Raw genomic sequence first — 57,671 nt, 5'->3', positions numbered from 1 at the left:
ACCATTCGTGCCCGCTTTCATGGACAGTAATAAAATCAAATTTTAGTCCCCATCCTGTATGGGATAAGTCTTTTCCGAGGTAGCCCATCTTAAATTGATTTCCATAAGCCACAGCACTTTGATGTTCCATGCCCAGGTGAGGTGCTTCTACCAGTTTGTAGCCATCTTTATAAAAGGGATAAGGTCCAAACCAGTGTTCAAAGGATTTTAGCATTGGTTTTACATCAGCATCCCAATGCGGTTTTGCTAAAAGGCTATCTTCTTTCAATGACCAGAAGTCTATGCTGAGATTTCCATTTTCACCCTGATAATTGTCGGTCCAGTGTGCGTAGTTTCCAATATAGAAGGTGATATCATAATTATTGATCGGGTTTGCTACAAACCAGTTGTATTGCTGATAACCATCACCCTGATCAACAATGCTGCGCAAACGACCATTGGATATTTCCTTCAATTCTCCTTTAGGTATGCTGATGCTGATTAGCACGCTATCAACCTCGTCGCTTTGGTGATCTTTATTTGGCCACCATGAACTTGCTCCAAAGCCCTGACAGGCAACAGAAACCCATGGGTTTCCTGTTTTGTCTTTAGTGAAAATAAAACCGCCATCCCATGGTGGGTTACGGGCGATCACCGGATTTCCTGAATAAAAAACTTCGAATTTGTCTTTGGTTCCTTTTTTTATGGCTTTGGGAAAAGTAACAAATACGGCGTTAAATTCTCTTTTATAAGCAAGTTCCTGTCCTTTATATATGATTTTTGAAATTTCCAGGTTACTGAACAGATCAAACTGAAGCCTGGTAAAATCTGTTACGGCTGTAAAGTTAAATTCATTGCTGCCGCTGATGAATTTCCTGTCGATATCGATCTTTACGTTTAAGTGGTAATAGTTAATATCATAACAGGTGCGCAGCGGGGTAAGCTGTCCCCTTAAGCTATCAGCGCGGGAAAAGGTTTCCCGCTTGCTCATGAGCTGCGCACTGGCGCCGAGCGTAATAAAGAATATAAGGATAATGGCGGAAAAGAAGCTTTTCATCTTTTAATAATTAATAATTTAAGTTCAAATATAGGATATGCACTGTGCACCGCTAACCCATTTTAAAAACAATTTTATTACAATTAAAATGATTGTACCTTTAGCTGAGATAAAAGTTCCCTTCATGCCGCGTAATAAATTCAGTTTATCTTCTGTTCCATCGTACTTTACGCCAAAATTTCTTGCTTTTATTAAATTTGGAATTACAGGGGTATCCGGCCTGATCATCGATTTTGCACTCACCTGGACTTTTAAAGATGAGTTGAATTTCAATAAATTCCTGGCCAACGGGATAGGTTTTACAGCAGCTGTGATCAGTAATTATTTCATCAACCGAAACTGGACATTTAAGGATACCCAGGCAAAATCGGGTTTACAATTTACTGCTTTTGTTGGCGTTTCTGTTATTGGCCTGCTGCTCAATTCTGCGATTATCTTTTCACTGGATAACCTGCTTTACCTTAATTTTTATGTGAGTAAAGCTGCAGCCATTATCATCGTGTTTTTCTGGAACTTCAGTGCAAATTATTTCTTTGTTTTTAAGGCACAGAAAAAAGAAAATTCAATTTAAAAATCTATGCAGGAAGAACTTTCTGATCAGACAAAAAAGTGGCTTTACCTTTTCATTGGGTTTGCCGTGTTTCTGAATTTTACCGGTTTATTTGTTCCTGTAATGGGACCTGATGGTGCTTTATATGCGTCAATTGCTAAAAACATGGCGCAGCACAATAATTTTTCTGACTTATTTGTGGAGGGAAAAGACTGGCTGGACAAACCCCATTTTCCATTTTGGGTGTCTGCTGTTTTCTTTAAGTTTTTTGGTGTCGCTGGCTGGTCGTACAAGCTTCCCGGTATTTTGTTTGTTCTTTTGGCGGCTGCCTATACGTATAAATTAGCCAAAGCTTTATATACTGAGCAAGTGGCGCTATGGTCAGTTTTGATATTATTAACGTCACAGCATATTATCATCTGCACGATGGATGTTAGGGCGGAACCTTATTTAACAGGGCTGATTATAGCAAGTGTTTATCACTTCTACAAATCTCTGGGTAAAAAATGGTTTCTTCACTTGGTTATCGCCTGTTTTTTTGCTGCCTGTGCTGTGATGACAAAGGGTGTATTTGCGCTGATCCCTATAGGCGGAGCAATAGGGGGAGAGCTGCTGATTAAGAAGAACTGGAAAATGGTGTTCAACTTTAGATGGCCATTAGCGGTGATCCTGATCCTCATTTTTATTATCCCTGAACTCTATACCTTATATATCCAGTTTGATCTGCATCCTGAGAAAGTTATTTTTGGTCATCAGCAGGTATCGGGGATTAAGTTTTTCTTCTGGGATAGCCAGTTTGGTCGTTTCTTTAATAATGGGCCGATAAAAAAATCAAAAGGCGACCCCACCTTTTTTCTGCACACTACTTTGTGGGCCTTCCTGCCCTGGAGTTTGTTGCTTTATACAGCTATATTCCAGTTTTTTCGCCGGCATTTTAAAAAACCGGCCCAGGTTGAGTGGTATTGCATCTGTGGTTCGCTGCTCACTTTTCTGGTCTTTTCCCTATCTAAATTTCAGCTGCCGTTTTACATCACTATCGTATTTCCTTTCTTCTCTACTATTTGTGCGCAGTACCTGTGTAACCTTCAGTTAGAAAGTTCTGTGAAAGCAATCCGGATAGCCCAGACCTTTGTTGGCACTGTCATGGTGGTCCTGATCCTGGTTATACATTATTTTTTCCGTCCGGGAAATATGACGCTTTTAACGGATTTACTGTTATTGCTAACCTTAGTTTTATTTGTTGCTGTTACCCGTTCCTCTGCTAATGGACGATTTAAGGTTTTTTACCAGGTTTGTACAGCAGTATTCTTTGTAAACCTTTATTTTAACCTGGCCTATTATCCTAAGTTGCTCACTTATCAGGCTGATAGTGAAGCTGCTTTTTGGATCAATGATCACAATCCAAAAAACCTGGCTGTAGTGCAAAGCCGGATCGGTTTCGGTTTTGCGCTGGACTTTTATACCGATGCGCCGGTTTATTATAGCAGGAGCGGTGAAGAGTCACTATTGCCTCCAAAGCCATATCTGCTGTATGCTGATGCAGACCTCATAGACCAGTATGTAAAGCAGGGTGTATCCCTAAAAAGGCTTAAATCTTTTGATAGTTTCAGGATCACCAGGCTCAGCGGAAAATTTTTAAATCACGCCACCCGTAAAGAAACATTAAGCACCACAGAAGTTGTACTGATAAATTGACAGAATAAGCATAAACCGCTTTGCCGGGAATTTATTTCTTTCGGGGTTTATGCTTAACTTTGCACCACAAAATTTATCATTATGCAATACGACGTCGTTATTATTGGTTCTGGTCCTGGTGGTTATGTTAGCGCAATAAGATGTGCACAATTAGGCTTAAAAACAGCAGTTATAGAAAAATATAAAACTTTTGGCGGTACCTGCTTAAATGTAGGCTGTATTCCTTCAAAAGCATTGCTGGATTCTTCTGAGCATTATCATAATGCTGCACATACTTTTACTACCCATGGTATTGATCTGAAAGATCTTAAAGTAAATATGCCGCAAATGATTGCACGTAAAAATGATGTGGTTGCGCAGAATACGGCTGGTATCACCTACCTGTTTAAGAAAAATAAAATAGATAGTTTTGAAGGAGTAGGGTCTTTCGTTGATAAAAATACGATCAAAATCGTCAAAACTGACGGAAGTACAGAGACGATCACTTCAACAAATGTGGTAATTGCTACAGGATCTAAACCAACTGCTTTACCATTTTTGCCGATCGATAAAAAACGTATCATTACTTCAACAGAAGCCCTGAATATTACAGAAGTACCTAAAACGATGATCGTTATTGGTGGCGGCGTAATTGGTTTGGAATTGGGTTCTGTATATGCCCGTCTGGGTACTAAGGTTTCTGTTATAGAATATCTTCCTTCCCTGATTGCTACGATGGATGGCGGATTGGGTAAAGAACTGCAGCGTGTGCTGAAAAAATCATTGAACATGGAGTTTTTCATGGGACATAAGGTTACAGGTGCAACTGCTAAAGGTAAAACTGTAACAGTTACTGCACAGAATGCAAAGGGTGAAGACGTGAAAATGGAAGCTGATTATTGTATTGTTGCTGTTGGCCGTACTGCTTATACAGAAGGATTAGGATTAGAGAATATTGGTCTTAAAACTGAAGAACGCGGAAATAAAGTTCCTGTAAATGCACATCTGGAAACATCTGTTCCGGGAGTATATGCTATTGGTGATGTAATCAGTGGTGTAATGCTTGCTCATAAAGCAGAAGATGAAGGCGTTTATGTTGCTGAAACCATTGCGGGGCAAAAACCACATATCAATTATAACCTGATTCCTGGCGTAGTTTATACCTGGCCTGAAGTAGCTTCGGTAGGTGCTACTGAAGAACAGCTGAAAGAAAAAGGTGTTAAATATAAAACAGGTTCATTCCCGTTCAAAGCCAGCGGACGTGCCAAAGCCAGTATGGATACTGACGGTTTTGTGAAGGTGCTTGCAGATGAAGTTACTGACGAAGTTTTAGGCGTTCACATGATTGGCCCGCGTGCTGCCGATATGATCGCAGAAGCTGTGGTAGCTATGGAATATCGTGCGTCAGCAGAAGATATTGCAAGGATTTGTCATGCTCACCCAACTTATACAGAAGCGTTAAAAGAAGCAGCTATGGCTGCAACCGCTAACAGGGCTATTCATATTTAATTTTAAACTTCTGAACCATATTTAAATAAAAACCTGCAGAGATCCCTGCAGGTTTTTTATTTACATCAATTTAATGCTGATCTCGGACGGAAAATGAAAGCGATCTATTTGATCAATCCTTTGATGAATATTTTAGATAAGTTAATTTGTTTTTCCCTCATTAATTTAACCTCTTTTTTTCCGGGCAGGAGTTCTTTGTTCCCATGTATGATGCACAATGAAGTAAGTCCCGATTGACACGAAAGGTAAAGTTCTGCAATTTTGGCGATATCTTCCTGGGGAGCTATTTCTCCATTAGCCATCGCCTGCTCAAAAATATGCTCATGGTATTTGCAGTTTCTTTCAAAGGCTTTTTCTAAAAAAGATCTTAGTTCCACAGAGCTTATTGAAGAATCAGGATTGCCGTAAGATAAGTGCAGCATGTAATAACGGAGAAAAAAGCGGTATTTGACTTCAATAATATTTAATAATATACTTTCAATTCCTGATCCGGACTTTTGGTCTTTGTCCAGTAGTTGAAAATAATCATCAAAGATCTTTTCAAACACCCCAAGGGTTAAACTTGTTTTATCTGGAAAGTAATAATACAGGGAGGGTTTGGATACAGACAGGTCTTCTGCAATTTCATTCATCGTGGTCTTATTAATACCATAGTGAATAAAACGCTTGATTGCACCGTCTATAATTAGTTCCCGCTTTTTATCAGTTTCTGCCATTATACTTTTTTACCTTCTGACTATATAGATGTTATAGTCAAAAATAAAGCAACCTTTTTTAATAAAGAAGCCGATAGACTGATTCTATATAACTTATGAAATAAATGACATTTTTGTGACCTATTTAACTGGTTTTAATCCCGCTAGGAAGATTTCTGCAAATCTTTTTTCTTTTAGAAAGATCAATTTAAATTCTTCTTTACCCGGGAAAATATTTTTAGCCCTTTTAAGAATGTTAAAATGAATCCCAGATACTGCTTCCACAAATATTTCTGTTGTAAACGGAACATTTTCTATAAAGAACTCGTTGGTTGTATTTCCTTTGGTAAGCAGTTCTGTAATGATTTTTAATTCGAATGCCCTTGCGCGGGTAAATTTTTCATATAGAGCTTCCGGTAGCTCCGGACCAATCATCTGAGTATATTCTATCAGTTTGTAATATTTTTGGATAAAGGCCTGTCTCTTTTGTAGCAGTATTAAAATTCCTTCTGTTGCTGTTGAGGTTTTTTCTACCGACTTAATCAAGTCCCTGCTTAAGGTATGCATCATATGTTCTATTACACTTACATAGAGACTTAGTTTATCTGGAAAATAATAATAAAGCAGGGCTTTTGAAAAAGAAATATCCTTCGCAATCTCCGTCATCGTGGTTTTTGCGAGACCATAGTGCGCAAAACGTTTTAACGCCGCGTCTATGATCAATAATCTTTTTTTATCCTGATTTTCCATTTTCTGAGCAAGGCTTTTTTTCTGTTAGGGATGTCGGCTTAAATTCGGTTATAATCGACCGTAAAATATGCAAAATTATTACATCTTGTATTTAACATGTTTATTACATGTATCGAACTTTTGTCAATGCTTCCGGGTTTGCAGATGAATCTCTGTTAAAGGTCGCATATATCGGGACATTATCTACCTTTGCAGCAAATATCCATTTCCTCTATATGCATCTGATACAAGAAAATATATCCCTTAAACCTTTTAACACTTTTGGCATCGATGTAAAGGCTCGTTTTTTTGCTGAGATTTTCAGCGAGAATGATTTACATGAGTTAAAAGAGCAGGCGTTATTTAAAGACCACAAATTACTAGTACTTGGCGGAGGCAGTAACCTGCTATTTACAGAAGATTTTGATGGGCTTGTACTGAAGATCAGTATCCCGGGTATTGAGTCTGACGTTTTTGGTGATAAAGTGATGGTTACTGCGGGAGCCGGGGTAATATGGAATGACCTGGTTAAATCCTGTGTACAGCAGGCTTTTGCAGGAATGGAAAATTTAAGCCTTATTCCCGGTACAGTAGGGGCATCTCCGGTGCAAAACATAGGCGCTTATGGTGTAGAGCTAAAAGATATATTTGAATGCTGTACAGCATTTCATATAGAGACGGGAAAAATCAGGAAGTTTGATTATTCAGATTGTCGCTTTGCCTACAGGGACAGTGCTTTTAAAAATGAACTTAAGGGACAGTATATCATCACTACTGTAACTTTTAAATTGAGTGCGGATGCTAAAATCAATTCTCAATATGGTGCGATACAAGCAGTGCTTGCAGAAAGAAATATAAGCCAGCCTACGATAGACGATATTTCCAGGGTTGTATCAGAGATCAGGGTTAGTAAACTACCCGATCCCTCAACGATAGGTAATGCAGGGAGCTTTTTCAAGAATCCCATCATTGAAAAAGCAGAATACCTGAAATTAAAAGACGCTTTTCCGGCACTGATTAGTTATCCTGCCGGTAAAGAACACATGAAACTGGCAGCTGGCTGGCTAATTGAACAATGTGGTTTTAAAGGAATAGTTGATGGACATACCGGAACCTGGAAAAATCAGGCGCTGGTTTTGGTGAACCATGGTGGTGCAAGCGGCAAAGAAGTGTATAGTTTTTCAGAAAAGATTATAGACACTGTGCAGGCCAGATTTGGGGTTAAACTGGAACGTGAGGTCAATATATTGTAAAAAACAAGTGATTTTTAAACATTATCCGATAAATATTACCATATGCCTTTGAATTGATTTTTTGGTACATATGTTGTATAAGTGTTAATATACAAGATTAAACAAACCTGACAGCGCCACTCTTTAAAATCCTGTTTGTTTGCTCTTTAACCTTAAAACTTAAAACATTATGACAAAAAATGAATTTAACCTCCAGCTCCATAACCACTCGGTTTCTTTGCAGTCATTCGCTTTAAATTTTACTAAAGATATTGAAGACGCAAACGATCTTGTTCAGGATACCATGCTTAAGGCAGTTACTTATTACAGCAAATTTAAAGAAGGTACAAATTTGAAAGGATGGTTATTCACCATCATGAAAAATACCTTTATCAATAATTACAGACGTCTGGTTAAAACCAATGCCCTGATCACAAAATCTGAAGATATATCGTCTGCTAACCTTCATTACAGTGCAACTAAAAATACCATCGACAGCAAGTTCGTTATCGGTGATATCAACAAGGCCCTGGCAACTTTGCAGCCTGAATATTATGTACCTTTCATTAAGTACTTTGAAGGATATAAATATCATGAGATTGCAGACATGTTGGAAATTCCTATCGGAACAGTAAAAACCAGGATTCACGTGGCCCGTCAGATATTGAAAAAATACCTGAAGACTTATTCTAAAGAAATTTTAGGAACAGAGATCGCTTAAAAACATCATCTTCCTTTTGAAAAGCGCTTAAATTATTTTTAAGCGCTTTTTGTTTTATATTTGAGGTCCAGCTCAGCATCATAGATGAACTATACCTACTTATTAATCGATCTTGGACTCTTATTGATCCCGGTTTTATTATTTTCCATTAAACAACTGAATTTTACGAATGATAGCAAATTTATTATTCTGGCTGTTTTAATTAATGTTTTTACCTTTTCTGTTCCTACAGAGTTCCTTACCCAGTTCAAAGTGGTTGTTTTTAACCCGCCTTATTTAACAGGGATGACCCTGTGGGAGTTGCCAATCGAAGAACTGCTGCTGCTGTTGGTTTTACCTCTTTCCGGATTGGCTGTTTACCTTTTTCTGAATATACGTTTTCCAGATAATAATCTGGAGAAATACAGCCTTGCGTTGAGTCATATCATCATGGGAATATGCATTGCCATGTTATATTTTGGCCACAGGAAGTTTTATCCTTTATTTACCTTTTCTATACTGCTGGCATTTATGCTGTATATCGAATATGTAAATAAGATCAGGTTTATGTACCGGTTTTACCGGGCCTTTATCATTTCCTTAGTTCCCTTTTACCTTGTTTACGGTATTTTAACCACTTTACCTGCTGTTCAGTACAATCAACTGGAAACCCTTAATTTTAACCTGGGACATATTCCTTTTGAGAGCCATTTTTATTTTATGGCGATGCTGCTGCTAAGTGTTTACCTTTTCGAATTGTTTAAAAGTAGATCGCAGCGGTAATGGATCTGCCGGAATATACCAGACAGCAACTCGCCCTGCGAAATGGCCAGGATAAACCGCAAATATGGGTAGCTTTCCAGGGCATGATCTATGATGTTGGAGAAAGCAGGTTATGGAGAAATGGAAAACATTACGAACATTGGGCAGGGCAGGACCTCACCGCCGAACTTGCAGATGCACCACATACGCATACCGTTTTTGAAAAATTTGTAGCAATTGGTAAATTGAAAGCATAAAAAACGCCAGTTGTTTAGACTGACGTTTTTTTTCTTATGTTTTGATCACTAAGCTTCAATGGTATGAGCACTCAGGGCAATAAATTCTTTTATACGTGAAGTAATATCCTGCTGGGTAAGATTGATAATCTTTTCAGTACCAAATTTCTCTACGCAGAAAGAGGCCAATGCGGAACCATAAATAATAGCATTTTTCATCGTTTCAAAATTTACTGTATCTGTTTTTGCAAGGTAACCGATAAATCCTCCGGCAAAGGTATCTCCGGCTCCTGTGGGATCAAATACTTCAGCTAAGGGCAGTGCAGGGGTGGAGAATATTTTATCTTCATGGAAAAGCAATGCACCGTGCTCACCTTTTTTTATGATCAGATATTTTGGTCCCATCGCCAGGATTTTTTTCGACGCTTTAACCAGAGAATATTCTCCTGAGAGTTGTCTTGCCTCCTCGTCATTGATGGTTAATACATCTACTAATTTAATCGTTTCCAGCAAATCTTCCATTGCTACGTCCATCCAGAAGTTCATCGTATCCAAAACGATTAATTTAGGCTTGTTTTTAAGACGTTTAATGATAGTTTGCTGTACTTGCGGGGAAAGATTGCCTAACATCAGATATTCGCAGTCCTGATAGCTCTCAGGGATAATCGGGTCAAAGTCTGCCAATACGTTTAGTTCTGTGATTAGCGTATCCCTGCTGTTCATGTCATTGTGGTACTTGCCCGACCAGAAAAATGATTTTTCACCTGCTTTGATCTGTAAGCCTTCTGTATCGATACCGTGTTTGGTAAAAGTATCGATGTCTTCCTGATGAAAGTCATCTCCTACAACACCAACTATTTTCACCTTGTTATAGAAGTAAGAAGCGGCTAAACTTGCATAGGTAGCAGCACCACCTACGATCTTATCAGTTTTTCCGAAGGGAGTTTCGATAGCATCGAATGCTACACTCCCTATGATTATCAGGCTCATATGTTTTATTTTAAATTATTTTCAATTATTTGTCTGCAAATATTGCATAAATAATTTAAAAGCCCTAATATTGCATTCCCAAAACGAACGAGGCTTTATGTTCTTTATTAAAGCCAGAAAGCGTTTTCAGGATAACCAGAATACTCCTTCTTAGCTCAGCTGGTTAGAGCATCTGACTGTTAATCAGAGGGTCGCTGGTTCGAGCCCAGCAGAGGGAGCAGATTTAAAGCCTTTCAGTTTTTACTGAAAGGCTTTTTCTGTTATATAGAAGACCTTGTGTTTTCAAATTAAATAACCAGAGTACTCCTTCTTAGCTCAGCTGGTTAGAGCATCTGACTGTTAATCAGAGGGTCGCTGGTTCGAGCCCAGCAGAGGGAGCCAAGATTTTCAGACCGAAAATCACATAAAACCCCATTTCTAGCGTATAGGATGGGGTTTTTTATTTCCATAATAGGAAGTTATCCTAACTCCAGACAATTTTCAATTGCCAACTTTCTTCAAGTTTTACAGCTTAAATTGTAGAACTTAACGAAAAACCGTTACAAATATTTGACAAGAAAAATCCCGCGACTTAGGGCTTCCGGTATCCGTAAACGCAATTTTTCAACTTAAACAATGGCAACAGTAGAAGCAAAAATTTACAAACACCATTACAAAAATGATGGCACTTGCAATGTAAAAATCAGGGTTTATCACAAAGATGAGCAAAGGTATATCGATACACCACATTACCTTAGCAGTAAACAGCTAAAAGATCATCCCTACAATAAGAGAGAATTTTTGATCAAAGACCCCTTTGTTAAAAACCTTGTCAATGCAGAACTTGAACAGTATAGGCTCGCAATCAGTAATCTTGGTCCAAAACTGAAATTATTCAGTTCTGAAGATTTAAAAGACTTTCTGATGCAGTCTCAACAAAACATTGATTTCATTAAGTTTTGTGAAGAATTTGTTGATGATCTTAAAGAGATGGGTATAGATAAAAGTGCCGCTAATTTCAACACTGTGAAAAATAGTCTTGTGGACTTTTTCAATCGAAAGATTGTATCTGTTAATGAAATCAATATCGATATGCTTTCAGATTGGGAGCGTTATCTGAGGAAGGAAAGAACGATGACAAGGCCTAACCAATTTAATGAAACAGTTACAACCATACAGCCACCATTGACCGATGCTAGTATTCATATTTATATGCGAGACCTTAGGTCCTTGTTTAACCATGCACGCAAAAAGTATAATAGAAAGAGCTTAGGGATAATTAAGATCGAGCATTACCCTTTTGATGAATATAAAATTATTGAAGCGCCAATAACAAGGAAGCGAAATACGAATGTAGAAACCCTTAAAGATATCAGGGATTGCAAACCAAAGTGTAACAGCCGGGCGGAGTTGGCAAGAGATCTATTTATGCTTTCGTTTTATATGTGTGGTATCAATGCGGTTGATCTTTATAAAATTAACGAATCGAATATTGGTGAAGGAAGACTAAGCTATAATAGATCAAAAACCCGGAATAAAAGGAAGGACAATGCCTTTATCAGTATTAAAATAGTAGAGGAAGCCAAGCCTTTGCTAGAAAAATATATTGGAAATCTAGGTCAAAGGTACTCCAATATAAACGGCCTAAACAAAGCATTGAGCAAGGGAATGAGGGAAGTTTGCAATATGCTTTCTATTAATGGGATTACCTATTACTGGGCTCGTCATACCGTTGGCAATCTCGCGAGGAACAAGTGTCGAATGAGTAAGGATGATGTGGCGCTGGCATTGAATCACGTGGATCACGGAAGAAAAACGACTGACATTTATGTTGATAAGGATTGGAGTATTGTTGATGAACTACAAGAAAAGGTTATTAAACTATTAAGTGAAGAAAAATTTAACGAATTAATAGATAATGGTATCATTATGAAATTTGCTTAAAGCATAAGGATCATGCCCCGTCGACGACTCAGCATGATCCTAGGCTTCTGGCGCAGTTGGTTATCATAAATTTCTATGATTAATAAATAATTAAAAAAATATTAAATTTGAGTATCATGAAAAACCTAATTCTATTTTTCTTGACCTGCATAATTGCGACTGGTGCCCTATTGTCTGGTTTGACGATGAAAAATCCATTACCGGCATTCATTGTTGGCTTTGGAATTTGGATCCTTTTTTTGTACCGGATTAGTAAAAAATGATTTTCCATCCGCTTTTACAAACTTCAAAACTTTTATAAGTTATAACAATAAATATCCATAAAGGTAACTATTTTGATATAAAAGAATTAAAATAAGGTTATATTCCTATAAGTTGTATATTAGTTTTGTAATTTCAAGTCTTGATTTATGAAAAGGGCCAATCCTGAAGACAAAAACTTAATAATAGATCTTCTAACGAAATCTTTCGATAGTAACTTAAGTGTGAATTACATTGTCAAACAAGACAATAGCCGCATAAAGTGTATCCAGGCATTAATGGAATACTCAATTGATGTATGCTGGATGTTTGGTGACGTCTTTCTCTCTGATGACAATAAAAGTTGTGCGCTGATTTTATATCCTCAACAAAAAAAAACAACATGGAAGTCGATCTGGCTTGATGCGAAGCTAATAGCTTCCGCAATTGGAGTAGGTGGAATTATCAAGACCATGAAACGGGAAAGTTTAATCAAAAATTTACAGCCTAAACAACCAATGGCATATCTATGGTTCATTGGAGTTGACACCTTGTACCAGCATCAAGGTATTGGAAGCTCGTTATTACAGGAGATTGTTTTAAAAGCAATCGACGAAAATCTACCAATTTACCTGGAAACATCCACTTTAAAAAACATACCCTGGTATGAGCGATTTGGTTTTGAGATTTACAATGAGCTCAACCTAGATTACACTTTATTTTTTCTGCGAAATATCATCGTTTAATAATAATGCAATGCTGGTATTTGGAACTGAGATGCTTCTGGTTACATTTATTTTTGTCGTAATTGAAGTCTTGATGTTGATTTTCCTGCTTGCAGGGTATTTAACCAGACTCCGGGATAAACAACGCAAGTTGTATTTAATACTTCTTTCTTTGCTGATTCTGTATAATATCACAGGTGGGCTTCTTCCAGATCCTAATTATTCCATTCCAATATATGTGCAAAATATCATAGCCTATGGAACTGGATTTTTAATGGCCTCTTATTTCCCTTTTTACTTTTATAAAGCTTTTAATCTTAGGTCTTTACGGTTTCACGCCCTCTATGGAGTTCCTTTATTCCTAATGTTACCTTATCTTTTGTTTTTTGTGATATCATATTCTTTGAATCGCGATTTGTCCTTTGCTATTCATGATGGTATTGTAATTCCATTTTTTTACTCATTCGTATTGCTATGGGCAATATTCAAGGCTATCCGCTCTGTTTATAAAGAACGCTGATCACAGGGATACTTTTTGGAAGAGATAATAGTTTACGCAGCCCTTGTTCCCTGGGGGGCTATGACAATAATTGCATACTTTGACTTTGGACAACAGGCAGAAGCTCTTTCTACAAATACCGGTTTTCTGGTTGTTACCGGAATATTTATCGTTAAATTTATTAGGCAGGATAGGGATGCTATTAATAAACTTCAGGATATCTCATTGAATGGTTTAAGACCGGAGGTGTTTGGACAAAATTGTATGTATTATGAGTTTACTACCAGAGAGACTGAAGTTATTAGGCTTCTACACGAAGGTTATACGACCGGTGAAATAGCAGCCAGATTATTTATTTCTGAACGGACCGTCACTACGCACATTCAGAATATGATGCTCAAAACTCATACTCATAAGCGCCTGGAATTACTGCGGAAACTCGAATTTGGCATTCTGGATATAAAAAATGTGTCCTAAAATTTTGATCTAAGTAGAATTACGTAGTAAAATCTCCTGTTTACGTATTTGATTTCACAGTTATCGTCCTGATTTTTGATATACATCTTATCAAAACTATTGTTTTAATGACCTACCTATGAATGAACAGCTTATTTTTTTAGCCAACTGGGTGGAGTTTGCTATCCATCCACTACAACTTATCAACTATTCTTGTGCTGATGGGCAGCTTTTCTCATTAACTGAGGAATTGACAACCAATTTAAAAATCCTGAAAAACACATTTATTCAACAAGGACTAATCAATAAGAAACAAATCAGATCCATCTTGAAATGCCTTGTTGATATAAGTAACACAATTTATAACTATCTTCATCATTTAGCTTTAACATGGAATCAGAAAAATGTAGGTCCTTCAATTAAATCATTTTACCTGAATGCTTTACTTATTTTAGAGGACTCACTAGAGAAAGTTGGTAAGCTGTCGCCACAAATTAGTAAACTCATGCCTGCTACGCTTTTTGCGCGGCCAAATTTAGTGATGGCACTAAAAGAACATTATGCAATATTTTTGTCTCAATTGGATAAAAGTAATATTGATCTTAACCTCAGGACAGTAGTTCAAAGAGGAATTTATCAAATGATCCAGAAAAATGGAATTAATGCTTCAAATGTTGAATATTGCAATAGCTTGATGAGTGTTATTAACAGACAAGTATATTTAGATACGGAGGGATTAATAGAAATTCTTTATTTAAATGGATTTAATCTTCCAGAATTTTATTTTTACTGCGTTACCAAATACAATAGTTGTCTAGACAATCTCGATGGGTTACATGAACAATTAGTTCTGCTGCTTAAAGAAAGGGACAAATTAATTTGCTTGCCACAATTAGGAGAGCTTCTTATGTTGCCTCAACTTAACAATACAGTCGATCAACTTATTAACTTTATTTCAGAAAAAGAACATTTTCTTCTTAAAATGCTCAAAATCCAGAGAGTTATCCTTCAAGATGAAAAGGCAGATAAATCAACTGGTAAGGTAAAAGTAAATCTTTCAGTAGCACAATTCGCATTGTTTATCAGGATGCAAATGGAAAAAGGTCTATTGCAAAAAGAAAACATTGGAGAGCAATTTAGTTTTTTCGCTAACCACTTTTACACCCATCAAACAACTTTTATATCCGCTGAAAGTTTAAGAAAAAAATCAACAAATGTAGATTTTAGTACGGCCCAGAAGCTAAAGGGAAATCTTATTTCTATGTTGAATTGGTTGAATGAAAATTACAACATGTCTAATTACAAAGATTCATAGTTGACTGGTCTGAAATTGACTAAGTCCGATTGCAGCGGTATCCTTTCCCCGAAAGATAAAGCGGGAAGCGCGGCCCAAAGGAGATACAAAAGAGCATATTAAGAAAACAATGATTTCCGGTGGCTGTCAGACAATCCGCCAAAACCAGAATTAGCCTCACCCTTACGGAAATAATAAAAAGTTGTCTCTCTAAAGGAAATAAAATTCAGACTAAGGCTCAAGATGATCAAGCCCCAAAAAAGCAGCGTCAGATAAAAAGGTAAGGCGTAGAACGGATAAGCCAGGTATATGGTCAATGTAGGTAGGAAAATCCAAAGAATGCCTCTTAGCCAACGGTGATGTATAAGCGGCAATATCCAATCTTTTTCATCATCCGCTTTTATCAGAAACTCATGTTCTTCCTGTATCTGATAACGGACAAAGAATATTAGCAGAATAGCAAGTAAGGCTTCTGAAACAAAAACTACGAATGGAAAAGCAATACTTGAAATAGAAAAACCGAAGATCTCGACATTCTCTTCCGTCTTTTTAATATTCTAGGATATCTTTTTTTTAGCTTCTGTCGTTGTGTTATCCCCATATAGGTTGTGCAAACGCTCCAGCAGGATCTCATCCTCCAGTAATTTCGCGTTTTCTTTATCCAACATCGGCGTTAACAGGTAAAGTGAATTAACTTGCTGAACGCAGATATCAACCTTGAAAACGACTTGATAAGAATGACCGATGCGATAAAACCTTTTCATTCCCTGATCCGCCTTACCCGGTGCGGATACGCCGAATAAAATGATCGCCTGCAGCATCAAGTGCATTTGTTACGGCTCTTATGGGGGTAATTCCCGAGACCTTTTTAGGATTCAAATGTGAAGAAGCAATGATAGAGAATCGGAATCTACAGGAATCCTTAAATAACTGAAAACCGCCGAATTCAAGGCCAAAAGGCTGAACTGATATTCATATTAAGCTTGTTATAAGCACTTTTCGGGTCAAGTTTTATTTCGCTGAGTAAAGGCAGGCCTTTTGCCAATTTCAGCTTTTCGACAGCGATGGTATCGCTCAATTTGTGCATGAATTCCTCATGGTTAAAACCGATGGCCATGCTAACTGTGATATGATCTGACCGATAATTTGCAATCGCCGGGTCAATAAGCGTAAGAGCAGTGTCCGGAGTACATGGCGACTGGGCTTTAGCAGCCTTGTAATCGCCCGCGCCGTCATTACCTAATATTTTGGGTGCTTCTGCTGAATCGGGGTTATCCTGCTCTCGGGTACAATAATTCAGGATAACCAATTGACAGTCAATAGATTGTGGTTGGTTATTTTTGTTTGAATACACTTTTAGGGATTGTCACAATGAATAATCATAGAGTATCATTAAGAATCATGTAGTCTTAAAAGTGTTCGAAATTGTTTTTCAATAATGCTTTATGTTACATTTTAATGACAATTGAAAAGTCGAATTTAGTCCTTTTCTATATAAAAGTTGCTTATTTCTTCGGCTTAGCCTTTCTTTTTTGATATATGAAATCCCGTCAATGCTAGTATTTGAGGATGATCTAATTTAACTTGATTTTGTTTATGAGAAAAATTGTCAGCTTTAATATATTATTAATAAAAAGTGCAATATTTGAATACATAGAGTTTCCAAGTGTATGCTCAATTCTACTGATTTGAGTATACATATAACCATCGAGATCTTATCTACTTTAGTATAGAGCGAAAATTATTTTAATACTTACCGAGTTAAACGGAACCCTATCATTATTTTAAATACGGCATTAGAAAGGTTTTAGGGGATAAGAATGTAGGACAAGGCGTGCAAATCTAAAATATAGCCTATACAAAAAGAATTGTCAAGATAAAAAAGTAGGAAATCTATCAAGGTTATATGAACAGCTATCCGGCTGACTTTGAAAGATTTGCCTACTACATTGTTCTTCCATAAAAATTAGTACTTAACGATTTAATCCAATCCGCTGCATATTCGGCCACTTCCTGCCAGCCGGTCTCTCCTAAAATAAAATGGTCTCTGTTTGGGAATTCTTTATAAACATTAAGAGCTGTATTATTTTTATAAGCCTTAAAATTCTTTTCTACCAATGAGGACGGAATAATATGATCTAGCTCTCCGCTTAGAAATAATAAAGGCGACCTAGTCTTCTTGAAACTAATGAAGGCGAACAATCCAAGTGTGCCACGTGGAATGTTGCGGCTTTCTGGTATCCAGTAATCTTCATAGACCTGATCCGCCTCCAAGGACGTCATCGTATTGGTCATCGCGTAATGGAACCATTTTTTGGATGGCTTAAAAAGAGAGTTTCCCATAAAATAATTGATCACCGGAAAGTTTGATCTCCAAAAACTCCATTTAAAGGTGATAATACCTAGTGGGGGGGCGGTTGATATACAAATTCCGGCAATTCCCTTGTTCATCGATAATAGTTTTTGAACTACTAAACCTCCTAGGGAATGCCCGATAAGAATTGGTTTTTCGGGCAGATTGTCAATAAAATCAGCCGCATTGTTCACCAAGTCTTTAAAGTTTAGTTTGCGAAATTTCGGGTCCGTGTAGGTTCGAAGCTGATCAGGTTCCGCGTCATGGTACGGGTTAGAAGGGGCATAACAGGTAAACCCTTTTTCTTCAAAGAACAATTTCCATTCATCCCAGCATTTTGCATTCACAAAAAGACCATGCAGAAAAACTATTGTATTGGATCTAATAACTGACATTTTTTTCATTTTAAATAGTAATCTAATTGCTGAAGTGAGTGCTTTTCAACCGCTACCGTATGATTGTTGTTGTGATAAGTAAATGTCCTTAACGCACGTTGTTTTTCAAAGGTAATAATATGCCATTTTATGGTAATTTTCTTCCTACGCAGCTTTTTAGCCTAATACATTTAAAGATGAGTTTTTCTGAATTGAAATACAGGTGAAAAGGAATTAAAACAATCTAACTTTAACCGAGGTTAAAATTAGTTCCTAATAGTAGCTGTAGGTTTGGGTGCTGAATACACAGCTTTTAAACTTATATAATAATGGATATTGAAGAAAGAAGATCTATCGGTGCATTGGAGGCTTTATTCCTTTCATGGGATTACAGTGATCCAAAGCACTTTGTAATAACAGCAGAAATTGAAGGGAAGAGTACCGCTGATAGCTGGTCGGAAGCTGTAGCTGCACTTCAGCAAAGGCATCCCATATTAACATTTAAGTTAGGAAAGATTGATGGTTCGGAAATATACTTTGATGCACAGAAGGACTTCAAAATACCTTTAAAATTTGGCACTAAGTCTTCTAAATCCATTATACTAGAACTGGAAAAAGAACTGGTCAAAAAAATAGATCCGATAAACGATCCTTTAATAAGAATAACATTAAATCATGAGGCAGAAAATTGCACGATCATTGTTGCTGCCTATCATCCTGCCGCTGACGGTATGTCCGTGATTTTTCTGATTAATGACTCGTTAACTGCTGTTAGCGGCGGAATACTAAAAGAACCATCATTATCGCCATCAATTGATGCTATGCTTGGGTTTGATAATAAGTCAATCGGAGAAAAACTTATAAAAAAGCTTACTCCAGAATATATTAGTGAGTTAATAAGCAAAAGGAAATTAGTGCCGCCTGCTCAAATCCAGATTGTCCAGTTTTCAGAAGCGCTAACCAGAAAATTAATAAAAAAGGCAAAAAAGGAAAAAACGTCTGTGCATGGGGTACTCCAGGCCGCTGCCGCAGTTGCCATGTTTCATCTTTCATCAAAGGCTGACAGCGAATTAGTTATCATGTCTCCTATATCGGCGAGGACGCTATTAAATATCAGTGATGACATCGGAATGTATTCCATATCGAATATAACAAATATTGCGTTAGGCGACATTTTAAATTTTTGGGAGTTGGCAAGAAGCAACAAGGAGAATATGGCATCTTCATCTAATATTGATTATTTAATAACTTATATGGAACAGGTTCGCCGGCTGGTTGGTTCGACAGACGACCTTAATGATTTTATCGATCAATCCCTGGGTTTCGATGTTATGCTATCTAACCTTGGCAGATATCCATTTCCTTCAAATTATGGTTTGCTGAATATTAAAACGATTTATGGCCCAATGATTATGCCCGGAGCAGGAAAAGGCCAGGCTTTAGGAGTCATTACTGTGAACGGGAAGTTGACATTAACAAATACAAGCAGGTATCCTGTTGTTGGTCTACTTCTGTGCATGGAAAAGTATATCGGAGAGGTGTGTTAAATCAGGGTCATCGGTGACCATTTCATGGCCGGAATTATTCCGGCCATAAAAATCATGATATTGAATTCGAGGTTGTTTTTTAATTTTCCTCTATAGCATATAATGTCTTCATTACTTTAGGCTATCCAGTTGTCCCAGGGCCCTCACTGATCAGCCGAGGTAAAACAAGCGAAAAGATGCAGGGGTATGACCTGTCTGCTTTTTAAAGAACTTGAAAAAATTAGTAGGTTCATCAAATCCCAATGAAAATGCAATTATTTTTCCAGACTCTTTACTATAAAGGAGCTCCCTTTTAGCTTCTAGAATTATTCGTTCATCAGTAATTTGTTTTGCTGTTTTTCCAGTAAGTTTTTGGGTCGCATTATTCAATGACTTTGGAGTAATGAATAATTTTTGTGCGTAAAATGCGACGCTATGGCATTGCCGGAAATGGCTTTCCAGATGCTCCCTGAATGAAGCGAGATGATTTTGTTCTACACTTCGATTATCAAAAGAATCATTGCCAGTAAATACTGCTCTTTCCGCGGTGAGTAAAAAATTATGAAGATAATTTCGTAAAAGTTTAGGCTTATATTTTTTATCACTATCATTGAACTCATTGACCATACTTCTCCAAATATGCTGAAGGTCGTCGAGAGCAGGGATAGCTTGGATTAAAGTGTTATTAAATATCGGGGAGTTTTTTAGAAATTGAAGTTCAGTTTGATTTTTTGCAAAAAAGGTATCTGTAAAGAGGATTAATTGTGAGCTGTATTTATTCTTTTGATCAAAGAATTGAACGGCATCCTGCCTGATGAACAAAAATGTATTCGCTTTAACCTCTATCTGGGTATAATCTATTGTGTGAACAGGGGCGCCCTCTTTAAACCAAATAATACAATAGAATGCTGCCCTTCTTGGAGAAGTGAGGTTTCTTTGGGTTTTGGCATCATACTGATCAATATCTAGCATATCAAAACCGAAAGGTAATTTTTCATTAAATATTAGGTGCTTAGCGATCATCTTATCATTAAAAGATTCATAATACCACAGATAATTTTAACATTACCTCATTATCCATAATTGGCTAGGGATTTCAAAATATAAATCTACAAAAAATATATAATGATGATAATAAAAATATAACGATCATTATATTTGCATTGTGAAATTTAGTAAAACAGAAAAAACAAGAAAGCATATTATTGAATCAACTGCGGTTCTCTTTAATAAAAAAGGATACGCAGGCACTTCAATAACAGATATTACCAAAGCTACCAATCTAACGAGCGGAAGTATTTACGGGAACTTTCAAAATAAGGAAGAAGTAGCTCTTGCTGCATTTGATTATAATCTTGAAAAATATAGGGCAATTGAACACGATAAACTAGATAAATGCAATTCTTTTAGAGAAAAGCTGCTGATGGTTGTTAGCGTCTATCATAGTTCAATGAACCTAAAATTTCCTGGGGGAGGATGCCCGATGCAGAATACATTAACTGATGCAGATGATAATTATGAATTGTTGCGTAAGCGTGCAGCAAAAGGTTTATTAAATTGGATGGACGAAATAACCACTCTTCTAAAGAAAGGTAAAGGTAGTGGCGAATTCCAGCTGACTGTCGATCCAGGAAAAAGCGCAGCGCATATAATTGCACTTATAGAGTTTGGTTTTTTAATTGCGAGCGCAACAAAAGATAGGAAAGAGGTTGACAAGATCCTCGACATAGCCACAGAGTACATCCAAACAAGTATCTTGATAAAATAAATTTTTACGTTAAGAATTACGGTCATTATATTTTACACTTGTTAAACATATCAAATCTTTAAAAAAAGGCTTATAAACTAGGATCAGCAAATAGCTGGAGGTTTGTAAATCAGGTCATAGGAATCAAAATAAAAATCACTTTCATTAGCGTCAAATAAACATCTATGAATTTTAGCTCCAGACCAGTATTTTACTTTTTTTTATGGACATATCTATTTTTTGCTGTTTTTTTTCAAACGGCAAAATGTCAAACTACGCCGGTGATGTATGTGAACATCAATCATTATAACCACGATCAGCATGTTCTTGATGATCAGGTTCAGGAAACCAGTCAAATAGTTAAGCAGCTAGTTTTCCGGTCCTCGGTATGGAATGTAAAAACAACGGTCAAACCAGTCAAGGGAAATGATAAGGCCATGGATATACTTGTGACCTTTTTATGCCAGAGCGGTCATTTGGATGACGCGTCGGTATCTGTAAATTTCAGCTTCGATAACTGGTCAGTTAATAATTATGTATTGATGCCTGCAGCTGTTTATAATGGGAACCGGGTTGTGGCAAGAAACATTCCTTATCCTTCATTCATTAATGATCCAAGGGACACAGGGATTAACAAACCACAAATGATCTCTGATGTTCCGAGATTAGACAAGAATTATAAGCCATCGCGTATCCAGCTTCGTACGGGAGATATGTCTACCCCCGCGATTGGTTTTTATGATCCCGCGGCAAAATGTGCTTTCTGGATGCTTACGCCACAAGGAACCAAATTAGGAGATTCTGGAATTGGTGTCGCCGAAGACAGCAGCAGGACGCATGCGGAAATTACCTATACTGCCCCCGTTGTACGGGAGAAATACCGTTACTATATATCGGATAGCCATGCTCCATCCAGAGATCAGGGAGCTTCATTTAATACAGGTGATTCAGTTGTATTAATGGTTCGTGTTTATCATGATAGCTGTGCAAGTATACCTGACTTATTTCGCCAGTTCGCTAAAATTAGAAATGATGTTATTCCGCATAGTAAAGAAGAACCGTCCTTCAGAAGCTTTTCTACCACTTTCGGCATTCAGCAGGAAAAATTTAACAGATGCAATTTTGAACCGAAATTTGGCTACTATTCCGTTGGCTTAAGGGAAAATGCGAGCCAGGACTGGCAGATCGGATGGGTGGGAGGAATGATCTCCACCTACCCGTTGCTCTATCAGGGTAATAAAACTTCAGTAGATAATGTTATCCGGAATTTTGACTGGCTTTTTCCAAAAGGAATTGCACCCAGTGGCTTCTTCTGGGATACAGGTGAGAAAGGAGATCGTTGGATGGGTATTTTCCAAAACATACCTTTGGGTAAAGATCTTCATCTGATTAGAAAATCGGGGGACGGCCTGTATTACTGTTTAAAGCAGTTTGAATTGATGAACAGGATGCATATGACAGTAAAACCGCCTTGGCAAGACGGCTGTAGGAAGGTTGCAAATACATTGGTAAGGACCTGGAAAAAGTACCATCAGTTTGGACAATTTGTCAATAATAAAACAGGCGATATCGTGATTGGTGGGTCTACCAGCGGAGGTATTATTCCTGCGGCACTCGTTCTTGCCTCCCGCTATTATAAAGACAGTTCATATCAGACAGTGGCCAAAGCAGCAGCAAGAGACTATTACGAAAATTTTGTAAAGAAAGGGGTTAGCTACGGCGGTCCAGGAGAAGCTATGCAGAATTTCGACAGCGAGTCTACGTATGGATTATTGGAAAGCTTCACGGTGCTTTATGAGGCAACTCACGAAAAATACTGGTTGCAGGCCGCAGAGGATGTTGCCCTGCAGTTCACTACCTGGATCACCAGTTATAACTATGTATTTCCTCCATCTTCTGATCTCGGCAGGATTGATGCACATACTACGGGTACTGTTTGGGCAAATACGCAGAATAAGCACGCTGCACCTGGTATTTGCACTCATTCCGGAGTAGCTTTGCTAAAGCTTTACAGGGCAACTGGAAATCCCTTTTATCTTGAATTGCTGAAAGATATTGCCCATACTATTCCGCAGTACATGTCTACACCGGACAGACCCATTGCTAATCTTGGCAATGGCTGGATTAATGAACGCGTGAGCCTTACAGATTGGCTTGAAGGGATCGGAAACATTTTTTCCGGCTCTACCTGGTCAGAAACAGCGATGCTCTTAACTGAGGTTGAAATTCCAGGCTTATATGTTAATCTGGATGATAATGAACTGGTTGCAATAGACCATGTCAGCGCAAAAATCATCAGGCACTCGAAGCGCTCTGTCGATGTCCGGATATGCAATCCGACGGGGGATAAGATTACTGTGAAACTGCTGGCTGAAACGAAAGTGCAGCAGGCGGTTATGCTCGGCGACCTTCCTTTGTGGGGCTGTAGAACGCTCAAACTGCTACCGGGGGGAGTCAAGATTCTCCACTATTTAAACTGAATACTATTAATTAATGATCGTAATAATCAATAAACAATTATGAAATATCAAATTTTTGGAAAAAAGTCGGGCTTGAGAGTATCAAACTTGGCGCTGGGAACCGGTAATTTTGGAACAAAATGGCCATTCGGGGCAACGAAAGAAGAATCAAAGCTCGTTTTTGACCATTATGCCGAGGCCGGAGGTAATTTTATTGATACTGCGGACGGCTATCAAATTGGCGAATCAGAGGAGTTTCTTGGCGATTTCCTTGCAAGTGAAAGAGATAATTTTGTTCTGGCTTCAAAGTTTAGTATGGGAACGCGGAAAATGCAGACCTCCGGCAATAGCAGAAAGACCATGCGTCTAGCTGTGGAAGCGAGTTTAAAAAGGCTGAAAACAGACAGGCTGGATCTCTATTGGGTTCATTTATCTGACGGACAGACACCAATTGAAGAAATTGTCCGCGGCTTAGATGATTTGGTAAAAGATGGGAAAATAAATTATGCAGGATTTTCCAACTTTCCGGCATGGAGGATCGCAAATGCCTCGTTGCTTGCTGATCTTCGTGGCTGGTCACCGATAGTAGGAATCCAGCTTGAATATAATTTAATTGAAAGAACCGCAGAGCGCGAATTACTTCCAATGGCTGAGGCATTGGGTTTGGGTGCAGCTTTTTGGTCACCTCTGGCAGGGGGCACACTTACAGGAAAATACCGTGCTAAAGAAGTAGATCCCAATACTCGGCGAGCACTTGCAAATGGATTGCTGGTTAAGAATGAAAAAGGGTTGCGCGAAACAGCCATCATCGATTTGCTGGCGGCTATCGCTAAGGATAACGATACAAAAATAATCAATGTAGCTTTAGCTTGGATCCGCCAAAAATATGACCAGTCAAGCCTGTCAACTGTTACCATAATAGGGCCGAGAAACTTACAGCAACTCAATGATAATCTATTATCACTTAATCTGACGCTTACCATTGATGAAATAACCCGGCTTAATGAAGTTAGTCAAATTGTTCTCGGATCGCCTCACGAAATTATAGCAGCGTCCCAACTTAATATGTTTGGCCAGGCAAGCCAACTTATCGAATTGAAGCATCCTGTTGCCTAATAAGTCGTGGTAGGATTAAATTGAACAAGAGAGGCCAGCATTTTAAGGACCTCTCCTGTTTATTTAAACCATTTACCAATGCCCAGCGTATGAAAATTCTGAATGGTATTTAATAATAATCTCAAGCGTTCTCATGGACTTGGGGCCAGTAATTTGTCCACGAAATCGTTTGTTACGGCATATTTGCTGTCTCTGCAGTCCTGTGCAACAATACTGATAAGCTGTATGAAATTAGAAAGATCTTATTAACTTCTTCAGATATTTTGAGACTCCTGATGTTAATTTTATCGGTCACAGCCAAGTCGGCTGCACGTGAAAGCCTGTTTTCATGAGTAACTACGGATAGGATTGTAGTCAAGCCAGCAGCCTTACAGCCATGTTAATAGCAGTTCCAACAGGTCCAACAATTGAGATCAATATGCTTGGCCTGCTGAGAGTTTTAAAACGTTCAGCACCGCACCTTCCCCTGTTAGCAAACCACAGCCTAATGACCCAAGTATCCCCAATGGGACATCGTCCATAAGAAACGAGTGTTTCAAATGTAATTGTTTAATGAACATTTAAAAGGACTATTATCAGTTTGGTTTTATACCTTTTGTAACCACTAGAAGGAATTGGGCAACAATGTTAACAAACAAACCCATGAGGAATTACCCATCGAGATGGCCTGTAGAGAAAGACTGGTTTCTCATCCACCAACTAAACCTGTGCACGATTTTCTGCTTGGCACCTGGAAAATTAAATCTTTTTATTAAATAACGGGCCATAACTTTGAAATTAGCTGTATTAATGAGTTATTTCAGGTTAATAGAGTGAATAGGTCTAGGCAATTAGGGTGCAATCCTTTTTGACATGTAATGGTTTGTATTGGTTGAATCAAGGAACCCGCCTATTTGACATATCACGTTATAAAATATGCTATGCTGTGGCTTATCTTTCGCTTTTAGTCAAGAAACAGCCAGCTTTGCTAAAGCTGCGTTAAGAAGTTCAATCCGTTCTCTCCTAAACATAACGATTATGTATATAGTAGATATTAACAGATTTATGATGCTCTTCTGAATAAATCGGCAGAATAAGCTTAATAAAAAGGGTGTGTAATACTGACTGCTCTCCTAAGAGTTTTCCATATTTACACACCCTTGAATAACTGTAATCAAATTAAATAATCAATATTATACTAATTTCCGTCCTAACCTTTGGAAGTAGGTTGTTAGTAAGTATTAACTTTAATTATTTAAGGTTGTTTTTTGGAAAGTTAGTACACCAGCATCAGCATTAAGTTCATTGTTATAATAAACTAATTTGTCGTCAACTACATCAAAAAAAACTTCTGTTGCTGGGTTTTTGTCAAAAATAATTACTTGCTTTTTGGTGTTTGTTTTTGGACTCAATGCGATAGAAAGCTTAAAAGTCCCTTTTGAAACCAAAGCATAGTTACTGTAATTTTCATAGAGCGAATCTGTAAATTTTACTATGGTACCAGGTTTTACAATTGCAGTGTCAATGGTGCCTGTCGTGAGTATTCGTTTTTCACTTTTTAAGGTCCAGGAGCCATTCACGTTATTGAGGTGATCTGTGGCAATACTTTTGTCTTTTTTACAACTCATCATAAATGCCAGATTAAACAGTAAAATTGGTGCTAAAATTTTTTTCATGTTTTTAAAATTATTTTTATGTTAGAACGTGTGGGTATTCATTAATGCTACAAATAATTTTCAATAGATTATTTATTATTATAATTTGATATTTATCAATCCCTTCTAGTAAAATTGGAAGAATTATCGCCAATTAGATATAAGCGATCTTGACAGGTTTTTCGACGCTTAATAACACGTCTAACTAGCTTGGATTGTTCGAATCTCGTGAAATCATTATACCGATCAACTGCATTTCTCATATCTATCAAGAATGTTCCAGCGAATAATTTTTATAGAATATTTAAATAGTGCATTCCATTATAAAGTTTGTGTTCCAATCTGCTTTTCTCGTTCAATTTTCCACATTTTATGATGATTTATTGGATAGTGTTTTAGCAGAAAAGGACAATTAGTAGTTAAAGCTGTTGATTATGAGCGCTAAGACCTATGATCTGATTTATTTTTTGATTTGGCAAAATAGTTACGAAACTGGCAAGCGAATCATTGAATATTTCGTTCAGCATAACTGCATTGTAATTCTTATTAGCGGCAAGAGAGAGAGTTATTCCTATTGCAAATCCGGCTTGGTTGTTTCTCCATAGCGAAAAAGATTTTTCGTCCCGGCTCATTGACAATTTGCTTTCAATAAAATGAATCCGTTCAACTGCTGAATGGCCTAAGCTTTCGATTGAATTTTCTAAATAATCATTAAAATCTTTTTTATCATAATCCAAACACTCAATGATACATATAATGCTTAAGCACCCTGCCAATCCCGAATTTAAAGCAGGGTCGGTAATCTTAAGTTCATCAACAATAAAAGACGCTACAGAATAAGGGGATATTCCATAGGACATTGCTAAACTTCTTACCCTTTCAACAATATCATCTGTGTCGTTCCTAAGTGCTATCATATATTGTGATTTTTGATTCATGATCAGAGATTTAAACATTTTTGACTGGTCTGCTTTGACTTCTACTTTTTCAGTAATGTAAGTTGCCCAATATGATAAGTAAGATGGTTGGTGCGGTTAAGTAAAATACTTAGTTTGTTACGATGTGGTTCTTTAGCAAAGTCTTCTATTGAAACTGTTTTATGTTTTTGAAGCCAGTCTTCATTGGTCAATGTTTTTAATTCCACGCTGATCCTGGAATTTGTTTTATGCCATAGTTTTTTTAATTGTTCAACTGGTGGAAGATCTGAAATTGCCTTGTCCGGGTTCTTAATAAAAATGTCAAGTAATTCCGGATAGGCGGCCGTTCCTGTACCAATAATCGGAGATATATGGTCAGCTGAGGCAATAAGGTGACCTATGATATATATCACCCGGTTTTTACCCGGACATATTTCGCTCAACCATTCTTCATTTGTAAATTTTTGAAACAGATTTTCAGCTCTTATAACCTGATTTTCCCAAATCGTTATTGCCGTATTGACGTATAAATTTTCCATGTAAAGTATAATTTTATTAAATGTAATGGTCAAAGATAAATAATAAACACATGTAAATACCGATCGGTATTTGTTTTATACATTGAGATGATAAAGCCAATTTATTTGTTGGGATACATTTAAACAAAGAAAAAATAACAAAATACAGATAGATATGTCTATTTAATTATTATCTTTGTTCATGAAGGAATCAGCAGCAAGAGAAAGGATACTTGATGTAGCATCAAGATTATTCTACAATCAGGGATATAACTCGACAGGTATCAATCAGATTATTGATGAAGCTGAAATTGCGCGGGCATCTCTATACAATCACTTCCCTTCCAAGAGAGATCTGCTAACCGCTTATATTAGACAGGCTGAAGAGATCTGGTTTGCTGAATTTGATCTTTTTGTGCACAAAATTAAGGATCCAAAGAAAAGGCTGCTTGCTTTATTTGATTACAGAGCTGAAAGGCAGGTTAAGTATAATTTTGGTGGCTGTCAGTTTACAAAAGTCAGTGCCGAAGTATCTCGTGAAGATCTGCAGGCTTTTGAACTAGTGAGCCATCAGAAGAGCAGGCTTAAAGTTTATATCAGTGAGATGATCAAGGAAATTACACTCAATAAGCCCCAGTTAATGAAAGAGGAAATGCTGGCCGAAGCTATTTTCCTGATGCTGGAGGGTGCGACGGTTTCTGCCAATGTTTATAAAAATAATAAAGCGATACTTGACGCTAAAAGAATTACAGAGAAGCTTTTATAGAACCAATTATTTGAGTCGCCAAACTAAGGTGAATAATGAAATTTTTGTTCCTTTTTTATTATTAGCATGCAAGACCTGTAGCTATTAATTATAAATATTGAATTTCCTGCAAGAACAAATTCCTCCATTATTCGTCCTACTATAAACTACATTTGTAAGCTGCTCCCAGCACTATCAATTTCAGGATGACCATAGACATTCTTTATGTCGTTGATCCTATAAGATTGTATTTGTCCAATGAGCTAATTTTTAAAGTGACTGCTCAATTTGAGTTACGTTTATCTATTTTTTTGAAAAATTCCGCTATTTTAAACTTGTTAAGATCGATTAGCTTTTATTTATTTATTAGGTATATAGGTCTGTATAAATTCCTTATAACTTTTTCAATTATATCTTGCCAGTTATTTAATGGATAATGTTTTGTACAGTATTATATCCTGATTTATTAAATGATTCATCTAATTATGCTACAAAGGCAGACTTTTAATTTGACTAGACAAATCTGTTCAATAATTTGATTTTCAAATTACATTTGCTGATAAAATTAAATGTTGCTTTGAGGTGTGATTATAGTTAAGCTAAACCTTTGCTGTTGTTTTATTTTGTTATTCGTTAAACTGATTGAGGCCGTTACCTAAATAAAGGCGATTGCCGTGAAATACTAGACTAAAGCATGGAATATCTAAACAGACTTCGAAAAATCGTAAACACTATATCAGGAATGAATGATAGGGATTTCGATCTTTCTCTACCTTACTGGCATGAGAGGTCATATAGTAAAGGTGAATACTATAATGAATACAAAAGTATTTGTACTCACCTGGGTTTTGTGCTATCAGGGGTGTTCCGGATCTATAAATTCAATGAAAAATCTGGAAATGAGCGCAATATGCTGTTCTTTACAAACGATCAGTTCATGAGTTCATTCAAAAGCTTTTTTAGTCAGATGACCTGTGAATATTACTCAGAATCTATGACCGATTCGGATATATTATACATTCATTACGATCACTTGCAGATATTATATAACACTTCTCCTGCTTGGGAAAGATTCGGAAGGATTTTTGCAGAATCGGCATTACATGCAGTGATGACTAACACGGAAGCTGTGTTATTTAAGAACCCGGAAGAGCGATATACAGAACTTTTGGATATTCATCCTGACATTTTCAGATCAGTGCCGTTATATCACATAGCTTCTTATCTTGGGATTGAGGGCCCGTCGTTGAGCAGGATAAGAAAACGGATGTCCCAGAAATTAATTGGAGAATAGATGGCAATGATTGTGAACAAACAGCACCTGAATTAGTGGCGATAGTCTAAAATTTTTTTCAGGAGACTTTTTCCAGGATACTAAGTTGATTAAATGAGCGTTTTACCCTATCCTGGTGCTTAAAGCCCCATTCCTGAAGACCCATGATCAGGCCGCGAAGGGTCTCACCATAAGCTGTGAGTTCATACTTTACGCTGACGGGGCTTGTGTCCAGCACGGTTCGATCAACTAATTCATTTTCTTCTAGAATACGGAGTTCCTGCGAAAGCATTTTCGGCCCTATTCCTGAAACACTCCGCTGTAATTCCATAAAATGCTTTGGAGATTCGTCAAGGGAAATGAGAATGTTAAGTTTCCACTTACCGGCGAGCAGATTGATTGTGTATTGAGTAGCGTCCCGACGGGATTTGCAATGCGCAGAAAATTTTTTTGTGATGGCTCTATTGTTCATAATATTAATAGTTTCCAGAAGGAAATTACCTCTCTTTTGATATTTACTATCAAACATAATTTTAATTAGCTGATTAAACAATTTACTTTCTCCTTGTTATGTAATATCTGCATTTACAGGACCGTTTTTAAACTTGTATCTTTCTAAGTATAGCTGCTTTGCGTATATCGGATAATCAAAGGCTTACTGCTTTATTATGTGGTTAAGAATTCATTTATCAATTAACCTTTGATAGCTTGATCTTTTTTAGAGACAATATAGATGATAAAGAATAGTTTTAAAGAAGTTTAAAATTCGTCTACACGGCTTTTATAAAAACCTCTTTTAGTCTTAGATCCTAGTTCAATTAAGGAGATCGGTATGATTGACTTTTGTTAATTCCCTAAATAGACTTTTAAAAATTTCGCTGATTTTTTTAGAATTATTCTATTTGCTACCTGTGATAGTTTCGCAAGAGAAACTACTTCCCAAAAGTATATCAGTTTCGTTATCAATTCATTCTATCGACCTTTGATACTTAATTGAATATCAAATGGAACAATCAAAATTCAATCCTCAAATCTATATTCTCATGCTGGTTACGTTCGCAGTAGGAACGGAAACCTACGTCTTTTCTGGGCTCCTTGTGCAACTTGCTAGAGATCTAAATGTATCTGTCGCGACAGCCGGGCAGCTATCTTCTTCTTTCGCAATAGCGTATGCCCTTTCCGCACCTTTTATGGCAAATTTTTCTGCCCGGTTTGAAAGGAAAAAGGTATTAATTACGGCTTTAGCCGGGTTGGCCCTTATTAATTTGATAGCAGCAGCTATGCCGAGTTTTGAAAGCCTGTTGGTCGTTCGCATAATAGGCGGGATCATCGCATCGCTCATTACACCGGTCGCAGCGGCGTCAGCTTCAGCACTAACAGATGAAAAGAGCCGTGGTAAAGCTTTGGCAATTGTATTTAGTGGGCTTACTTTATCACTAATTCTCGGCATTCCAATTGGCAGCCTGATTGGAAGCGTCTTCAATTGGCGCGCTACCTTCTTGTTCTCAGGCTTGTTGATCATACTAGCTGCAATGGGCGTAGGTTTTATATTGCCAAATGTTCCTAACACTGATCAGCGCGGAATTAAATCATTAGCAATAGTGAAGATAAAGAGTGTCTATATCAATCTTTTACTTACTTTAATCGGTTTTTTAGCAACATTCACACTTACCGCTTACCTGAGCCCGGTTGCTAAACAAGTGGCAGGAATTGAAGGAAGCAAAGTTAGTTTATTACAATTTGCAATCGGAATAGGAAGTATTATTGGTGTGATCATAGGGGGAAAGTTGACCAATCATAAATACACCCCCCTGATGATGAAAGCGGGATACTCTGTGCTCAGCATCACTTTGTTTTGTGCGTCCCTTTTAATGTTCAGGACAATTTCGTTAGGTAATACTGGTAACGGAATATTTCTGGGTTTTATCTTTTGGATTGGTACAATTGCACAATTTGCGTTAGCGCCGATAGTACAGGACCGTCTAATAGAGGCCACTCCAAATAACCGTAATGTTGTACTGGCACTTAACGGATCGATGATTTTTCTCGGTCAGGGATGCGGCGCAGCGTTTGGAGGGATAGTTATCTCGTCGTCAGGATTATCCTATCTTGGCTTTGCTGGTGCAGTAATAGCAGTAGTGGCAATTCTGATAACATTCATTCCGATAAGGGGTACTGTGTACAAACCTGTTACAGTATAGGTTAAAAATCGATTTATTGTACCTAATGTCTTTTTATAAAGAAAAACAGATTGGTCTATTCATTACTTTAAAATGACAGTAAAGCATTAAGTAATCATGCAATATTAACCGAGGTTAAAATTACCAAAGAAACTAGTAGTTAATTTTGACCCGTCTAAACAATTAGATAACACGTCATGAAAAAAATAATTTTAACATTAATGCTAGCAGCATCATTAGCTGTTTTATTTTCCTGCACAAAAAATAATGATAATCCGATCGCTTCGGCAGCTAAAACATATGTGATAGTTCCTGGCGCATGGCAGGCGCCTTATGCCTGGCAATTTGTAAAAGCAAATCTTGAAAAATCTGGAAACCACGTCATCGTTATTGAACTGCCGGGCCATGGAGCTGACCAAACCTTACCGCAAACATTAACAATGGATGTTTATCGAGATAAAGTCATCAGCGCCATAAATGGGATAAGCGGTAAAGTCATCCTTGTAGGCCATAGTTTAGGCGGCGTTGTGATTTCAGAAGTTGCAGAAAAAATTCCTGCCAGGATAGAAAAATTAATTTATATTGCTGCTTATGTTCCCTTGGCAGGACAATCTTTACTCGACCTTGCCAGTACGGATACTACTTCAGTTTTAGGACAGTCTTTGAGACCTTCAGTTGATATGTTAACCTTGGATGTTCTACGTGACAAGATCATTGACAGTTTCATAGGTGATGGATCGACCGAAATTCAAAATCTTGTACTTTCTAATTTTCGTGTCGAACCGGCAATTCCGTTTGGAAACAAGGTGACATTGACTGAGGCTAACTACGGTTCTGTTCCTAAATTCTATATAAAAACCCTTCAGGATCATGCCGTTACCCCGAAATTACAAATACGCATGATAGCCGCAAGTGGTCTCAAATCTATCTACCAGCTCAATACCAGTCACAGCCCTTTCCTTTCAAAACCGGATTCAGTAGCAATATTGCTTACAAATATTTCAAAATGAAAAAATAGGATGGATCATTATGCGTGATTCATCCTGTTGTACTAAATACTTCAACCATTATTAAAAAATTAATAAAATGAAAACATTAATAGCAGGAGATTCAATGCCGTCGTTTAGTCTCTTTGACCAGTATGGCGAAATTTTCAGCAGCATAGCATTTAAAGGAAGAAAACTTGTTATTTTCTTCTATCCCAAAGATGAAAGTGCAGTTTGTACTAAGGAAGCTTGTACTTTTAGAGACAGTTTTATTGAATTTTCTGATGAAGGAGCCGTCGTAATTGGAATCAACTCAGGGACCGTTCAAAGCCACATAAACTTTTCAAGTAAAAATAAGCTGCCGTACTACTTGTTGAGTGATCCTGGTAATAAAGTTTTGAAGCAGTTTGGTATCAAGGACGTTTTGTTCATGACTGGCCGAGAGACATTTTTAGTGGGCCAGGATGGAAAGATTGAATTTACATACCGAGCGTTTTTAAGCGGAGATGCGCATTCAAAAAAAATGCTTGAGTTTTTAAGAACGAATTAACCAAGCCAAGACCGATGATAATGTAATAGGGTCTTAAAATATCGTCTTTTTCTTTTATTTAACCCTTTACATATGAAACAGATTAGTCTGTATTTCTATTCCAATCTCAGGAAATCTGCAAATATTGCTGTTCTTCTTTTGCTATCGCACATTGCCGGCGCACAGGAAAGTGATAAAGCTATTATTAATAGCCAGTATCACCAGCTGATCGATGCTGAGAATCAGCATAATGTTGATAGCGTCCGGCTTTTTGTTTGGAATTCGACATCTACCTTATTTGTCGCAAAAACAAAAAGGACGGAGGAAGGTGGCTGGGCAGGTTTTTGGGGAAATGATGTTGTCATGCAGCACTTTCATGATATCCTAACGGGGTCGACATTTCACATTTTTCCTGAATATGATAAAATAAAGACCGTTTTTCTAAAACCAGAAGTAGCGGAAACCTATGTTCCTGTAAAGATCAGTGTATCTTATGCCGGACAGGTTCCCGTTCCCAAACCATTCTTAATGATCATAATGTGGGTGAAGGAAAGTTATGCATGGAAATTAGCATCCGATATTGTTATTCCAATACCTAATTGAATAGATTCATATTTTTAAGAATAAAAAATAGTCCTGATTTCAATCCTTAATGTTTAGATGGCCTTTAGGACCAATGATTTACAAATCTGAGTGGGAACAGAATTTATTATAACCATTCCATGTTGGTGTTTCTATGAGCGTCATATTGGTGGCCTGGTGACTGTTGGCGTTTATACCTGATTTTAAATGTCATAATTGGCTGATAAAGCGATCAAAATGGTTTTTCTAAAAAATTGATTTTCTGCCTGTTAAAAGGGGAATTAACTATAAAGAATGGTCAGTTTCCTTTTTCCAATGACAATGCCTATTGATTTAATAATTTTTTTCACATAAACCTTGTTTATGACTTTAAAAGGTATAAAATAGTATATAAAATAGATAGATTTGTCTATATATAAATTTACAATTATGAATAAGCATGCTTTAAGAATTTTCAAAGAGAGTTCGGGTAACATTAACGAACTAAAGAACTTATTATCTGAGGATGTAGTCTTTTCCAGTCCAATTTTTACTAAACCTGTGGAAGGAAAAGATTTGGTCGCAGAAGTAATGATGACCTCTTCAAGTGTCAGAAACGGAAAGTTTACCCATGAGTTCCAACAGGATAATGAAACCGTTTTGATATGGGAAGGTATCATTGACGGGCACAAATTGATCAGTTTTGAACTTTTGATCAATGACGAACAGGGAAAGATCAAGTACAGATCTGTAGCATTTAAACCGTTCCCTGTTGTAGAGCTTTTCAGAACCGCTATGTATAAACAGCTTAAAAATATCATACCGGAAGATATGTGGCATTTACAGCAGGTGGAGCTTTAACCGAACCTTTACAGTTTTAACAGATGACAGGGTTGTCGTATACATCTTCGATAAGTTACTTTATAGAGTGAATCCGGAGGCCTGCTATATAGTAATTGACTACGATTTGAAAAGGGTTTCTTAAGAGAATATTGTCCTGGATCGTGCTGAGTATTGGTGTTTCGGCAACTTTGTTATCTGTTATAGATGTTTTATTTTGATGGAGCGATACTGTCATTAAGACCGGAGTCTTTAAAATATGATTCGGCCAATGGGATCACGCAGCTTGTTGATAAGCTGGCATTGCTTTCATTGGTGAATATTAATAGAAAAATGTACTACTTTAATTTTCCAGCGGCACAGCTGGTTTTTACAACACATTTCAAGAAACTCTCTCGGTACTCGGAATGAGTATAATTAGACGACTTTCCTTTTTATAATTAAGCCAAGTTTGTTCTGAGCCGAGGCTACTTACTAATCATAGTACTCATGCAAAGATCGCTTGTATGATCGCCCTTATCGCACTGCTTATGTTTTTCTCCGGCAATAGCTTAAGGGTAATAGAAGGCCAAATCTCGGCCGGTTGTCCCGAAATTAAGCTGTTCGGTTCTTAAAACAGCAAAGAGTTCAAGAAGATTTACATCTTTTAAATTTTACTTCGGACATCAATTAAATAATAATAGATTTTATATTTCCCTGTAGGATAAAATGATATTGTGTTAAATTATGAAAATATGAATCTGAATTGTTTCATAGTCAATTAAATTGATAAAAAACATTTTCATTGCGTTTATTAATAGTTTCTCAAATGAAACTACTTCCCTTTTGGTGCCTAGTATGAAATCTAAACTATAACACAGACCTTAGCTGTGTAAAAATAAAACTGGGTTACTCACATGAATATGAATATACCAATCGGTATATTCATATTCATGTGAGTAACCCAAAACTCAAAATAATTTTCACTATAAGTTCTGTAAATCAATATCAATAAGCCATGAAAATGAAAACTTTCATTCTTTTAATCCCATACATAGCTATTATGGGCTCATGTAAACAAAAACCAGCAAAAAGCGAAAATGATGACCTTGCGGGTATGGAGGTGGTAGTAACCTCTGTAGCCTATCACATAGAAGATAAAGTTCTTACGCTAAGTGCTAATACAGAAGCTGATCACACTGCCGATCTTGGTTTTATGGTGCCTGGCAGAATTGTTAAAGTCAATTTCGAAGAAGGACAATATATATCCAAAGGACAACTTATTGCGACCATTGATCCAACGGATTTTAATTCCAATCTAAATTCTGCTAATGCCGATCTTCAAAAGGCCAATGACGAACTTAAGCGTGTTAAGATCATGTATGATCGCGGAAGTATAACGGAATCGGATTATCAGACAGCCATTAAGATGCAGCTGCAATCTAAAGCTCAGCAGGAAATTCAGGCTAAACGTCTCCGGGATACACATTTATACGCACCTCTAAGTGGGCTTCTTTCAAAAAGAACAGTCGAGCCCGGTGCTATTGTTAGTGAGGGAAGCATTGCTTTCAGCATTGTAAATGTCGAGCCGATTAAAATAACAGCATCAGTTCCCGAAAGTGAAATAGCACACATTAAGACAGGTGATAGGGCTCGGATACATATTGAAGCTCTTGATTCTACGTATTTTGGTTCTATATCGCTCATAGGAGCAATTGCAGATCCCGCGATCAGGGCCTACACCGTAAAGATCAATCTATTGAATAAAAATCGAAAGATTCGTCCTGGGATGATCGCTGATGTAATGCTACCTTCAAAACAAAAGCAAAAGCTTCTTACGCTCCCAGCTGAAGCCGTTTTGCATGATGAAACTCAGACATCGTATGTCTTCGTGGTTAATCCTTCAAACAAAAAAGCCTACAAGCGTAAAGTATCGGTTGGCAGCGTCATTGGAGATGTGCTTGAAATTACCTCTGGTCTCAAAGAGAACGAAAAAGTTATTGTTGGCGGGCAGCAAAAAGTTCAGGACGGTTTACTGGTCACAATCAAAAAATAGTATAATGAATATTATAAAATTTTCACTCAGGTATCATCAGATAACACTAACGATATTATTACTTGCGGTCCTTATGGGTGTGCATGCGCTTTTTACTATGCCTAGGAGGGAAGATCCCAAAATCACCATCAGGCAGGGTCTAGTGGTGGCCAACTTTCCGGGCGCTACTTCCGCGCAGGTGGAAGAACAGGTAACAAAAAAAATCGAACAATATCTTTTTACATATTCTGAAGTACGTAAAGCAAAGACTTATTCCTCAACAACCGACGGTCAGGTTGTTGTTTATATTGAACTTGCTGAGAATGTCAAAACACCGGACGTTTTTTGGTCAAAGCTTCGTCTTGACCTCAACCAGAATAAACCAATCGATCTTCCAAAAGGCGTTGTTGGCCCTTTTGTAAATAGTGATTTTGGTGATACTATTGCGATGCTGATTTCTCTGGAAGATGACAGTCTTGACGATAATCAGCTGAAAGATTATTTACAAAAGGTAGATGACGGGCTTCGGACCGTTCCGGGTCTATCGAAAATCAAACACATTGGCGAGCAGACCGACCAGATAACAGTATCTGTTAAGTCTGAAAAACTGGCACAATATGGCGTCAATTTACAACAGATTACGCAAATACTTCAGGCTCAGAATGCTATTGCCTCTACCGGAGATATAAAAACATCTAATAACCAAGTGCCGTTGTACGCTCAGGGATATTTCATTACAGAAAAAAATGTCTCCGAGCAGGTGGTTGGTTATTCCAAAAGCAATGGTGAGGTAATAAAACTCGGCGAGGTTGCAGATATCAAACGCGAGCCTGCTGAAAGAATTACTAGAACGACCGTAAAAGGGCACAGAGCTCTATTACTATCCCTCGAAATGCTTGAAGGGAATAATATTGTTGATTTTGGAAATGCAATCACTGCCAAGCTAGCAGCACTTAAAAAGCAGATGCCTCCTTCATTAAAATTCGGAACAATCGTAAATCAGCCGGAAATCGTACACAACAGTGTAAATGACTTTATCAGGGAATTCCTCATTGCTATTGTGTCCGTACTAATAGTGATTTTATTATTGCTTCCATTTAGAATCGCATTAGTTGCAGCAATGGCAATTCCGGTTACCATTGCGGTTACTTTTAGCTTATTAAATTTCTTCGGTATTGAGTTGCATCAAGTTTCCCTGGCTGCGTTAATTATTGTTTTAGGAATGGTTGTTGACGACGCAATTGTCATTGCTGATAATTATGTCGAACTATTAGATCATGGGATCGACCGTAAGACGGCCGCTTGGCGCTCCGCAAGTGATCTTGTTGTACCGGTTTTTACCGCTACAATCACTATCATATGCTCTTTTCTACCATTCATAATTATCACTGGAACAACGGGCGAATTTATATTTGCACTACCTATTACTGTTGCCATTGCCTTAACATCATCATTTGTGGTAGCAATGTTACTTACACCTTATTTATGCTTTGTATTTATTAAAAAGGGTCTTCATGATCACAATTTACCTAAAGATCAAAAAACAAAGAGGAAATCACTGCTGGATTATATGCAAAGTGGTTATAATTTGTTATTGACCTGGTGCATGAACCATCGTAAGACTACAATTCTGGCGAGTGTCATGACCATTGTATTTGCGGTTCTATTATCCAGCGAGCTTAAGCAGAAGTTTTTTCCGGCAGCTGAACGGAATATGTTTGTGATCGAACTATGGATGCCTACTGGAACTAAATTGGATAAGACAACCGAAGTCATCAAACGTGTAGAAAATCTGCTGAACAAGGATTCCAGGGTCGTCACTTATGCCACTTTTTCGGGTACAAGCGCCCCTCGTTTCTACTATAACTTTTCTCCGGAACCGCCCGTGACCAATTATGCGCAGGTTCTCGTGACTACACATACAGACAAAGAAACTGAAGAACTTGCTCATAATCTCAATGATAGGGTTAATTCGTTAATGCCGGAAGGCCGTCCCTACGTAAGATTGATGCAGCAGGGGGCAAGTACGGTATCACCAATAGAAGTTCGCATTACAGGCCCAGAACTCGGCGAATTAAAGATACTCGGAAAACAAATATCAGATATCGTAAGTAACGCGCCAGGCAGCAAGTTAGTGAGGAGTAATTTTCATGAAGATTATTATGGGCTTGGTATCAAAATAAAGGAAGACGGCCAAAAACTCGGATTTACCTCTCAAAGTATTGGTTCTTCAATTCATGCCGGGTTTACCGGGACTTCTGTAACACCAATTTACGAAAGCAATCATCCCATCAACATTGTGCTGAGAATGGAAGCAAAGGACAGGAGGGATTTCAACGATCTGGCCAATACGTATGTTACATCGCCTTCTACTGGTATAAACTCGCCGCTAAGACAAGTTAGTGAGATTGTTCCGGAATGGCAGACCGGCAGAATCATGCATAGAAATGGTTCCCGAACGTTAACGGTACTTTGCGAGGTTTCTGAAGGTGCTTTGGCGTCTCAGATATTGAAAGCGACACAGGACAAAATCGCGAAAATACCGTTGCCGTCAGGTTATAGTATAGCCTATGGTGGGGAGATAGAAAACCAGCTTGAAACTGCAGGACAAATGAATTTGTCTTTGGGTATCAGTATTGTTCTGATCTTTCTCATCCTATTATTTCAATTTAAAAATCTGAAAGAGGTGTTTGTCGTGATGACAGCAATTCCATTGAGTCTTTTCGGCGCTATTTCCGGTGTATTGATTACGCATAATCCCTTTGGCTTTACAGCTTTTCTTGGAATTATTGCACTCTCCGGGATTGTTGTTAGAAATGCAATTATTCTTATTGATCATACTAACGAACTCATCGCAGAAGGCAATGATATTTTTACTGCGGCGCTTGAATCTGGAAAACGGCGTTTGCGTCCGATATTTCTCACAGCAATGGCAGCGGCAATCGGTGTCGTGCCAATGATCGTTTCGGGGTCGCCACTCTGGAGTCCATTAGCCAGTGTAATCGCTTTTGGAGTTGTATTTTCTATGGTCATGGCACTTCTTGTAACCCCGGTGCTCTTTGTTATGATCATCAAGCCCGAAGATAAAGAAGGTCTTAATAAATCACAGGAAAAATTATAGCCATGAACATCACCGCTTATAAAATGGATATCAGGAAAACGTTCAGGATATCCCTATTGATTATCATTTTTTCAGAGATCGCCACTCAGGCTTACAGCCAACAGGCTCCCATGTCCTTAAAAGAGGTTAAAGCAATGGTCCAGCTGAATAATCAGCAGCTTCATATCAGCAGATTAAGGGTTTCTGAAATGACCGACAGCGTTACCAATATTAGCAGTAATTTGTATCCTAAAATTGCAGCTAACGCCTTGGATTTGTATAGTGCTAAGACAAATATAAATCTCAACGGACTTGGTTTATCAGGGGCGCCCGTTAACAACGGTTTCAGCTCGAAACACAATATATTTGCAGGACAACTACAGGCTCAGCAGCCATTGACGCAGCTTACTAGGATAAGTACAGGTGTAAAGATCGCCAAAACAAATGTAGAATTGTCCAAACAAGCCAATACGAAAGCAGAATGGCAGATCGGAGAAACAGCAGAGACTAACTTTTATAATATTCTTATCAGTCAGAAACAGCTTGTTCAGGCCAATGTTAACTTGGATATGCTTAAAGAGCAGCTTTATGATATACAGAGCGCCTTAATTGCCGGAAAAACAGATTCTGTCAATTTTTATAATCTTGAAGCTCAATTGGCCTCTCAACAACAAAAGGTACTTCTCACGCAAAACCAGATTGATAATTACAAAGCTGACCTTAATGTTTTGCTTGGAAGAAGTGCAGATGCGTCATTAGCTCTATCAGATTCTATAGATTCCCAGGTAGTACTTCAGCCAATTGGTTATTATCAGGAACAGGCGGTTAAGGGAAATCCCGACATCAAAATAGCCGGTCTAACGGAACAAAAGGCTGCGCTCGCCGTCAGCGCCGCAAAAAAGGAATTTATACCCAATCTGAGTGCTTTTGCAGGCTATAGCAGACAGGATGTGATAGATTTTATCGGCCACAATAATTTCAATGCAGGGGTAACGCTTTCCTGGACGATTCTTGACTGGGGGGCAAGAAGTTCGATTGTACACCAACGCCAGACGCAGGTCAGGGAGGCGGCTGCTAATTTAAGTTACACCAAAGAGTTTACCAGATCTTCACTTGAAAAAAGCTATCGCAATGCTGCCCAAAGCCTGCTCCTAATTACAGCGGCTGAAAAAATCGTAAGGTTCCGCCAACGTGAGGTTCTGATCAGACAAAATGCGAAGCTGGCGGGTAAAGCTTTAAAACAGGACGTGTTAGTTTCAATGAATAATCTGGCACAAGCAGAGGCTGACTATTTTTCTGCTCAATTGACTTACCGTATTGCTGTAGTTCAGCTGGAAATTACAGCAGGTTCATATCGACAATAACGAATTGAATGCTAAATCGGTAACAAATAATCATACATATTACACCTAATAAATAATTGCAATATGAATCAATCAAAAATCAACAGACAGACAATCATAGAAAAGGCAGCGGTTCTTTTCAATCAAAAAGGCGTTGCTAGTACATCTTTAGACGAGGTGGTCCGCGCTGCAGGGATTTCAAAAGGCTGTTTATACGGCCATTTTCAAAATAAGTCGGAGCTCGCAACACAAAGCGTCACATACATGATCAAGCATTGTACCGGAAAAATAGATGAATTGCTCGCCAGAGAGAATACAGTTGTTGGAAAAATAGAAGCATTTTTTAAAATGAGTGAAAATCCCCTCCAGTCTATGTTTGATGGCGGATGTCCGATTATTAATTTTTCTGTAGAGGCAGATGATACTAATCCGGAAATTAATAAAATCATAAAAAAATTTTTGAAACTGCAGTTTCAAAAATTTACTCGTATTATAAATGATGGAGTTGAATCCGGGGAGTTAACTGGAGACATTCATCCTGAAGAATTTGCTGTCAAAATGTTCACCTCCGTTTGTTGTGCAGGCGCATTCAGCAGGGTCATGAATAATTCTATGCCAACGCAGGTGTCAATCAGAAGTCTTACAAAAGAACTTTATGGACATAGGAACCAATCGAGTTTAAGCAGCGAAAAGGAATATTAAAATTATTACTCATGGGAAAATATGCGTTATTTGTCCTGTTTATTTTAGTGATATTTCAGGAAATGAAGGCTCAAGGCTTATATCAGCCAAGAGACATTAAAAAAGCCTATGCAAATCACACCCGCTCTGAAGATGGCCGGCCTGGTAAAAATTACTGGCAGAACAGCGGGGTTTATAATATTATAGTTACAATACAGCCGCCTGAGCGCACGATAAAAGGAAGTGAAATTATAAAGTATTACAATAAAAGTCCAGACACCTTAAAGAAGCTCAATCTTAAATTGCTATTAAACATTCATAAAGCGGGAGCGCCGAGATTTGCGGGAGTTGATCAGAACTATCTTTCCGGCGGGATTCAAATTGATGAATTTAAAGTAAACGGGAGATTGGAAGCCTTAAATACAGATGCCGCATTTACCAATAAGCCAATTACCCTTCGCAAGCCATTGTTGCCTAATGATTCCTTGAATATTGAAATAACTTGGCAATATCAGATCGCATTGAAAGGCAACCGTGAAGGAATGATAGATTCTACAACTTATTTCATGGCTTATTTTTATCCACGAATAGCGGTTTACGATGATTATAATGGGTGGGATAAACTAGAATTCCTAGATGCAGCAGAGTTCTATAATGATTTTAACGATTATACCTTAAATATAAAGGTACCTTCAAATTTTATCGTGTGGTCTACGGGAACGCTTCAAAATATAGATCAGGTATTGCAGCCGGAATATGCAAAACAACTTAGACGGTCATTCATCAGTGATTCAACAATTCATATTGTTAAAGAGTCTGATCTTGCTGGCCATCATATAACGCAAGTGAATAATATGAATACATGGATCTGGACGGCAAATGAAATTTCTGACATGGCATTTGGAGTGAGTGACCATTACCTCTGGGACGCTGCAAGTGTTCCAATTGATGAAGTCACTGGACGGAGGGTAAGTATGCAAGCTGCTTATAATACAAATGCGATTGACTATAAAAAATCTGTACAACTTGGCCAGCATTCCATTAGCTGGTTATCGAATAATTTGCCGGGAATTCCTTTTCCGTTTCCGAAGATGACATCTTTTCAGGGTTATTCTGACCAGGAATATCCTATGATGATCAATGATCATGCGGATGATACAAGGTTTAGTCAGCAGTTTACTCAGGATCATGAAATTGCGCATAGCTATTTTCCATTCTACATGGGAACAAATGAAAGCAGGTATGCTTTTATGGATGAAGGGTGGGCAACTGTTTTGGAACTACTGATGGCGACGGACGAGAACGGTCCGGATCAGGCGGAGGCCTTGTTTAAAGGTTTTCGGGTAAAGGAATATTCGGAAAATTCCTCATCAGGCATTGACCTCCCCATTATAACGCCAACAAGTGAACTGAGTTCCGCTCAAAATGGCGGGCAATGGTTTAATTCTTATACAAAACCCGCTTTGAGTTATCTCGCCTTAAAGGATATGTTAGGGGCAAAGATTTTTAAAAAAGCATTACTTGACTATATGGCTAATTGGCATGGTAAGCACCCTATACCATGGGATTATTTTAATTCCATGCGCGTGGGAGCGGGCAAAAATCTTAATTGGTTTTTTAAAAACTGGTTTTTTTCTAATAATTATATCGATATCGGTATAGCCAAAATTATCAAAACATCTGCCGGTTATAAGCTCATAGTAATAAATACGGGTGGTTTTGCCATTCCATTTGATGTAAAACTTCATTTTAAGGATGGATCAGCCCGGATAATACATATGAATCCAGCCGTTTGGCAGGGAGATCAGAAACAAGTTCTTATCAGTATCAACACTTTAAAAAAGCTGAAAAAAATTGAGCTTGACACTGGCATTTTTATTGACGCAGGCCAAAAGGATAATCACAGCGACATACCCTGAATATTTTAATCCAGGATATTCAATTAATCCAGCGCAGAAGTTAAGATCAGGCGTACACTTTTTGAGGATGATCCTTTTGCTTTTCTTCCTGTATGATTTTTGTTCTGTGCTTGGCACCCCATATGGCCATATCCTCGATGATATCCTTAAGGGTGGTACCGTAGGGTGTAAGTTCATATTCCACCGTTATAGGCCGGGTATCTAATACGGTTCTTTTTACAAGACCATTGGTTTCCAGATCTCTTAGTTCCTGGGAAAGCATTTTTGAGCCGATACCATTAACCCTGCGCTGAAGCTCCATGAAATGGGTTTCCCCAAAATATAGGATGGTCAGGATCTTGATCTTCCATTTTCCACCCATCACGTCTAGGGTATCCTGTATTGAAAGCATTTGGGTTTTGCAGTGTTCCGAAAATTCTTCTCCTTTTTTCATGATTTAATAGTTTCTCAAAAGTAAGTACTTTCTAAAAGGAAAGTACTTTCAAAGGTAAAGTATTTTGTTCAGCTTTGCAAGTGACATACGACAATTATTCAAATTTAGAAAGGTGATGAATGTTATGGATGTTTTAAGACGGTTTTAAAAATTGATAACCAAACAATTAAAATAAATATCATGGAATTAAAAGGAAAAAGGATTCTAATTACCGGCGGTGCATCAGGGATTGGTCTGGAATCTGTAAAACAATTTCTTGCCCTGGGTGCACATGTAATCATATGCGGCCGTAATCAGGATAAATTGGATGCTGTAACTAAAGTGCTGACACAGGTTACTGCTATTAAATGCGATGTACAGGACGAAAATAACCTGAAAGAACTTTACAAGGAAATTGTATGGTTAGGCGGGATTGATGTATTGTACAACAATGCAGGCGTTGGTACAAGACCCTTGAATCTGGGAATGAAGGATAGTCAGCATTTTGTTGATGCCAGTTATGAAATGAATGTAAACTATCTTGGGATGATCAGAATTACCGATCTGTTTATGGATATGCTTAAATCCCGCAAAGAAGCAGCGATTATAAACACTACATCAGTTTTGAGTTATCTCCCTGCGGTTTTGGCGCCTACCTATTCAGCTTCAAAGGCGGCAGCCCGTTTTTACACAGAATCTTTGAGGGTTCACCTGGGTGTTATTAACAGCACTGTTAAAGTTTTTGAACTTTTACCCCCGCTGGTTGAAACTGATTTGACCGCAGGGCTTGAAGAAAAAATGATGACTCCAGAAGCTGTTGTAAAAGAATTGATTGCAGGTATTAAGAGAGACCAATACACCATAAGGGTGGGAGGAGCAAAATTGCTTTACACCATAAACCGCTTGTTGCCAGGAACTGCTTTCGGAATACTTAATCCGAAAAAAAAGATTACCCCTTTACTTGTTTAGCTCCAGTTCATAAATTCCAATATATCAAAGGATGCTCAGCTAATGCATTTGATCGCAGGAAACAACAGTGATTAGATCACCATTGATTGTCATGTTGAAGCAGGTCTGTTGCTGTAAACTGTGATCCAACTATTAGTTGAATGACCTGCAAAACAAAAAAATATACTATAATACTAATTGAAATCAGAATGAAAAAAGTAATTGTAATTACAGGATCAAGTACCGGTTTTGGTGCATTAATGGTCAAAACGTTTGACAATGCAGGTCATACTGTTATTGCTACAATGCGTAATGTGAAAGATAAGAATGCCGAATTTGCTGCGAAATTAAACGCACTGCCGAATACGGAAGTTATGGATCTTGATGTGACAAGTGATGAATCTGTTAAAACAGCTGTCGCAGGTATCTATGAAAAGTATGGAAAAATTGATGTGCTGATTAATAACGCCGGCATATATGGGGGAGGAGTGCTGGAAGCATTTAGTATTCCCCAGATCCAGAAATTGTATGAGGTGAATGTATGGGGAGTATTGCGTGTGAATAATGAAGTTTTGCCGGCAATGCGCGCCGTTAAGGATGGCTTAATCATTACAATCTCAAGTGCGGTCGGACGTATATCACCACCATTTCAAGTTGCTTATAATTCAACTAAGTTTGCTTTGGAGGGATTTATTGAAGGCTCTTACGCTGAGCTAATAGGTCACGGCGTTGAAACCGTACTGATAGAGCCTGGTGCTTTCCTGACTGAGATCATGGGTAAACCTGGTACCAACGCAGATCGTGAAGGTGTTCAGGAATCTTACGGAGAAGAAACAGCCGCTATGTCACAATTTATTCAGCAAGGATTTATGAAGATCTTTGCAGAGGCTGCGCCAGATCCACAATTAGTTGCAGATGCTGCATTTACTCTTGTAAATACTGAAAAAGGGAAACGTCCTTTACGGACTCCAGTCGATCCGAGTGCACACGGACTTGACATTGAATATAATAATACTACCAATGACCTTAAAACCCGTTGGATGTCGGAATACGGTTTTTAACATCAATTAACCGTAATGAGAAAAGGGAGTAAGCTAAAGCTTACTCCCTTTTCTCATTACGGTTTTAACGAAATTTACTTGTCGTCATTTTTTTGAACCTTATTTTTGATTGCTTAAATATATCAATTGTGAAGGCAAGGAAAAGCCGTGTCAATTACGCAATTATTAATTATTGAACTCCTTCTAAAAATAGGTTTACCTGCTTAACAAATAATTCTGGAAACTGATATTGAGCCGCATGGTTTGAATCAGGGTAAATTATGAGCTGTGCATCGGGCAAATGCTGCTGAAGTATATAAGAATTGATCGTGTGGAAAAGCAGATCATTCTTGCCGTTAACAACCAGTACAGGAAGCTTTAATTCTCTAAGGTATTCATAAGAGCCTTCTTTTGGCGCACCCCACTCGGCAATCGCTGCAAGCTGATTAGGAACAACTTTGTCGTTAATCGCTATGTCACGATCCTTTACTCTTTCTCTGATGCGATCGAGGAACTTCCTACCGGCCGCCTGGCTCGATGGTGTAGGTGAAAAAAAGGTATCAAGCAGCAGTTCGTCTGCCGGAGAATATTCTTTTCCAAGCATAGCCCAAACTTCAGGGGAAAATGTTTCCAGGTTTTCTCCCCCTCTCGGACCGGAGCCAATGAGAATAAGGCGGCGAACAAGCTCAGGACGTGCCAGGGAAATCTCCTGTGCAACGAAGCTTCCCATAGAAAACCCAAAAATATCGATCTTTTTAAGGTCTAATGCATCTATGAAAGCAAGTGCTGTTACTGCTATACCTTTAATAGTGGTTGCTACTTCCCCAGTGGAACTTGCGACACCTGCATTATCAAAAAGAATAATTTCACGGTCAGCCGCCAGTGCACTTGTTATGGCAGGATCCCAATTATCCAGTGTTCCAGTAAAGTGTTGAGTAAACACTAATGGAGTTCCTCCGGATTTACCAAACCGGCGGTAAGCGTATTTTATCCCGTTGGCATGTATAAATTGCGTAGGTGCATTAGCGTGTGTTAACTGATCCATAATTTTTTAATTAAGTTATTATTGAACTACTTGACAAATATAAATGAACGAATGTTCATATTTGTTCGTATTAAATAAGCTTACTATAAAATGACATAATGAACTATTGTTCATTATATATTTGCTTTGTTAATTAGAAAATGATGAATAAGGCAGAAAAGACCAGGCAGTTTATTATTGAAAAAACAGCTCCGTTGTTTAACACGAATGGTGTTGCAGGAACTGCAGTAAGCGATATAATGGCTGCTACCAAAATGGCTAGAGGAAGTCTATATGTTCATTTTCAGAATATAGATGAGCTGGTCAATTGTGTTGTAGATTATAATCTTAAGATGTTCGTCGAGAGAACAACCGCCGTTTCTGATCAGCATGAATCGGCAAAAAATAAGTTCTTTGCTTTGCTGGATTACCTCAGTGATCCGCTTAATCCTCCGGTACAAGGTGGATGCCCAATGATGAACTTTGGAATGGAAGCCGATGATACCAATCCTGTGATCAGAGAAAAAGTGAATGAAGTTGTTTGCGGTGTTCAGCAGGCCATGGAAAACATTATACAAAAAGGCATTAACGACGGGGAATTTCAAAAAGAATGGGATGCAGGTGAATTCGCCACCAAATCGTACGCTATGATAGAGGGTGGAATCCTGATATCCCGCGTTTCACGTGATATCAGCAAAATGAAAATGCTCGTTAGGCTTCTGAAAGAAGAGATTAACGAGCACTCAATATAGGGTCCTAACTAAATAAATCTATAAACAAATTAATATCCTGGTTTAGAGCCTTATTTTTATTTAAAAACTTAAAGGTATTTGAAATCTTCTTCCGGCTGTCTACTAATTTCTGCCATAAATTTATTTTGTTCTTTTATGATAGGTCATTTAGAAACATTGCAGCTTGTTTCAAAAAAAGTTCTGGGTATTGATATTGTAGTCCGTGATTGGTGTCCGGATACATTATAAGGAAGGAATTTGGTAAATTTTGCTTTAAGATAAAAGCATTTATGGGAGGCATGATTAGATCTTTATCAGCCTGAATGATCAACGTTGGTTGCTTGATATCTCTTAGATAATCATAACTTCCCTGAAAAGGCTTGCCCCAAGTGAAAATTGCTTTTAACTGGTTGGGAACAACTTTATCACCGATATTTGGATCACGTTGTGTCCTTGCTCTGATACGTTTAAGGTATGCCCAGCCCGCATCCTGGCTCGATTTACTTTGGGTAAAAAATGTATCAAGTAACAGCTCATCAGGGTGGGGGTAATGTTTTTTAAAATATCCCCAAATCTCTGCAGGATAGTCGGTCATTTTTTCACCTCCCCGCGGACCTGTTCCGCTTAATATTAAGCGGCGAACCAGTTCCGGTCGGTTCATGACCAGTTGCTGCGCTACCATTCCTCCTATAGAGAAACCAAAAAGATCGATCTGCTTTAATCCGAGCGAATCGATGAAGCCTTCAGTATCCAGCGCCATTGCTTCTATATTATCCGGCGTATTACCTCCAGAGGCCGATACGCCAGCATTATCGAAAATAATGACTTCCCTATCTTTTGCGAAACCGTCAAGGATTATTGGGTCCCAATTGTCCATTGTTCCAGTTAAATAATTAGCGAATATCAGTGGTAGTCCGTTTTTTTTACCAAAGCGGCGATATGCAAATTTGATTCCCTTCACTTCTATAAACTTAGTTACAGCTGTGAGAGCGCTGTCAGCATTTACCTGCGAGGCCAATGCTGAGCTTCTTGGGAATAATGCAAGACCAGTTGCTGCAATTGATCCCAACTTGATAAAATCTTTTCTTTCCATTTATATTGAATTATGGGATGCATGAAGCGGCCCGGTGTTTATTTATATTGTACCGGACAAATATAAATGAACGATCATTCATATTTGTATAGATAGACTGGTTTGTTCGCTATTTGCTTTATGTTGACTTGGCGGTGACAAATGAAATGATGCTATTAAATAGCAAACTTCCTTAGAAAAGGAGGATTATTGAGATCTGGGAAAAAATATATATTAACAGCTCTTAGCCAAAATTATTAGATAATGATGGCGAAGGTTTTGACTTTAGATTTCAGGGTCCAAACTATTATTAATGCTATATGAGCTTAATTCTGCCTTGAGTGCCTTTATAAGTGTTTGCATAGGTTTTGCGTCATTCATGGCGCGGGAAATCACCATAGCACCTTCTATTGAAGTAAACATTTTAATGCCAAAGTGTTCAGGAATAAGAGTATCCAAAAATTCTCCCCTCGCAATGCCTTGCTTGAGCAGCGAAGTAAATAAATTGATGTTTTCTACTAATTGCTCCTTAACCTTTTTTCTTAAACTGGGAATTGTATCGTCAACTTCTGTGGCGAGATTTACAAGGGCACAGCCCCCATCAATAATTGAAAACAGCGGATTTTTCCAAATATTTATAAAAGCAATTAACTTTCCTTTAGACGAGGATTCAGCGTTCATACGCAAATCACGTTGTTCTTTTTGCATCTCCAGCACAAAATCTACATAAGCCGAAGCCAAAGCATCCTTCGTCTTAAAGTGTCCATAGAGACAACCTCTAGTTACGCCTGAAGCCTTGATTACATCGTCAACCGATGTACCGGCAATTCCCCTGACATTAAATATAGGTGCAGCTCTTTCAATGATGAGTTGCTTCGTTTTTTCTGCTTTTCCCAAAATCGATTTTTTTTTGTAAAAGTAGGACAAAGTGCCTGAAATACAAAATTTTCATTTTTTTTATGGTTATGTAATTGTTATTTAAAATAGGACATAATGACTATTTAATTCATTTTATTGTAATCTTATAATTTATTATATTTTTAAAATATTGATAGATAGATAAATATATATTTAAAATTTGATTTTAACGGTCATATTATAATTATTTTTCTATAAATAAGTCAATTTAGTATACTTTTGTAAAGTCAAATAATTAGGTTTTTAAAATGGATAATGAGCAGGAGGATAAAATAAAAAATCAGTCTGTCCTATTGGAAAAAGCGAGACCAAACGAAAATGACACATTCTGGTAATTATTGCCGGCTAGGTCCGGATAATTAAACAAAATGCTAATAAGCTAGATTATTCATCATTAAAAAAATAAAAATGTCAAAATTAATTGGAAAGGCTGCACTCGTTACAGGTGGAAGTCGTGGAATAGGCGCAGGAATCGTTAAGAAGCTTGCTGCTGAAGGTGCAGATGTTGCATTTACCTATGTAAGTGAATCATCAGCAGAAAAAGCGGATGCAATTGTTGCTGAACTTGTTAAAAATGGAACAAAAGCTTTGGCGATTTACGCAGACAGTGGTAATCCAAAGTCAATTGCAGCAGCGGTAAAAAAGGCAGCTGATAGCTTCGGAAAACTGGATATTCTAGTTAGCAACGCGGGAATAATTGTTTTAGGGCCTATCGAACAAGCCGATGAATTGGAAGAGCAGTATGATAGACAGCTTGATATCAACGTTCGAGCCATACCGGCAGCCGTACGTGCAGCTTCAAAAATTATGGGAGACGGTGGTCGTATAGTGATCATTGGGTCAACATCTGGCTCAAGTGTCGGTTCACCAACCGCAACTGATTATGGCGCTACAAAAGCTGCAGCCGCAGCCTATGCACGTGGGTATGCATGGGATTTAGGAGCAAAGGGAATTACTGTAAATGTTATTCAGCCTGGACCTGTTGCTACGGATATGAACCCCGATGAAGGACCTTTAGCTGATTATTTTAAATCAAAGAATGCCTTGAAACGCTATGGAACAGTAGAAGAGATTGCAGCATTGGTAAATTTTCTCGTTAGTGCAGAGGCAGGTTTTATAACCGGTGCTACCATTAATATAGACGGAGGAACGCAGGCTTAATTTTTATTTAACTTCAAAAAGACACGATAGTTTGCAGGGACTCATCCTGTCTTTCTATTGTAATCTTTAACGGCATTATTTCTTTTTTCTTGCAACCTACCTACAAGTAGGTATATTTGGATATTATTAGTCAAACAATGAATAATACAAGGGAAAAAATAGTTGAATTGAGCAGAGACCTTATCCAGCAAATTGGATATCATTCTTTCAGCTACAAGCAGGTTTCTGAACAGTTAAATATCCAAAATGCTTCTATACATCATTACTTTCCCTCAAAGGAGGATCTTGCTATTGCTGTTATTGAAAAAGACAAAAGTGATTTTGCAGCGATGGTGAAATATTTAGACACATCTGATCCTGCTGATAAACTTGAAGCCGTTCTCAACAATTACGTTAACTATTTTAACCAAGGACGTAAACTTTGTATGATCAGCACCTTCGGATCTATATATAATAATATTCCAGAAAAAATTCAGGAGGCCATCCGGCAATATGCTGCTAGTATAAAAAGCTGGCTAACTCAAGTGTTTAAAGAAGGTATTGATACAGGCAACTTTCATTTTGACTCTTCGGTTGATGACATGGTCACCAGTTGGTTCGTATCATTACCTGGTTCGTTACAAATGGGGCGTCTTGCAGGCGAAAGTTATTTTCGTGAGGTTATAGAACAGTTGAGAAGGTCATTAAAAATCAAATAAAAAAATTTGCCCAGCAAACCTACCTATTAGTAAGTAGGTTAATTGTAGTGTTTTAAAATAAATATCTAACATAACAAAAATTAAAAAAAATGAATATTCAAAACAAAAAAGCGCTGATAACCGGCGGAGGTTCGGGCATCGGGTTTAGCATTGCAAAAACGTTTACAGAAGGTGGAGCGCACGTAATTCTCGTTGGTCGTAATGAAGAAAAACTGAAGAGCGCTGTCGGGTCTCTAAAAAATGCAGAATATATAGTTGCTGATGTCAGCAGTGATGCAGACGTTAAACTTCTGGTTGAAACTGTAAAATTTGATCATGGTGGCATTGATATACTGATCAACAATGCTGGTGTTTCATTTTATGTTCCAGCAGTATTCTCAGAGGAATTTAAAGAAAAGACAAAACAGGAAATGGATATTAATTTTCACGCTGTAGTAAATCTGATCAACCAGTTCCTGCCAGATCTTAGAGATAGAGGTGATGCTGCGATAGTGAATGTCGCTTCTGTATTGGCTTATGTACCATCTATTTATGCAGTTACCTATTCTGCATCTAAAGCAGCCTTGCATTCTTATTCTCAATCTCTTAGATTACATCTGGAAAGAGAAGATGCAGACGTAAAAGTCTTCGAGGTTTTCCCGCCACTGGTGGATACCGAAATGACTGCTGGTTTAGATACACCTAAAATAGCTCCAGAAGTTATTGCAAAAGACCTGATTAAGGCGTTGCTTGGCGACAATTTCTCTGTCAGAAGCGGTGTCACTGAAGATATGTACCGCGCGCTATTGGCCTCTCCAGAAAATGCGTTAGCAATTATGAATAGTAATTAACATCTTATCGAAACCAACGGTATAATTAACATAATGGATAAGCAAATAAATACGTTACACTCGCCGTTAATTTTAGGAGACTTACACTTAAAGAATCGAATAATAATGGCTCCATTAACCCGGACACGCGCAAACAATCCGGGACATGTTCCTACAGATCTTATGCGTGAATATTATGAGCAGCGGGCTACAGCTGGACTGATTATTAGTGAAGGTACTTGGGTAAGCGAAAGAGGACAAGGATGGTATGGCGCTCCAGGACTTTATAATATTGAACAATCCAGAGCGTGGGAACATATTACCAGTGCGGTGCATGCAAAGGGCGGTCTCATTTTTGCGCAGCTCTGGCATCAGGGATCAATATCGCTATCAGAGTTCTTCGAAGATGGGCGTTTGCCCCTAGCCCCTTCTGCTATAAATCCATTGCAGATGGTGCATGTTAAGGACGGACTTAAAATGAGTGAAGTTCCCCAGGAAATGACGTTAAGTGATATTCAACAAGCGGTAGAGGACTTTCGTAAATCTGCGCAATTTGCTAAAGATGCTGGATTTGATGGAGTTCAATTACAAGCTGGTTATATTTATTTGATTATGCAATTCCTGCATGAGTCAACTAATCAAAGAACTGACTTATACGGTGGTAATATTGAAAATCGGGCGAGATTTTTATTCGAAGTTCTTGATGCAGTACTTACAATTTGGCCAGCAGAAAGAGTGAGCATAAAAACCGGTCCTATGCTGAATGAACAGGGTATCTTTAAAGCTGTTCCATCAACACTCAAGACGTTAGAATACGTTTATAATAAGTTGAACCAGTATAAATTATCTCATTTGTTACTAATGCGCCAGTTGGCAGATCTAAACGGAACTCCGTTAGTTGCATTACAGGGAGATGATGTACTAAATCATGCGCGCAAGCATTATTTTGGAAAAATAATACTAAACGTTGATATTGAGCCGGATCATGCTGAAAATCTTGTTTCCAGTGAAGAGGTGGATGCCATTGCCTTTGGAAGGGAATATATAGCCAACCCCGATCTCGTTGAAAGGCTTTTAATAGGTGCATCATTAAATCCGCAGCGCCCTGAAGGATATTATGGATCATCTCCTGAGGGATATACTGATTATCCTTTTATATCCCATATACCGGTATTTAACTCGTAGCAATGAATGATAAAAAAAGATCTATGCTGTTTTCTCCATTTAATATGGGGAAGTTTACATTATTCAACCGTATTGTTATGGCTCCTTTAACTAGATTGCGTGCTGATGAAAACGATGTGCCGACAGCTTTAATGCGAGAATATTATAGTCAGCGCGCGACCAAAGGCGCGCTGATTATTACTGAAGGGGCTATTATTTCTAGGGCTGCGCGGGGATTTCTAAATGCACCTGGTATTTATAATCAGCTACAGGTTGCAGAATGGCAGAAAATTACTTCGGCTGTTCATGCTAAAGGAAGCGTTATATTTTTGCAATTATGGCATGTAGGACTGAAGTCGCATATTGATCTTTTACCAACGGGTACTTTACCCGTTGGTCCTTCAAAAATTAATTATTTTGGTTTAGCTCGTACTAAAAATGGACTCGTTCCTGCAAGTCCAAATCGTGCACTAGAGAATAATGAAATAGCTCAGATTATTGAAGATTATCGTGAAGCTTCTAAACTTGCAAAAGAAGCAGGTTTTGATGGTGTTGAACTTCATGGCGCTAATGGTTATCTTGTAGACTTGTTTCTTCAAGACGGTACCAATAGACGTACAGATCAATATGGTGGATCTTTAGAAAATCGTACAAGATTTCTTTTAGAAGTTACACAGGCACTAATAGATGTTTGGGGAAATGGGAGAGTTGGGGTTCGGCTTTCGCCTAGCGGCACATATGGCGGAGTTTACGATAGTGATCCCATCACTCTTTTTAGCTATGTTGCACAAATGCTTAATCAGTTTAACCTTGCCTATTTGCATCTGATTGAACCGCGTATGGATGGTACTGATATTAAAGAAATTGGCTTAAAGCCAGTTGCTGCTAATCGTCTACGGAATATATATAAAGGGAATATCATAGTTGCTGGTGGATTTAGCCAGAAAGATGCAGAAGAAATTTTAGAAGATGGTGATGCTGACCTCGTGGCTTTTGGTCGTAACTTTATTGCCAATCCAGACCTAATTGAACGAATGAGGAATGGATTTTCTCTTAATGAGTATGATCGCAAAACATTTATTGAAGGCGGTGAACACGGCTACACTGACTATCCGTTTTATAAAGAATTGTAGAGGATGCTTCTTTGCGAAAATTATGTTTACTAACTGCGTGTTAAATCAGGCGATATCGCTTCTTGAAAAAAAAGTATCTAAGTCGTCTCAGTACAATTTCATAAATGTTTTTTTGTAACTCATTTGTATCTCGGTCGTTATAACTTATTGAAAATTAGCTTTCAATAAATATTTATTGAAATCATTTAAAGTAATGTTGGATTTTATTTAATTCACCTTCTTTTTTTTAGCGATGATCTAGCCTTATCAACTTCACTTTTCTTAAATGATACTTTTCTACCAACTTGATAGTATGGAATAGCTTTATTATCCTTATACCTATGAACCGTTGATTTAGAGCATTCAAGATAAACAGCAAGTTCTTTAATTGTATATGAAATATCTTCTGATGGGCTATTGTCTTGTTTATCAGAATCATTCTTTTTGACTTTATCAATTAAATCCTGTAAGCAATCTTCAATTCCTTTTAAACGGTCTGGAGATGCTATATTTGAGTAGACACAGAGTTAAGAGGATTACTTATCTTAACAGAAATTATGTCACGAGAGAGAAAAGCATACCCGAAGGAGTTCAAGCTGATGAGCGTTGAACTCAGTAATACCCGTACAGATCTGATTGCCCTTGCGAAAGAACTGGATATCAATGTGACTTTGCTATATAGATGGCGAAAGGAATTCTCTAGCAAGCAGGAGAGCAGTTTTCCTGGGAATGGGAAAGTTATTCTCAGCGCAGCTGAGCAAGAGCTGGCTAATTTGAAAAAAGAACTGCGTGAAACGCAGATGGAGCGGGATATATTAAAATCGTTCTACGGCGCCCAATCTGTGGAATTACCAATACAACATAAATAGGCTAAATTTTCGTAAATTGTCTTGACTCTCAGCGAGCCCCGGGCTTTTAATGGTACTGGCTAAGTCCTTCTTAAAATCTGGGCCGGATGCTGTATGTTCATTATTATAGATGAACATTTGATGAATGAAATGGTGATCTTGAAAAAGAATCCCGTACAGAAAAATTTTAACTATTCATAGCATTCCTGAGGTCATTAATTTTTTCAAGGTATGGAAAAACAGGACAATTCATTTAAAATTATCCATCCCAATGCCGCTGGCATTGATGTTGGATCTCGCAGCCATATGGTTGCCGTGGACCAGTTGAAAGAAAATGTCAGGGAATTTGGTATTTACACGAAAGACCACGAAGAGCTCATCATCTATCTCTACGCACAAGGAATTATGACAATAGCAATGGAAAGCACTGGAAGCTATTGGCAAACATTGTTTTCTGCACTGCAGGCTGCAGGGTTTGAAGTTCTGCTTGTGCCAGGAACCCAAACCAAGAACGTGAAGGGTCGTAAAACTGACGTTGTTGACTGTATGTGGATACAGAAGCTCCATTCGCTGGGACTCCTTTCAGGAAGTTTACTGTTGAGCGACACATTTCAGCAGCTGCGTACCTATTACTATCATCGTTCGCACTTGGTGGAACAGTCCGCCCGCTATAGCAGCAAGATGCAGAAAAGCCTTCGGTTAATGAATGTTCGACTTGATGTTGCGATAAGAGACATTACCGGGGAGTCCGGGATGGCCGTTATTGAGGCTATACTCTCAGGGGTCAGGGATCCAGAACGCCTCGCATCATTGGTCAGTACCCGTGTTAAAAGATCCCGTCAGGAGATTACAGACGCACTTCATGGTTGGTGGAGGGATGAGCTCCTGTTCGAACTGCAGGCCTGTTTGGAGTTCTACAAACTGTATGAGCATAAGATCAAGGAATGCGACCAGGTGATTGAGGAGCTACTCACCAAATTCGCACCCAAAAGGGACGTATCGGAAATAGAACAAAAACAGCTCAATGCCAATAAAAAGAGACGGGATAAACATGCACCATCATTTAATCTATCTCACCTTGCCTTTAATTATTTCAACACAGATCTGTTTGCCATCAATGGGATAAGCTATAATACCGTTCTCTGCCTCTTAACAAATATGGGCCATGACCTAAACAAGTTCCCCACGGCTAAAAGCTTTGCATGTTGGCTGGGTCTAGTACCCAACAATAAGATAAGCGGAGGTCGGATTATCAGTAACCGTACAGCTTCGGGAAAAAACTATATTGCAAAATCACTCCGGCATGCAGCAAATTCTATAGGAAACCAAAAGGACCATGAATTGACACCGTTCTTCAAACGAATCGCATTTAGGAAAGGCCGAATAGCCGCCATCATAGCCACTGCAAGGAAATTAGCCATCATTATCTGGAACATGATCATCAAACAAGCACCTTATAACAGGGAGCTGGTAGAGACCAACAGCGCTCGGCAGAAAACACTTAAGATTAAACAAATAGAAAAGAAAATATCCGCACTTGGACTGAGTAAGGAAGAACTAGAAAAGATGTTTTTAAAAAGCTCTTTACCAGCCGTTTAATATTTGGTTGTACAGAAAAAGGCCATCAGCATTTTCTCCAAGAGCGACAACAAATATTCAGGTTCATAAA

Annotated in this window: 55 protein-coding genes and 2 tRNA genes (1 of these 57 cut by a window edge); 40 read left to right on the top strand and 17 right to left on the bottom strand. The window is 38.0% G+C overall.

Annotated features, from left to right (window positions below):
• Positions 1-1,036, bottom strand: the 5' portion of a protein-coding gene (locus GSQ84_RS16050; protein WP_158798295.1) for a M1 family metallopeptidase. Its footprint begins 623 nt before the window's first position; only the first 1,036 of its 1,659 coding nucleotides appear in the window; its start codon is at positions 1,034-1,036; its stop codon lies off the left edge, out of view.
• Between the two features lie 124 nt (positions 1,037-1,160).
• Here GSQ84_RS16050 and GSQ84_RS16045 point away from each other — a divergent pair, with 124 nt between their 5' ends.
• The 3 genes from GSQ84_RS16045 (at position 1,161) to lpdA (ending at position 4,769) form a co-directional block, all read left to right on the top strand.
• Complete coding sequence (locus GSQ84_RS16045; protein WP_158798294.1) at positions 1,161-1,607, top strand: GtrA family protein; 447 nt, start codon at positions 1,161-1,163, stop codon at positions 1,605-1,607.
• Positions 1,608-1,613: 6 nt separating this feature from the next.
• Positions 1,614-3,281, top strand: a complete 1,668-nt coding sequence (locus GSQ84_RS16040) for a glycosyltransferase family 39 protein (protein ID WP_158798293.1) — start codon at positions 1,614-1,616, stop codon at positions 3,279-3,281.
• 81 nt (positions 3,282-3,362) lie between these two features.
• Positions 3,363-4,769: a dihydrolipoyl dehydrogenase gene (lpdA, locus tag GSQ84_RS16035; protein WP_158798292.1), complete on the top strand. Its 1,407-nt coding sequence runs from the start codon at positions 3,363-3,365 to the stop codon at positions 4,767-4,769.
• 104 nt (positions 4,770-4,873) lie between these two features.
• On the opposite strand, the gene GSQ84_RS16030 is transcribed toward lpdA, so the two are convergent.
• The gene (locus tag GSQ84_RS16030) at positions 4,874-5,485 is read right to left on the bottom strand and encodes a TetR/AcrR family transcriptional regulator (protein ID WP_158798291.1); all 612 of its coding nucleotides are present in this window, start codon (positions 5,483-5,485) and stop codon (positions 4,874-4,876) included.
• Between the two features lie 120 nt (positions 5,486-5,605).
• Positions 5,606-6,214 (bottom strand): TetR/AcrR family transcriptional regulator, encoded by a 609-nt coding sequence (locus GSQ84_RS16025; RefSeq protein WP_158798290.1) that lies wholly within the window; start codon positions 6,212-6,214, stop codon positions 5,606-5,608.
• 215 nt (positions 6,215-6,429) lie between these two features.
• On the opposite strand from GSQ84_RS16025, the gene murB reads away from it, so the two are divergent.
• From murB to GSQ84_RS16005, 4 genes are all read left to right on the top strand, one after another.
• Positions 6,430-7,446 carry a UDP-N-acetylmuramate dehydrogenase gene (murB, locus tag GSQ84_RS16020; RefSeq protein WP_158798714.1) on the top strand — a complete coding sequence of 339 codons (1,017 nt, stop codon included), beginning with the start codon at positions 6,430-6,432 and terminating at the stop codon, positions 7,444-7,446.
• A gap of 169 nt (positions 7,447-7,615) precedes the next feature.
• The gene (locus GSQ84_RS16015; RefSeq protein ID WP_158798289.1) at positions 7,616-8,146 is read left to right on the top strand and encodes an RNA polymerase sigma factor; all 531 of its coding nucleotides are present in this window, start codon (positions 7,616-7,618) and stop codon (positions 8,144-8,146) included.
• A gap of 84 nt (positions 8,147-8,230) precedes the next feature.
• Complete coding sequence (locus tag GSQ84_RS16010; protein WP_158798288.1) at positions 8,231-8,908, top strand: lycopene cyclase domain-containing protein; 678 nt, start codon at positions 8,231-8,233, stop codon at positions 8,906-8,908.
• Positions 8,908-9,144: a cytochrome b5 domain-containing protein gene (locus GSQ84_RS16005; RefSeq protein WP_158798287.1), complete on the top strand. Its 237-nt coding sequence runs from the start codon at positions 8,908-8,910 to the stop codon at positions 9,142-9,144. The genes GSQ84_RS16010 and GSQ84_RS16005 overlap by 1 nt, the downstream gene beginning before the upstream one ends.
• A gap of 48 nt (positions 9,145-9,192) precedes the next feature.
• Here the strand turns inward: GSQ84_RS16005 and GSQ84_RS16000 are convergent, their stop codons facing one another.
• Entirely contained in the window at positions 9,193-10,113 is a 921-nt protein-coding gene (locus tag GSQ84_RS16000) for a PfkB family carbohydrate kinase (RefSeq protein WP_158798286.1), read from the bottom strand.
• A gap of 144 nt (positions 10,114-10,257) precedes the next feature.
• Here GSQ84_RS16000 and GSQ84_RS15995 point away from each other — a divergent pair.
• The 7 genes from GSQ84_RS15995 (at position 10,258) to GSQ84_RS15970 (ending at position 15,271) form a co-directional block, all read left to right on the top strand.
• Positions 10,258-10,331: transfer RNA gene (locus tag GSQ84_RS15995), tRNA-Asn, on the top strand.
• An 86-nt stretch (positions 10,332-10,417) separates the two neighbouring features.
• Positions 10,418-10,494, top strand: a tRNA-Asn gene (locus tag GSQ84_RS15990).
• A gap of 234 nt (positions 10,495-10,728) precedes the next feature.
• Positions 10,729-12,036: a site-specific integrase gene (locus tag GSQ84_RS15985; RefSeq protein WP_158798285.1), complete on the top strand. Its 1,308-nt coding sequence runs from the start codon at positions 10,729-10,731 to the stop codon at positions 12,034-12,036.
• A 539-nt stretch (positions 12,037-12,575) separates the two neighbouring features.
• Positions 12,576-13,022 carry a GNAT family N-acetyltransferase gene (locus GSQ84_RS15980; protein WP_254070885.1) on the top strand — a complete coding sequence of 149 codons (447 nt, stop codon included), beginning with the start codon at positions 12,576-12,578 and terminating at the stop codon, positions 13,020-13,022.
• 10 nt (positions 13,023-13,032) lie between these two features.
• A complete protein-coding gene (locus GSQ84_RS28075; RefSeq protein ID WP_254070884.1) occupies positions 13,033-13,521 on the top strand; it encodes a hypothetical protein in 489 nt (162 codons plus the stop codon).
• Positions 13,522-13,536: 15 nt separating this feature from the next.
• Positions 13,537-13,977 (top strand): helix-turn-helix transcriptional regulator, encoded by a 441-nt coding sequence (locus tag GSQ84_RS28070; protein ID WP_254070883.1) that lies wholly within the window; start codon positions 13,537-13,539, stop codon positions 13,975-13,977.
• 118 nt (positions 13,978-14,095) lie between these two features.
• A complete protein-coding gene (locus GSQ84_RS15970) occupies positions 14,096-15,271 on the top strand; it encodes a hypothetical protein (RefSeq protein ID WP_158798283.1) in 1,176 nt (391 codons plus the stop codon).
• A gap of 536 nt (positions 15,272-15,807) precedes the next feature.
• On the opposite strand, the gene GSQ84_RS15965 is transcribed toward GSQ84_RS15970, so the two are convergent.
• From GSQ84_RS15965 to GSQ84_RS15955, 3 genes are all read right to left on the bottom strand, one after another.
• Positions 15,808-16,080, bottom strand: a complete 273-nt coding sequence (locus tag GSQ84_RS15965; RefSeq protein ID WP_158798282.1) for a hypothetical protein — start codon at positions 16,078-16,080, stop codon at positions 15,808-15,810.
• A gap of 116 nt (positions 16,081-16,196) precedes the next feature.
• Positions 16,197-16,604 (bottom strand): hypothetical protein, encoded by a 408-nt coding sequence (locus GSQ84_RS15960; RefSeq protein ID WP_158798281.1) that lies wholly within the window; start codon positions 16,602-16,604, stop codon positions 16,197-16,199.
• A gap of 590 nt (positions 16,605-17,194) precedes the next feature.
• On the bottom strand, positions 17,195-17,998 hold the full coding sequence (locus GSQ84_RS15955) for an alpha/beta hydrolase (protein ID WP_158798280.1): 804 nt from the start codon (positions 17,996-17,998) through the stop codon (positions 17,195-17,197).
• Between the two features lie 308 nt (positions 17,999-18,306).
• Between GSQ84_RS15955 and GSQ84_RS15950 the strand changes: the two genes are divergently transcribed.
• Entirely contained in the window at positions 18,307-19,524 is a 1,218-nt protein-coding gene (locus GSQ84_RS15950; protein WP_158798279.1) for a hypothetical protein, read from the top strand.
• Between the two features lie 150 nt (positions 19,525-19,674).
• Here the strand turns inward: GSQ84_RS15950 and GSQ84_RS15945 are convergent, their stop codons facing one another.
• Positions 19,675-20,526 (bottom strand): AraC family transcriptional regulator, encoded by an 852-nt coding sequence (locus tag GSQ84_RS15945; RefSeq protein WP_158798278.1) that lies wholly within the window; start codon positions 20,524-20,526, stop codon positions 19,675-19,677.
• A gap of 142 nt (positions 20,527-20,668) precedes the next feature.
• Between GSQ84_RS15945 and GSQ84_RS15940 the strand changes: the two genes are divergently transcribed.
• From GSQ84_RS15940 to GSQ84_RS15930, 3 genes are all read left to right on the top strand, one after another.
• Positions 20,669-21,271, top strand: a complete 603-nt coding sequence (locus GSQ84_RS15940) for a TetR/AcrR family transcriptional regulator (protein ID WP_158798277.1) — start codon at positions 20,669-20,671, stop codon at positions 21,269-21,271.
• 164 nt (positions 21,272-21,435) lie between these two features.
• A complete protein-coding gene (locus GSQ84_RS15935; RefSeq protein ID WP_158798276.1) occupies positions 21,436-23,730 on the top strand; it encodes a hypothetical protein in 2,295 nt (764 codons plus the stop codon).
• 39 nt (positions 23,731-23,769) lie between these two features.
• Positions 23,770-24,825, top strand: a complete 1,056-nt coding sequence (locus GSQ84_RS15930) for an aldo/keto reductase (RefSeq protein WP_158798275.1) — start codon at positions 23,770-23,772, stop codon at positions 24,823-24,825.
• A gap of 1,226 nt (positions 24,826-26,051) precedes the next feature.
• On the opposite strand, the gene GSQ84_RS15925 is transcribed toward GSQ84_RS15930, so the two are convergent.
• The 3 genes from GSQ84_RS15925 to GSQ84_RS15915 all read right to left on the bottom strand — a co-directional run bounded on the left by GSQ84_RS15925 (position 26,052) and on the right by GSQ84_RS15915 (position 27,915).
• Positions 26,052-26,480 carry a hypothetical protein gene (locus GSQ84_RS15925; protein WP_158798274.1) on the bottom strand — a complete coding sequence of 143 codons (429 nt, stop codon included), beginning with the start codon at positions 26,478-26,480 and terminating at the stop codon, positions 26,052-26,054.
• 398 nt (positions 26,481-26,878) lie between these two features.
• Entirely contained in the window at positions 26,879-27,397 is a 519-nt protein-coding gene (locus tag GSQ84_RS15920; protein ID WP_158798273.1) for a hypothetical protein, read from the bottom strand.
• A gap of 41 nt (positions 27,398-27,438) precedes the next feature.
• The gene (locus tag GSQ84_RS15915) at positions 27,439-27,915 is read right to left on the bottom strand and encodes a DinB family protein (protein WP_158798272.1); all 477 of its coding nucleotides are present in this window, start codon (positions 27,913-27,915) and stop codon (positions 27,439-27,441) included.
• A 181-nt stretch (positions 27,916-28,096) separates the two neighbouring features.
• Here GSQ84_RS15915 and GSQ84_RS15910 point away from each other — a divergent pair, with 181 nt between their 5' ends.
• Complete coding sequence (locus tag GSQ84_RS15910) at positions 28,097-28,660, top strand: TetR/AcrR family transcriptional regulator (protein WP_158798271.1); 564 nt, start codon at positions 28,097-28,099, stop codon at positions 28,658-28,660.
• Positions 28,661-29,381: 721 nt separating this feature from the next.
• Positions 29,382-29,933 (top strand): Crp/Fnr family transcriptional regulator, encoded by a 552-nt coding sequence (locus GSQ84_RS15905; RefSeq protein ID WP_254070882.1) that lies wholly within the window; start codon positions 29,382-29,384, stop codon positions 29,931-29,933.
• A 58-nt stretch (positions 29,934-29,991) separates the two neighbouring features.
• On the opposite strand, the gene GSQ84_RS15900 is transcribed toward GSQ84_RS15905, so the two are convergent.
• Complete coding sequence (locus GSQ84_RS15900; RefSeq protein WP_254070881.1) at positions 29,992-30,441, bottom strand: helix-turn-helix domain-containing protein; 450 nt, start codon at positions 30,439-30,441, stop codon at positions 29,992-29,994.
• A gap of 475 nt (positions 30,442-30,916) precedes the next feature.
• Between GSQ84_RS15900 and GSQ84_RS15895 the strand changes: the two genes are divergently transcribed.
• The 10 genes from GSQ84_RS15895 (at position 30,917) to GSQ84_RS15850 (ending at position 44,065) form a co-directional block, all read left to right on the top strand.
• The gene (locus tag GSQ84_RS15895; RefSeq protein ID WP_158798269.1) at positions 30,917-32,113 is read left to right on the top strand and encodes an MFS transporter; all 1,197 of its coding nucleotides are present in this window, start codon (positions 30,917-30,919) and stop codon (positions 32,111-32,113) included.
• Positions 32,114-32,289: 176 nt separating this feature from the next.
• Positions 32,290-33,102 carry an alpha/beta fold hydrolase gene (locus tag GSQ84_RS15890; RefSeq protein ID WP_158798268.1) on the top strand — a complete coding sequence of 271 codons (813 nt, stop codon included), beginning with the start codon at positions 32,290-32,292 and terminating at the stop codon, positions 33,100-33,102.
• 76 nt (positions 33,103-33,178) lie between these two features.
• Positions 33,179-33,628 (top strand): peroxiredoxin, encoded by a 450-nt coding sequence (locus tag GSQ84_RS15885; protein WP_216848941.1) that lies wholly within the window; start codon positions 33,179-33,181, stop codon positions 33,626-33,628.
• 72 nt (positions 33,629-33,700) lie between these two features.
• Positions 33,701-34,210, top strand: coding sequence for a hypothetical protein (locus tag GSQ84_RS15880; protein ID WP_158798267.1), 510 nt, complete (start codon positions 33,701-33,703; stop codon positions 34,208-34,210).
• 408 nt (positions 34,211-34,618) lie between these two features.
• Positions 34,619-35,029, top strand: a complete 411-nt coding sequence (locus GSQ84_RS15875; RefSeq protein WP_158798266.1) for a hypothetical protein — start codon at positions 34,619-34,621, stop codon at positions 35,027-35,029.
• Positions 35,030-36,050: 1,021 nt separating this feature from the next.
• Positions 36,051-37,043, top strand: a complete 993-nt coding sequence (locus GSQ84_RS15870) for an efflux RND transporter periplasmic adaptor subunit (RefSeq protein ID WP_158798265.1) — start codon at positions 36,051-36,053, stop codon at positions 37,041-37,043.
• 4 nt (positions 37,044-37,047) lie between these two features.
• Positions 37,048-40,143: an efflux RND transporter permease subunit gene (locus GSQ84_RS15865; RefSeq protein ID WP_158798264.1), complete on the top strand. Its 3,096-nt coding sequence runs from the start codon at positions 37,048-37,050 to the stop codon at positions 40,141-40,143.
• 2 nt (positions 40,144-40,145) lie between these two features.
• Positions 40,146-41,486, top strand: coding sequence for a TolC family protein (locus GSQ84_RS15860; protein WP_158798263.1), 1,341 nt, complete (start codon positions 40,146-40,148; stop codon positions 41,484-41,486).
• A 63-nt stretch (positions 41,487-41,549) separates the two neighbouring features.
• On the top strand, positions 41,550-42,167 hold the full coding sequence (locus GSQ84_RS15855) for a TetR/AcrR family transcriptional regulator (RefSeq protein WP_158798262.1): 618 nt from the start codon (positions 41,550-41,552) through the stop codon (positions 42,165-42,167).
• An 11-nt stretch (positions 42,168-42,178) separates the two neighbouring features.
• Positions 42,179-44,065, top strand: coding sequence for a M1 family metallopeptidase (locus GSQ84_RS15850; RefSeq protein ID WP_158798261.1), 1,887 nt, complete (start codon positions 42,179-42,181; stop codon positions 44,063-44,065).
• 46 nt (positions 44,066-44,111) lie between these two features.
• Here GSQ84_RS15850 and GSQ84_RS15845 read toward each other — a convergent pair whose 3' ends face one another.
• Entirely contained in the window at positions 44,112-44,498 is a 387-nt protein-coding gene (locus GSQ84_RS15845) for a helix-turn-helix domain-containing protein (protein ID WP_158798260.1), read from the bottom strand.
• Positions 44,499-44,678: 180 nt separating this feature from the next.
• On the opposite strand from GSQ84_RS15845, the gene GSQ84_RS15840 reads away from it, so the two are divergent.
• Both GSQ84_RS15840 and GSQ84_RS15835 read left to right on the top strand, forming a co-directional pair.
• A complete protein-coding gene (locus GSQ84_RS15840; RefSeq protein ID WP_158798259.1) occupies positions 44,679-45,446 on the top strand; it encodes an SDR family oxidoreductase in 768 nt (255 codons plus the stop codon).
• A 188-nt stretch (positions 45,447-45,634) separates the two neighbouring features.
• Positions 45,635-46,486, top strand: coding sequence for an SDR family oxidoreductase (locus GSQ84_RS15835; protein WP_158798258.1), 852 nt, complete (start codon positions 45,635-45,637; stop codon positions 46,484-46,486).
• A gap of 169 nt (positions 46,487-46,655) precedes the next feature.
• On the opposite strand, the gene GSQ84_RS15830 is transcribed toward GSQ84_RS15835, so the two are convergent.
• Positions 46,656-47,510, bottom strand: a complete 855-nt coding sequence (locus GSQ84_RS15830; protein WP_158798257.1) for an alpha/beta fold hydrolase — start codon at positions 47,508-47,510, stop codon at positions 46,656-46,658.
• A 140-nt stretch (positions 47,511-47,650) separates the two neighbouring features.
• On the opposite strand from GSQ84_RS15830, the gene GSQ84_RS15825 reads away from it, so the two are divergent.
• Positions 47,651-48,241 carry a TetR/AcrR family transcriptional regulator gene (locus GSQ84_RS15825; protein WP_254070880.1) on the top strand — a complete coding sequence of 197 codons (591 nt, stop codon included), beginning with the start codon at positions 47,651-47,653 and terminating at the stop codon, positions 48,239-48,241.
• 133 nt (positions 48,242-48,374) lie between these two features.
• Here the strand turns inward: GSQ84_RS15825 and GSQ84_RS15820 are convergent, their stop codons facing one another.
• On the bottom strand, positions 48,375-49,313 hold the full coding sequence (locus GSQ84_RS15820) for an alpha/beta fold hydrolase (RefSeq protein WP_158798256.1): 939 nt from the start codon (positions 49,311-49,313) through the stop codon (positions 48,375-48,377).
• A gap of 264 nt (positions 49,314-49,577) precedes the next feature.
• Positions 49,578-50,189 (bottom strand): TetR/AcrR family transcriptional regulator, encoded by a 612-nt coding sequence (locus GSQ84_RS15815; RefSeq protein ID WP_158798255.1) that lies wholly within the window; start codon positions 50,187-50,189, stop codon positions 49,578-49,580.
• Between the two features lie 429 nt (positions 50,190-50,618).
• Here GSQ84_RS15815 and GSQ84_RS15810 point away from each other — a divergent pair, with 429 nt between their 5' ends.
• The 5 genes from GSQ84_RS15810 (at position 50,619) to GSQ84_RS15790 (ending at position 55,175) form a co-directional block, all read left to right on the top strand.
• Entirely contained in the window at positions 50,619-51,371 is a 753-nt protein-coding gene (locus GSQ84_RS15810) for an SDR family NAD(P)-dependent oxidoreductase (RefSeq protein WP_158798254.1), read from the top strand.
• Positions 51,372-51,508: 137 nt separating this feature from the next.
• Positions 51,509-52,069, top strand: a complete 561-nt coding sequence (locus GSQ84_RS15805; RefSeq protein WP_158798253.1) for a TetR/AcrR family transcriptional regulator — start codon at positions 51,509-51,511, stop codon at positions 52,067-52,069.
• An 89-nt stretch (positions 52,070-52,158) separates the two neighbouring features.
• Positions 52,159-52,899, top strand: coding sequence for an SDR family NAD(P)-dependent oxidoreductase (locus tag GSQ84_RS15800; RefSeq protein WP_158798252.1), 741 nt, complete (start codon positions 52,159-52,161; stop codon positions 52,897-52,899).
• Between the two features lie 33 nt (positions 52,900-52,932).
• Positions 52,933-54,063, top strand: a complete 1,131-nt coding sequence (locus GSQ84_RS15795; protein WP_158798251.1) for an alkene reductase — start codon at positions 52,933-52,935, stop codon at positions 54,061-54,063.
• A gap of 2 nt (positions 54,064-54,065) precedes the next feature.
• On the top strand, positions 54,066-55,175 hold the full coding sequence (locus tag GSQ84_RS15790; protein ID WP_158798250.1) for an alkene reductase: 1,110 nt from the start codon (positions 54,066-54,068) through the stop codon (positions 55,173-55,175).
• A 212-nt stretch (positions 55,176-55,387) separates the two neighbouring features.
• Here the strand turns inward: GSQ84_RS15790 and GSQ84_RS28395 are convergent, their stop codons facing one another.
• Positions 55,388-55,543 (bottom strand): excisionase family DNA-binding protein, encoded by a 156-nt coding sequence (locus tag GSQ84_RS28395; protein WP_371416396.1) that lies wholly within the window; start codon positions 55,541-55,543, stop codon positions 55,388-55,390.
• 168 nt (positions 55,544-55,711) lie between these two features.
• Between GSQ84_RS28395 and GSQ84_RS15780 the strand changes: the two genes are divergently transcribed.
• Both GSQ84_RS15780 and GSQ84_RS15775 read left to right on the top strand, forming a co-directional pair.
• Complete coding sequence (locus GSQ84_RS15780) at positions 55,712-56,023, top strand: transposase (RefSeq protein WP_158798249.1); 312 nt, start codon at positions 55,712-55,714, stop codon at positions 56,021-56,023.
• Between the two features lie 210 nt (positions 56,024-56,233).
• The gene (locus GSQ84_RS15775) at positions 56,234-57,601 is read left to right on the top strand and encodes an IS110 family transposase (RefSeq protein WP_158798248.1); all 1,368 of its coding nucleotides are present in this window, start codon (positions 56,234-56,236) and stop codon (positions 57,599-57,601) included.
• Positions 57,602-57,671: the final 70 nt, after the last annotated feature.

Source organism: Pedobacter sp. L105 (assembly GCF_009765875.1).
Classification (GTDB): Bacteria; Bacteroidota; Bacteroidia; order Sphingobacteriales; family Sphingobacteriaceae; genus Pedobacter.
This window is presented reverse-complemented; position numbering and strand designations above follow the sequence as displayed.

Coding starts and splice junctions, on each gene's coding strand:
- murB (WP_158798714.1), top strand. CDS start 6,430: ATGCATCTGATACAAGAAAATATATCCCTTAAACCTTTTAACACTTTT.
- GSQ84_RS16030 (WP_158798291.1), bottom strand. CDS start 5,485: ATGGCAGAAACTGATAAAAAGCGGGAACTAATTATAGACGGTGCAATC.
- GSQ84_RS15915 (WP_158798272.1), bottom strand. CDS start 27,915: ATGGAAAATTTATACGTCAATACGGCAATAACGATTTGGGAAAATCAG.
- GSQ84_RS15965 (WP_158798282.1), bottom strand. CDS start 16,080: ATGCACTTGATGCTGCAGGCGATCATTTTATTCGGCGTATCCGCACCG.
- GSQ84_RS15910 (WP_158798271.1), top strand. CDS start 28,097: ATGAAGGAATCAGCAGCAAGAGAAAGGATACTTGATGTAGCATCAAGA.
- GSQ84_RS15885 (WP_216848941.1), top strand. CDS start 33,179: ATGAAAACATTAATAGCAGGAGATTCAATGCCGTCGTTTAGTCTCTTT.
- GSQ84_RS15830 (WP_158798257.1), bottom strand. CDS start 47,510: ATGGATCAGTTAACACACGCTAATGCACCTACGCAATTTATACATGCC.
- GSQ84_RS15890 (WP_158798268.1), top strand. CDS start 32,290: ATGAAAAAAATAATTTTAACATTAATGCTAGCAGCATCATTAGCTGTT.
- GSQ84_RS15895 (WP_158798269.1), top strand. CDS start 30,917: ATGGAACAATCAAAATTCAATCCTCAAATCTATATTCTCATGCTGGTT.
- GSQ84_RS15805 (WP_158798253.1), top strand. CDS start 51,509: ATGAATAATACAAGGGAAAAAATAGTTGAATTGAGCAGAGACCTTATC.
- GSQ84_RS16005 (WP_158798287.1), top strand. CDS start 8,908: ATGGATCTGCCGGAATATACCAGACAGCAACTCGCCCTGCGAAATGGC.
- GSQ84_RS15935 (WP_158798276.1), top strand. CDS start 21,436: ATGAATTTTAGCTCCAGACCAGTATTTTACTTTTTTTTATGGACATAT.
- GSQ84_RS15835 (WP_158798258.1), top strand. CDS start 45,635: ATGAAAAAAGTAATTGTAATTACAGGATCAAGTACCGGTTTTGGTGCA.
- GSQ84_RS15780 (WP_158798249.1), top strand. CDS start 55,712: ATGTCACGAGAGAGAAAAGCATACCCGAAGGAGTTCAAGCTGATGAGC.
- GSQ84_RS15775 (WP_158798248.1), top strand. CDS start 56,234: ATGGAAAAACAGGACAATTCATTTAAAATTATCCATCCCAATGCCGCT.
- lpdA (WP_158798292.1), top strand. CDS start 3,363: ATGCAATACGACGTCGTTATTATTGGTTCTGGTCCTGGTGGTTATGTT.
- GSQ84_RS15870 (WP_158798265.1), top strand. CDS start 36,051: ATGGGCTCATGTAAACAAAAACCAGCAAAAAGCGAAAATGATGACCTT.
- GSQ84_RS15790 (WP_158798250.1), top strand. CDS start 54,066: ATGAATGATAAAAAAAGATCTATGCTGTTTTCTCCATTTAATATGGGG.
- GSQ84_RS15800 (WP_158798252.1), top strand. CDS start 52,159: ATGAATATTCAAAACAAAAAAGCGCTGATAACCGGCGGAGGTTCGGGC.
- GSQ84_RS15925 (WP_158798274.1), bottom strand. CDS start 26,480: ATGAAAAAAATTTTAGCACCAATTTTACTGTTTAATCTGGCATTTATG.
- GSQ84_RS15900 (WP_254070881.1), bottom strand. CDS start 30,441: ATGTTTGATAGTAAATATCAAAAGAGAGGTAATTTCCTTCTGGAAACT.
- GSQ84_RS15970 (WP_158798283.1), top strand. CDS start 14,096: ATGAATGAACAGCTTATTTTTTTAGCCAACTGGGTGGAGTTTGCTATC.
- GSQ84_RS15825 (WP_254070880.1), top strand. CDS start 47,651: ATGATGAATAAGGCAGAAAAGACCAGGCAGTTTATTATTGAAAAAACA.
- GSQ84_RS15950 (WP_158798279.1), top strand. CDS start 18,307: ATGGATATTGAAGAAAGAAGATCTATCGGTGCATTGGAGGCTTTATTC.
- GSQ84_RS15880 (WP_158798267.1), top strand. CDS start 33,701: ATGAAACAGATTAGTCTGTATTTCTATTCCAATCTCAGGAAATCTGCA.
- GSQ84_RS16015 (WP_158798289.1), top strand. CDS start 7,616: ATGACAAAAAATGAATTTAACCTCCAGCTCCATAACCACTCGGTTTCT.
- GSQ84_RS15845 (WP_158798260.1), bottom strand. CDS start 44,498: ATGAAAAAAGGAGAAGAATTTTCGGAACACTGCAAAACCCAAATGCTT.
- GSQ84_RS15810 (WP_158798254.1), top strand. CDS start 50,619: ATGTCAAAATTAATTGGAAAGGCTGCACTCGTTACAGGTGGAAGTCGT.
- GSQ84_RS15850 (WP_158798261.1), top strand. CDS start 42,179: ATGGGAAAATATGCGTTATTTGTCCTGTTTATTTTAGTGATATTTCAG.
- GSQ84_RS15820 (WP_158798256.1), bottom strand. CDS start 49,313: ATGGAAAGAAAAGATTTTATCAAGTTGGGATCAATTGCAGCAACTGGT.
- GSQ84_RS15855 (WP_158798262.1), top strand. CDS start 41,550: ATGAATCAATCAAAAATCAACAGACAGACAATCATAGAAAAGGCAGCG.
- GSQ84_RS15875 (WP_158798266.1), top strand. CDS start 34,619: ATGAATAAGCATGCTTTAAGAATTTTCAAAGAGAGTTCGGGTAACATT.
- GSQ84_RS16000 (WP_158798286.1), bottom strand. CDS start 10,113: ATGAGCCTGATAATCATAGGGAGTGTAGCATTCGATGCTATCGAAACT.
- GSQ84_RS28075 (WP_254070884.1), top strand. CDS start 13,033: ATGCTGGTATTTGGAACTGAGATGCTTCTGGTTACATTTATTTTTGTC.
- GSQ84_RS15860 (WP_158798263.1), top strand. CDS start 40,146: ATGAACATCACCGCTTATAAAATGGATATCAGGAAAACGTTCAGGATA.
- GSQ84_RS15840 (WP_158798259.1), top strand. CDS start 44,679: ATGGAATTAAAAGGAAAAAGGATTCTAATTACCGGCGGTGCATCAGGG.
- GSQ84_RS15865 (WP_158798264.1), top strand. CDS start 37,048: ATGAATATTATAAAATTTTCACTCAGGTATCATCAGATAACACTAACG.
- GSQ84_RS15980 (WP_254070885.1), top strand. CDS start 12,576: ATGGAATACTCAATTGATGTATGCTGGATGTTTGGTGACGTCTTTCTC.
- GSQ84_RS15795 (WP_158798251.1), top strand. CDS start 52,933: ATGGATAAGCAAATAAATACGTTACACTCGCCGTTAATTTTAGGAGAC.
- GSQ84_RS15920 (WP_158798273.1), bottom strand. CDS start 27,397: ATGAATCAAAAATCACAATATATGATAGCACTTAGGAACGACACAGAT.
- GSQ84_RS15930 (WP_158798275.1), top strand. CDS start 23,770: ATGAAATATCAAATTTTTGGAAAAAAGTCGGGCTTGAGAGTATCAAAC.
- GSQ84_RS15905 (WP_254070882.1), top strand. CDS start 29,382: ATGAATGATAGGGATTTCGATCTTTCTCTACCTTACTGGCATGAGAGG.
- GSQ84_RS16045 (WP_158798294.1), top strand. CDS start 1,161: ATGCCGCGTAATAAATTCAGTTTATCTTCTGTTCCATCGTACTTTACG.
- GSQ84_RS16025 (WP_158798290.1), bottom strand. CDS start 6,214: ATGGAAAATCAGGATAAAAAAAGATTATTGATCATAGACGCGGCGTTA.
- GSQ84_RS15955 (WP_158798280.1), bottom strand. CDS start 17,998: ATGTCAGTTATTAGATCCAATACAATAGTTTTTCTGCATGGTCTTTTT.
- GSQ84_RS15985 (WP_158798285.1), top strand. CDS start 10,729: ATGGCAACAGTAGAAGCAAAAATTTACAAACACCATTACAAAAATGAT.
- GSQ84_RS16010 (WP_158798288.1), top strand. CDS start 8,231: ATGAACTATACCTACTTATTAATCGATCTTGGACTCTTATTGATCCCG.
- GSQ84_RS16040 (WP_158798293.1), top strand. CDS start 1,614: ATGCAGGAAGAACTTTCTGATCAGACAAAAAAGTGGCTTTACCTTTTC.
- GSQ84_RS15945 (WP_158798278.1), bottom strand. CDS start 20,526: ATGATCGCTAAGCACCTAATATTTAATGAAAAATTACCTTTCGGTTTT.